General features: G+C 71.8%; 53 protein-coding genes and 2 riboswitches (2 of these 55 cut by a window edge). Of the genes, 40 read left to right on the top strand and 13 right to left on the bottom strand.

All coding sequences use genetic code 11. The features are described 5' to 3' along the window. The 4 genes from ACF08B_RS28450 to gcvT all read right to left on the bottom strand — a co-directional run. Window positions 1-512: the beginning of an L-serine ammonia-lyase gene (locus ACF08B_RS28450; RefSeq protein ID WP_392319991.1), read on the bottom strand. 856 nt of this gene lie to the left of the window's left edge; only the first 512 of its 1,368 coding nucleotides appear in the window; its start codon is at window positions 510-512; its stop codon lies beyond the left edge, outside the window. Window positions 513-575: 63 nt separating this feature from the next. Next, entirely contained in the window at window positions 576-1,838 is a 1,263-nt protein-coding gene (gene glyA / locus ACF08B_RS28445; protein ID WP_392319990.1) for a serine hydroxymethyltransferase, read from the bottom strand. Between the two features lie 14 nt (window positions 1,839-1,852). Beyond that, window positions 1,853-2,230, bottom strand: coding sequence for a glycine cleavage system protein GcvH (gene gcvH / locus ACF08B_RS28440; protein WP_073889733.1), 378 nt, complete (start codon window positions 2,228-2,230; stop codon window positions 1,853-1,855). A gap of 117 nt (window positions 2,231-2,347) precedes the next feature. Further along, complete coding sequence (gene gcvT / locus ACF08B_RS28435) at window positions 2,348-3,466, bottom strand: glycine cleavage system aminomethyltransferase GcvT (protein ID WP_392319989.1); 1,119 nt, start codon at window positions 3,464-3,466, stop codon at window positions 2,348-2,350. 158 nt (window positions 3,467-3,624) lie between these two features. Beyond that, window positions 3,625-3,722, bottom strand: a riboswitch (glycine riboswitch). A 162-nt stretch (window positions 3,723-3,884) separates the two neighbouring features. Between gcvT and ACF08B_RS28430 the strand changes: the two genes are divergently transcribed. The 10 genes from ACF08B_RS28430 to ACF08B_RS28385 all read left to right on the top strand — a co-directional run bounded on the left by ACF08B_RS28430 (window position 3,885) and on the right by ACF08B_RS28385 (window position 15,530). Next, the gene (locus ACF08B_RS28430) at window positions 3,885-4,559 is read left to right on the top strand and encodes an AAA family ATPase (protein WP_392320040.1); all 675 of its coding nucleotides are present in this window, start codon (window positions 3,885-3,887) and stop codon (window positions 4,557-4,559) included. A gap of 66 nt (window positions 4,560-4,625) precedes the next feature. Further along, window positions 4,626-5,417, top strand: a complete 792-nt coding sequence (locus tag ACF08B_RS28425) for an enhanced serine sensitivity protein SseB (protein WP_392319988.1) — start codon at window positions 4,626-4,628, stop codon at window positions 5,415-5,417. 211 nt (window positions 5,418-5,628) lie between these two features. Further along, window positions 5,629-6,414, top strand: a complete 786-nt coding sequence (locus ACF08B_RS28420) for an enhanced serine sensitivity protein SseB C-terminal domain-containing protein (protein WP_392319987.1) — start codon at window positions 5,629-5,631, stop codon at window positions 6,412-6,414. A 351-nt stretch (window positions 6,415-6,765) separates the two neighbouring features. Next, a complete protein-coding gene (locus ACF08B_RS28415; protein ID WP_392319986.1) occupies window positions 6,766-7,764 on the top strand; it encodes an ABC transporter permease in 999 nt (332 codons plus the stop codon). 34 nt (window positions 7,765-7,798) lie between these two features. Further along, a complete protein-coding gene (locus ACF08B_RS28410; protein WP_392319985.1) occupies window positions 7,799-9,571 on the top strand; it encodes an ABC transporter substrate-binding protein in 1,773 nt (590 codons plus the stop codon). 72 nt (window positions 9,572-9,643) lie between these two features. Beyond that, entirely contained in the window at window positions 9,644-10,651 is a 1,008-nt protein-coding gene (locus ACF08B_RS28405) for an ABC transporter permease (protein WP_093474533.1), read from the top strand. After that, window positions 10,648-11,742 carry an ABC transporter ATP-binding protein gene (locus tag ACF08B_RS28400; protein ID WP_093474531.1) on the top strand — a complete coding sequence of 365 codons (1,095 nt, stop codon included), beginning with the start codon at window positions 10,648-10,650 and terminating at the stop codon, window positions 11,740-11,742. Before ACF08B_RS28405 ends, ACF08B_RS28400 begins: the two co-directional genes overlap by 4 nt. Beyond that, entirely contained in the window at window positions 11,739-13,331 is a 1,593-nt protein-coding gene (locus tag ACF08B_RS28395) for an ABC transporter ATP-binding protein (RefSeq protein WP_392319984.1), read from the top strand. The genes ACF08B_RS28400 and ACF08B_RS28395 overlap by 4 nt, the downstream gene beginning before the upstream one ends. Before the next feature lie 100 nt (window positions 13,332-13,431). Beyond that, window positions 13,432-14,823 carry a M1 family metallopeptidase gene (locus ACF08B_RS28390; protein ID WP_392319983.1) on the top strand — a complete coding sequence of 464 codons (1,392 nt, stop codon included), beginning with the start codon at window positions 13,432-13,434 and terminating at the stop codon, window positions 14,821-14,823. Between the two features lie 47 nt (window positions 14,824-14,870). Continuing rightward, window positions 14,871-15,530 carry a trimeric intracellular cation channel family protein gene (locus ACF08B_RS28385; protein WP_392319982.1) on the top strand — a complete coding sequence of 220 codons (660 nt, stop codon included), beginning with the start codon at window positions 14,871-14,873 and terminating at the stop codon, window positions 15,528-15,530. On the opposite strand, the gene ACF08B_RS28380 is transcribed toward ACF08B_RS28385, so the two are convergent. Further along, window positions 15,439-16,758, bottom strand: coding sequence for an alpha/beta hydrolase (locus ACF08B_RS28380; RefSeq protein ID WP_392319981.1), 1,320 nt, complete (start codon window positions 16,756-16,758; stop codon window positions 15,439-15,441). The genes ACF08B_RS28385 and ACF08B_RS28380 overlap by 92 nt on opposite strands. A gap of 141 nt (window positions 16,759-16,899) precedes the next feature. Here ACF08B_RS28380 and ACF08B_RS28375 point away from each other — a divergent pair, with 141 nt between their 5' ends. Then, complete coding sequence (locus ACF08B_RS28375) at window positions 16,900-17,763, top strand: thioesterase family protein (RefSeq protein WP_392319980.1); 864 nt, start codon at window positions 16,900-16,902, stop codon at window positions 17,761-17,763. A gap of 16 nt (window positions 17,764-17,779) precedes the next feature. Here the strand turns inward: ACF08B_RS28375 and ACF08B_RS28370 are convergent, their stop codons facing one another. Then, window positions 17,780-18,379, bottom strand: coding sequence for a TIGR03086 family metal-binding protein (locus ACF08B_RS28370; protein WP_392319979.1), 600 nt, complete (start codon window positions 18,377-18,379; stop codon window positions 17,780-17,782). 102 nt (window positions 18,380-18,481) lie between these two features. Between ACF08B_RS28370 and ACF08B_RS28365 the strand changes: the two genes are divergently transcribed. After that, entirely contained in the window at window positions 18,482-19,471 is a 990-nt protein-coding gene (locus ACF08B_RS28365) for a helix-turn-helix transcriptional regulator (protein ID WP_392319978.1), read from the top strand. 128 nt (window positions 19,472-19,599) lie between these two features. Continuing rightward, window positions 19,600-19,968, top strand: coding sequence for a hypothetical protein (locus ACF08B_RS28360; protein ID WP_392319977.1), 369 nt, complete (start codon window positions 19,600-19,602; stop codon window positions 19,966-19,968). A 59-nt stretch (window positions 19,969-20,027) separates the two neighbouring features. Here ACF08B_RS28360 and ACF08B_RS28355 read toward each other — a convergent pair whose 3' ends face one another. Continuing rightward, window positions 20,028-20,654, bottom strand: a complete 627-nt coding sequence (locus ACF08B_RS28355) for a TetR family transcriptional regulator (protein WP_392319976.1) — start codon at window positions 20,652-20,654, stop codon at window positions 20,028-20,030. Between the two features lie 145 nt (window positions 20,655-20,799). Here ACF08B_RS28355 and ACF08B_RS28350 point away from each other — a divergent pair, with 145 nt between their 5' ends. From ACF08B_RS28350 to ACF08B_RS28340, 3 genes are all read left to right on the top strand, one after another. Further along, complete coding sequence (locus ACF08B_RS28350; RefSeq protein ID WP_392319975.1) at window positions 20,800-20,967, top strand: hypothetical protein; 168 nt, start codon at window positions 20,800-20,802, stop codon at window positions 20,965-20,967. A gap of 55 nt (window positions 20,968-21,022) precedes the next feature. After that, complete coding sequence (locus tag ACF08B_RS28345; RefSeq protein ID WP_093474514.1) at window positions 21,023-21,301, top strand: DUF4190 domain-containing protein; 279 nt, start codon at window positions 21,023-21,025, stop codon at window positions 21,299-21,301. Between the two features lie 206 nt (window positions 21,302-21,507). Beyond that, window positions 21,508-22,677 (top strand): cysteine desulfurase family protein, encoded by a 1,170-nt coding sequence (locus ACF08B_RS28340; RefSeq protein ID WP_392319974.1) that lies wholly within the window; start codon window positions 21,508-21,510, stop codon window positions 22,675-22,677. An 8-nt stretch (window positions 22,678-22,685) separates the two neighbouring features. Continuing rightward, window positions 22,686-22,866, bottom strand: a riboswitch (TPP riboswitch). A gap of 75 nt (window positions 22,867-22,941) precedes the next feature. Here ACF08B_RS28340 and ACF08B_RS28335 read toward each other — a convergent pair. Next, entirely contained in the window at window positions 22,942-23,610 is a 669-nt protein-coding gene (locus ACF08B_RS28335) for an N-acetylmuramoyl-L-alanine amidase (RefSeq protein ID WP_093474510.1), read from the bottom strand. 123 nt (window positions 23,611-23,733) lie between these two features. Between ACF08B_RS28335 and mnmA the strand changes: the two genes are divergently transcribed. Further along, window positions 23,734-24,864, top strand: coding sequence for a tRNA 2-thiouridine(34) synthase MnmA (mnmA, locus tag ACF08B_RS28330; RefSeq protein ID WP_392319973.1), 1,131 nt, complete (start codon window positions 23,734-23,736; stop codon window positions 24,862-24,864). A 14-nt stretch (window positions 24,865-24,878) separates the two neighbouring features. Here mnmA and ACF08B_RS28325 read toward each other — a convergent pair whose 3' ends face one another. Both ACF08B_RS28325 and ACF08B_RS28320 read right to left on the bottom strand, forming a co-directional pair. After that, on the bottom strand, window positions 24,879-25,661 hold the full coding sequence (locus ACF08B_RS28325) for an alpha/beta fold hydrolase (RefSeq protein ID WP_392319972.1): 783 nt from the start codon (window positions 25,659-25,661) through the stop codon (window positions 24,879-24,881). A gap of 63 nt (window positions 25,662-25,724) precedes the next feature. Beyond that, window positions 25,725-26,048 carry a DUF427 domain-containing protein gene (locus tag ACF08B_RS28320; RefSeq protein ID WP_392319971.1) on the bottom strand — a complete coding sequence of 108 codons (324 nt, stop codon included), beginning with the start codon at window positions 26,046-26,048 and terminating at the stop codon, window positions 25,725-25,727. A 66-nt stretch (window positions 26,049-26,114) separates the two neighbouring features. On the opposite strand from ACF08B_RS28320, the gene ACF08B_RS28315 reads away from it, so the two are divergent. The 5 genes from ACF08B_RS28315 (at window position 26,115) to ACF08B_RS28295 (ending at window position 33,149) form a co-directional block, all read left to right on the top strand. After that, window positions 26,115-26,654 carry a TIGR00730 family Rossman fold protein gene (locus tag ACF08B_RS28315; RefSeq protein ID WP_392319970.1) on the top strand — a complete coding sequence of 180 codons (540 nt, stop codon included), beginning with the start codon at window positions 26,115-26,117 and terminating at the stop codon, window positions 26,652-26,654. A gap of 7 nt (window positions 26,655-26,661) precedes the next feature. Continuing rightward, complete coding sequence (locus ACF08B_RS28310; RefSeq protein ID WP_093474501.1) at window positions 26,662-27,360, top strand: SDR family oxidoreductase; 699 nt, start codon at window positions 26,662-26,664, stop codon at window positions 27,358-27,360. 79 nt (window positions 27,361-27,439) lie between these two features. Beyond that, on the top strand, window positions 27,440-28,447 hold the full coding sequence (locus tag ACF08B_RS28305; protein WP_392319969.1) for a methionine synthase: 1,008 nt from the start codon (window positions 27,440-27,442) through the stop codon (window positions 28,445-28,447). A 15-nt stretch (window positions 28,448-28,462) separates the two neighbouring features. Next, complete coding sequence (ligA, locus tag ACF08B_RS28300; RefSeq protein WP_392319968.1) at window positions 28,463-30,658, top strand: NAD-dependent DNA ligase LigA; 2,196 nt, start codon at window positions 28,463-28,465, stop codon at window positions 30,656-30,658. 259 nt (window positions 30,659-30,917) lie between these two features. Beyond that, window positions 30,918-33,149, top strand: coding sequence for a putative bifunctional diguanylate cyclase/phosphodiesterase (locus ACF08B_RS28295; protein WP_392319967.1), 2,232 nt, complete (start codon window positions 30,918-30,920; stop codon window positions 33,147-33,149). Window positions 33,150-33,251: 102 nt separating this feature from the next. On the opposite strand, the gene ACF08B_RS28290 is transcribed toward ACF08B_RS28295, so the two are convergent. Beyond that, window positions 33,252-33,875 (bottom strand): TetR/AcrR family transcriptional regulator, encoded by a 624-nt coding sequence (locus ACF08B_RS28290; protein WP_392319966.1) that lies wholly within the window; start codon window positions 33,873-33,875, stop codon window positions 33,252-33,254. Window positions 33,876-33,972: 97 nt separating this feature from the next. Between ACF08B_RS28290 and ACF08B_RS28285 the strand changes: the two genes are divergently transcribed. From ACF08B_RS28285 to ACF08B_RS28225, 13 genes are all read left to right on the top strand, one after another. After that, complete coding sequence (locus ACF08B_RS28285; protein WP_093474492.1) at window positions 33,973-34,344, top strand: DUF4267 domain-containing protein; 372 nt, start codon at window positions 33,973-33,975, stop codon at window positions 34,342-34,344. Between the two features lie 34 nt (window positions 34,345-34,378). Beyond that, window positions 34,379-34,873: a cupin domain-containing protein gene (locus ACF08B_RS28280; RefSeq protein ID WP_392319965.1), complete on the top strand. Its 495-nt coding sequence runs from the start codon at window positions 34,379-34,381 to the stop codon at window positions 34,871-34,873. A gap of 114 nt (window positions 34,874-34,987) precedes the next feature. Then, window positions 34,988-35,284, top strand: a complete 297-nt coding sequence (gene gatC, locus ACF08B_RS28275) for an Asp-tRNA(Asn)/Glu-tRNA(Gln) amidotransferase subunit GatC (RefSeq protein ID WP_073889789.1) — start codon at window positions 34,988-34,990, stop codon at window positions 35,282-35,284. Then, complete coding sequence (gene gatA / locus ACF08B_RS28270) at window positions 35,281-36,786, top strand: Asp-tRNA(Asn)/Glu-tRNA(Gln) amidotransferase subunit GatA (RefSeq protein WP_176985926.1); 1,506 nt, start codon at window positions 35,281-35,283, stop codon at window positions 36,784-36,786. Before gatC ends, gatA begins: the two co-directional genes overlap by 4 nt. Then, window positions 36,783-37,022 carry a hypothetical protein gene (locus tag ACF08B_RS28265; RefSeq protein ID WP_073889792.1) on the top strand — a complete coding sequence of 80 codons (240 nt, stop codon included), beginning with the start codon at window positions 36,783-36,785 and terminating at the stop codon, window positions 37,020-37,022. Before gatA ends, ACF08B_RS28265 begins: the two co-directional genes overlap by 4 nt. A gap of 16 nt (window positions 37,023-37,038) precedes the next feature. Then, window positions 37,039-38,553, top strand: a complete 1,515-nt coding sequence (gene gatB, locus ACF08B_RS28260) for an Asp-tRNA(Asn)/Glu-tRNA(Gln) amidotransferase subunit GatB (protein WP_392319964.1) — start codon at window positions 37,039-37,041, stop codon at window positions 38,551-38,553. A gap of 110 nt (window positions 38,554-38,663) precedes the next feature. Then, the gene (locus tag ACF08B_RS28255; RefSeq protein ID WP_392319963.1) at window positions 38,664-38,999 is read left to right on the top strand and encodes a hypothetical protein; all 336 of its coding nucleotides are present in this window, start codon (window positions 38,664-38,666) and stop codon (window positions 38,997-38,999) included. A gap of 203 nt (window positions 39,000-39,202) precedes the next feature. After that, a complete protein-coding gene (locus tag ACF08B_RS28250) occupies window positions 39,203-41,461 on the top strand; it encodes an MMPL family transporter (protein WP_392319962.1) in 2,259 nt (752 codons plus the stop codon). Continuing rightward, window positions 41,439-42,014 (top strand): GNAT family N-acetyltransferase, encoded by a 576-nt coding sequence (locus ACF08B_RS28245; RefSeq protein WP_392319961.1) that lies wholly within the window; start codon window positions 41,439-41,441, stop codon window positions 42,012-42,014. The genes ACF08B_RS28250 and ACF08B_RS28245 overlap by 23 nt, the downstream gene beginning before the upstream one ends. Window positions 42,015-42,049: 35 nt before the next feature. Then, the gene (locus ACF08B_RS28240; protein ID WP_392319960.1) at window positions 42,050-42,682 is read left to right on the top strand and encodes a hypothetical protein; all 633 of its coding nucleotides are present in this window, start codon (window positions 42,050-42,052) and stop codon (window positions 42,680-42,682) included. Window positions 42,683-42,876: 194 nt separating this feature from the next. Then, complete coding sequence (locus ACF08B_RS28235; protein WP_392319959.1) at window positions 42,877-43,068, top strand: hypothetical protein; 192 nt, start codon at window positions 42,877-42,879, stop codon at window positions 43,066-43,068. A 209-nt stretch (window positions 43,069-43,277) separates the two neighbouring features. Next, window positions 43,278-46,352, top strand: coding sequence for an AAA family ATPase (locus ACF08B_RS28230; RefSeq protein ID WP_392319958.1), 3,075 nt, complete (start codon window positions 43,278-43,280; stop codon window positions 46,350-46,352). A gap of 38 nt (window positions 46,353-46,390) precedes the next feature. Next, window positions 46,391-46,582, top strand: a complete 192-nt coding sequence (locus ACF08B_RS28225) for a DUF6191 domain-containing protein (RefSeq protein ID WP_392319957.1) — start codon at window positions 46,391-46,393, stop codon at window positions 46,580-46,582. Window positions 46,583-46,598: 16 nt separating this feature from the next. On the opposite strand, the gene ACF08B_RS28220 is transcribed toward ACF08B_RS28225, so the two are convergent. Both ACF08B_RS28220 and ACF08B_RS28215 read right to left on the bottom strand, forming a co-directional pair. Further along, entirely contained in the window at window positions 46,599-47,783 is a 1,185-nt protein-coding gene (locus ACF08B_RS28220) for a PQQ-dependent sugar dehydrogenase (RefSeq protein WP_392319956.1), read from the bottom strand. A gap of 109 nt (window positions 47,784-47,892) precedes the next feature. Further along, window positions 47,893-48,891 carry an aldo/keto reductase gene (locus ACF08B_RS28215; RefSeq protein WP_392320039.1) on the bottom strand — a complete coding sequence of 333 codons (999 nt, stop codon included), beginning with the start codon at window positions 48,889-48,891 and terminating at the stop codon, window positions 47,893-47,895. Between the two features lie 74 nt (window positions 48,892-48,965). Between ACF08B_RS28215 and ACF08B_RS28210 the strand changes: the two genes are divergently transcribed. The 5 genes from ACF08B_RS28210 to ilvC form a co-directional block, all read left to right on the top strand. Then, window positions 48,966-49,928 (top strand): 2-hydroxyacid dehydrogenase, encoded by a 963-nt coding sequence (locus ACF08B_RS28210; protein ID WP_392319955.1) that lies wholly within the window; start codon window positions 48,966-48,968, stop codon window positions 49,926-49,928. 385 nt (window positions 49,929-50,313) lie between these two features. Then, window positions 50,314-53,358, top strand: coding sequence for a putative bifunctional diguanylate cyclase/phosphodiesterase (locus ACF08B_RS28205; RefSeq protein WP_392319954.1), 3,045 nt, complete (start codon window positions 50,314-50,316; stop codon window positions 53,356-53,358). A 243-nt stretch (window positions 53,359-53,601) separates the two neighbouring features. Next, window positions 53,602-55,455 carry an acetolactate synthase large subunit gene (locus tag ACF08B_RS28200; RefSeq protein WP_176985562.1) on the top strand — a complete coding sequence of 618 codons (1,854 nt, stop codon included), beginning with the start codon at window positions 53,602-53,604 and terminating at the stop codon, window positions 55,453-55,455. Between the two features lie 21 nt (window positions 55,456-55,476). After that, window positions 55,477-56,001, top strand: a complete 525-nt coding sequence (ilvN, locus tag ACF08B_RS28195; protein WP_093474468.1) for an acetolactate synthase small subunit — start codon at window positions 55,477-55,479, stop codon at window positions 55,999-56,001. Between the two features lie 120 nt (window positions 56,002-56,121). Further along, window positions 56,122-56,601: the 5' end (the start) of a ketol-acid reductoisomerase gene (ilvC, locus tag ACF08B_RS28190; RefSeq protein WP_093474467.1), read on the top strand. The gene runs 519 nt beyond the window's last position; only the first 480 of its 999 coding nucleotides appear in the window; the start codon lies at window positions 56,122-56,124; its stop codon lies beyond the right edge, outside the window.

Here is a 56,601-nt window from a genome sequence, read left to right as displayed (position 1 = left end):
AGGACCGTGTCGTCCAGCTTGATGCGGTCCGCGCCGACCGCGTCCTCGTCCACGACGAAGCCGCCGCCGACCGAGTAGTACGTCTTGGACAGCAGCTCGTCGCCCGAGGCGTCGAACGCCCAGACCGTCATGCCGTTGGCGTGGTACGGCAGGGCCTTGCGGCGGTGCAGTACGAGATCGCGGTCGAAGTCGAAGGCGATCTCGTGCTCGCCCAGCAGGGCGATCCGGCCCTCGGACCTGATCGCCTCCACGCGCGCGTCCGCCGTCTCGACGTCCACCGTGCGCGGCGAGTCGCCGGCCAGGCCGAGCAGGACGGCCTTCGGGGTGCCGTGGCCGTGTCCGGTCGCACCCAGCGAGCCGTACAGCTCGGTGCGGACCGCGGCCACTTTCTCCAGCAGCCCTTCGTTGCGCAGGCGGCGGGCGAACATCCGCGCCGCACGCATCGGGCCGACCGTGTGGGAGCTGGACGGGCCGATGCCGATCGAGAACAGGTCGAAGACCGAGATGGCCACGGTCACTCCTCAGAAAAGCTACAGCGGGTGGTGGGGCACCCCTGGCGGGTGCCCCACCGGGGACTACTTGTTCAGGCCCGCGTACAGCGGGTGCTTGTCGGCGAGCGTCCGCACGCGCGCCTTGAGGGCCTCGGCGTCGTACGACGGCTTCAGCGCCTCGGCGATCACGTCCGCGACCTCGGCGAAGTCCTCGGCCGTGAAGCCGCGGGTGGCGAGGGCGGGCGTGCCGATCCGCAGACCCGAGGTGACCATCGGGGGCCGAGGGTCGTTCGGGACGGCGTTGCGGTTGACCGTGATGCCGACCTCGTGGAGACGGTCCTCGGCCTGCTGCCCGTCCAGCTCGGACTCACGCAGATCCACCAGGATCAGGTGCACGTCCGTGCCGCCGGAGAGCACGTTCACGCCGGCCTCGCGGGCGTCGGGCGCCGTCAGGCGCTCGGCGAGGATGCGGGCACCCTCCACGGTACGACGCTGGCGCTCCTTGAACTCCTCCGAGGCGGCGACCTTGAAGGAGACCGCCTTCGCCGCGATCACGTGCTCCAGGGGACCGCCCTGGAAGCCCGGGAAGACGGACGAGTTCAGCTTCTTGGCGAAGTCCTTCCTGGCGAGGATGATGCCGCCGCGCGGACCGCCGAGGGTCTTGTGCGTCGTGGAGGTGACCACGTCCGCGTGCTCGACCGGGTTCGGGTGCAGACCGGCGGCGACCAGACCCGCGAAGTGGGCCATGTCCACCCACAGGTACGCCTCGACCTCGTCGGCGATCCGGCGGAACTCGGCGAAGTCCAGCTGCCGCGGGTACGCCGACCAGCCCGCGATGATCACCTTCGGGCGGTGCTCCTTGGCGAGCCGCTCGACCTCGGCCATGTCGACCAGGCCGGAGTCGTCCACGTGGTACGCGACCACGTTGAACTGCTTGCCGGAGAAGTTCAGCCGCATGCCGTGGGTCAGGTGGCCGCCGTGCGCCAGGTCCAGGCCGAGGATCGTGTCCCCGGGCTGGGCCAGCGCGAACAGGGCCGCCTGGTTGGCGGAGGCGCCGGAGTGGGGCTGGACGTTCGCGTACTCGGCGCCGAACAGCTCCTTGATCCGGTCGATGGCGATCTGCTCGGCGACGTCGACGTGCTCGCAGCCGCCGTAGTAGCGGCGGCCCGGGTAGCCCTCGGCGTACTTGTTGGTGAGGACCGAGCCCTGGGCCTCCATCACCGCGAGCGGCGCGAAGTTCTCGGAGGCGATCATCTCCAGGGTGGACTGCTGGCGGCCGAGCTCGGCGTCGACCGCGGCGGCGATCTCCGGGTCCAGCTCGTGCAGGGGCGTGTTCAGGACGGTCATCGGGCTACGACTCCTCAGCCGGCGGTGTGGGCGGCGTACTCGTCGGCGGAGAGCAGGTCGGCCGGCTCGTCCGAGATGCGGACCTTGAACAGCCAGCCGCCCTCGAAGGGAGCGGAGTTGACCAGCGACGGGTCGTTGACGACGTCCTCGTTGATCTCGGTGATCTCGCCGGTCACCGGCGAGTACAGGTCGGAGACCGACTTCGTCGACTCCAGCTCACCGCAGGTCTCGCCCGCCTCCACGGTGGAGCCGACCTCGGGGAGCTGGGCGTAGACCACATCGCCGAGCGCGTTGGCCGCGAACTCGGTGATGCCGACCGTCGAGACGCCGTCCTCGGCGGCCGACAGCCACTCGTGCTCCTTGCTGTAGCGCAGCTGCTGGGGGTTGCTCATGGCCTGAATTCTCCTGTACGCGCGGGAGTGCTGGTGAATGGGGTACCGCTGGGACGGTTCGCGGGCAGGCGGAGGACGCGCGGGGTCGTGCGACCGGTGCGTTCCGCCGCCCAGTGTCTACTTCTGGCGCTTGTAGAAGGGCAGCGCCACGACCTCGTACGGCTCGTGGCTGCCCCGGATGTCCACGCCCACGCCCGCGCTGCCCGGCGCCGCGTGCGCGGCGTCGACGTAGGCCATGGCGATCGGCTTGCCCAGGGTGGGGGAGGGGGCGCCGGAGGTGACCTCGCCGATCACCTGGCCGTCCGCGACGACGGGGTACCCGGCGCGCGGCACCCGGCGGCCCTCGGCGACCAGGCCGACCAGGACCCGGGGCGGCTCGGCGGAGGCGCGCTCGGCGGCCGCGGCGAGCGCCTCGCGCCCGACGAAGTCGCCCTCCTTCTCGAACTTGACCACGCGGCCGAGCCCGGCGTCGAAGGGGGTCAGGGAGGTGGTCAGCTCGTGCCCGTACAGCGGCATGCCCGCCTCCAGGCGCAGGGTGTCCCGGCAGGACAGACCGCACGGCACCAGACCGGCGCCCTCGCCGGCCTCGGTCAGCGCCTGCCACAGCTCGACCGCGTGCTCCGGCTTCACGAACAGCTCGAAGCCGTCCTCGCCGGTGTAGCCGGTGCGGGCGATCAGCGCGGGCACGCCGGCGACCGTGCCGGGCAGGCCGGCGTAGTACTTCAGGCCGTCCAGGTCGGCGTCGGTGAGCGACTTCAGGATGCCGGGGGACTCCGGGCCCTGGACGGCGATCAGCGCGTAGGCGTCCCGGTCGTCGCGGACCTCGGCGTCGAAGCCGGCGGCACGCTCGGTGAGCGCGTCCAGCACCACCTGGGCGTTCGAGGCGTTGGCCACGACCATGTACTCGGTCTCGGCGAGCCGGTAGACGATCAGGTCGTCCAGGATGCCGCCGTCGGCCTGGCAGATCATGGTGTAGCGGGCGCGGCCGACACCGACCGAGGCGATGTTGCCGACCAGGGCGTGGTTCAGCAGGGCGGCCGCCCCGGCGCCGGACACGGTGATCTCGCCCATGTGGGAGAGGTCGAAGAGGCCGGCCCTGGTCCGCACGGCGAGGTGCTCGTCGCGCTCGGAGCCGTAGCGCAGGGGCATGTCCCAGCCGGCGAAGTCGGTCATCGTCGCACCGAGCGAGCGATGCACGGCATCGAGCGCGGTGAGACGGGGTTCAGTGCTGCTCATCGGTCGGTCGTCTCCCAGGACAGGAATGGGACGGGCGAGGAACGTTCCTCCCCATCTGTCATCGGAACCTGAGAGGTTCGCCACGACCGCCACAGGGACGATCACGGCTTGCACCGTGGGTGGGGCCGCCGTCACAGCGGCCCGCTTTTCAGATGTGCCTCGCCCGCGCGGTAACGGGGCCTGAGAGATTCAAGGGAGGGACTTGCTCCTTCGGCGCCCCGGTGAAGACTGCCGGGGACTCTCCCGCGCGGATTCAAACGGCCGGTATGCAGTTGGCGGGCACATCATTGCACGCCGTGCCCCCACCCGTCAGGGCCCGCATTCTGTAACCGACCTGTGGCAGTACGCGCACCCAACCGCATTACCTTCTCTTTACATTTGGCGGGCAAGGGGGTTACCGAACCCACAGGGGAGGACGATCACGGTGAACAGGACCTCGGCCTACGCCGCCACCACCGGCATCGCGGTGCCGAAGCAGCCTTCCGCGCCGGCCCGTGAGCGCGCGGCGGCCCGCTCGGTCCCGGTCGTCCGCGACCTGCGCGACCGCGCGGGCCGCAGCCCGCACGCCCTGCTCTTCGGCCCGGCCGACCTGGTGGTGATCACCGGCCTGCCCGGCAGCGGCAAGTCCACCCTCATGCACCGCACGGTCACCGGCCACCGCATCGACTCCCAGGACACCCGCGACCGCTGGGACACCAACGTCCCGCGCGCGCTCCCGTACGCGCTCTACCGCCCGCTGGTCCGCCTCGCCCACTACGCCGGACTGCGCCGGGCCCTGCGCACCGGCGAGGGCGTCGTCGTGCACGACTGCGGCACCCAGCCGTGGGTGCGCGCCTGGCTGGCCCGCGAGGCCCGGCGCCGCGGCGGCACCCTGCACCTGCTCCTCCTCGACGTCCCGCCCGGCACGGCCAGGGCGGGCCAGCGCGAGCGCGGCCGGGGCGTGTCCCGCTACGCCTTCCGCCGCCACCGCCGTACGGCCGAGCGCCTGCTGCGCGCCGTGGAGAAGGGGGAGCTGCCCGCCGGCTGCGGTTCGGCGGTGCTGCTGGACCGGGACGCGGCGGACGTCCTGAGCCGCCTGGGCTTCACTCGGTGAGGCGCTGTCACAGCCACCCGCTAGCCTTCTAGCTCACAGCAGTGGTTCCCAGCAGGCGGTAGGCAGATGGACTTCCCGGCGGACATCAGCGCGGACTTCCCGGCACAGGCGCACCCCCACCCGCACGGCGGCTGGCCGGGCAACGAACTGGAGGAGGTGCTCTCGGCCTCCCTCGGCATACCCGCGGCCGGCGGCCGGATCGTCGAGGTCCTCGGCCGGAGCTTTTTGTGGATCCCCCTGCCCAACGGCGGAGGCCCGGACAGCGGCCCGCTCGACCTGCCCACCACCGAGATCGACGGCCAGGTGTACGTCCCGGTGTTCAGCTCCGAGGAGCAGCTGCGCCAGGTGGCCGGCTCCCACATGTCGTTCACCATCGCCCCCGCCGTGGAGTTCGCCCAGGGCCTGCCCCCGCAGGCGGGCCTGGTCGTGAACCCGGGAGGCGTGATCGGCGTGCCGCTGCCGCCCGAGGCGGTCGCCGAGCTGTGCCGGGCCGGCCGCACCCCGCTCGACGGACTCGGCACCGGCGGCCGGGTCCGGCTCTTCGAGCCCGACTGGCAGGACGACCCGGTCGACTTCCTCGCCGCCGCCTCCGCCGAGTTCGCGCAGACCGGCGTGGTGCTCACCGCCCGCCGCTGCCTCGCCGCGATCGAGACGGCCGACCCGGTGATGTTCGTGGGCGTCGAACTCTCCCAGTGGGAGGGTGACCTGCGCGCGCTGCCGCTGGAGGCCCTGGGCCGGGCTCTCGGCAAAGTCCCGGTCAAGTGGCCGGTCAACCTCGTCCTCCTGGACGTCGCCCAGGACCCGGTCGCCGACTGGCTGAAGACCCACGTCCGCCCCTTCCACCAGTACGGTCACTAGACCCGACGCGGGCGCGGGCGATCCCGGGAGCGCGCGGCCGCGTCCGGCGGGCGCCGCCGCCGCGGGGCGCGTGGCCCCACCACCCACCCGCACCCGCGCACGAACACGAGGCCCCGGGCTCCTGGGCGCTTAAGCTGTCCCCACACGCGGGGAAACAATCGGAGGGGCGGTAAGACAGGTGAGCGCGAGCCCAAGCGGCAGCGTGGAAAACATGCTGCGCCAGGTCACGCCCGGACGCTACGACGCCTACGAGGCCCTGCTCCGCGCCCTCGTCACCCCCTCCTCCGGCCAGATCTGGATGCTCCTGTGGCACGGCCAGGCCGGCTCCCCGGACGCCCAGTACGGGGACATGGAGGTCGACGGCTTCCACTACGCCCCCTGTGTCACCTCCGCCCAGGAGCTGTCGGCCAGCGGCTGGAACCGCTCGTACGAAGTGGTCGACGGGCTCGACGTGGCCCGCACCCTCTATCCCGACCACTACGGTCTCTGGCTCAACCCGCACGCCCGGGGCGGCGGCGTCGGCATCCCCTGGCTGGACCTGCGCCGCATCGCCACCGGACTGGACCGGCAGCCCGCCGGCCCGCTCCGGCTCGCCGAACCCACCATCGAGATCCCGCAGTTCTACGCCCTGCTCGCGCAGAACGCCCACCGCACCCCGGCCCTGCGCTCCCTGCGCCGCGCCTGGGTGCAGCCGGCGCTCGGGGCGCCGTACCTCGCCCTCGGCCTGGACGTGTACGACACCTCGCCCGCCGCGGTCGACTCGGTCCGCGGGATGATGCAGCAGTCCGTCGGGGCGGTCCCGGAGGGGCTGCCGGTGTCGACGGTCGCGATGACCGACGAGTACGACCCGGTGGTGATGTGGATGCGGGCGAACGCGCGCCCGTTCTACGACCGCGAGGCCCACGCGGCCCCGCCCCAGCCCCAGCTGCAGGCCGCTCCGCAGCCGCAGGCGCCGGCCGCGGGATACGGCTATCCGCCGGTGCACGGCGGCTACTGATCAACTCGTCCCGGCACCCCGCTCCTTGACGCCGGAACGCAGGATTTGCGCGGACCGAGTGCTTCTGCGCGCGTAGACGTCAGCCGTACGCCCCAAATCGCGCAAATTCCCCGTTCCGCCACAACTGGCCCGCGTCCGAGAGCCGTTACCCACTGTTCGGATAACGGAATCCCCCGCACTGCATCACGGTTGCGCATACTTTCGCCGCCACATCTGGCGGGTGATCGCGGCCACGCTGAAGACTCGCGACTCAGACGCGAGGTCGAGACCTCGTGATCGATGGCAAGTCGACAAAGCCGCAATCCGCGGCAGGCGCAGGCCGGTCACCACCGGCGAGAGGGGTCGCTCACCGTGACCGCACCGATCGAGACCACCGGGGCGGCAGCCGAGGCACAGCCGGAGGCTGTGCTCGCGGGTGCCGGTAAGGGGCAGATCGAGGGTCGTTCTCTGGGTCAGATCGCCTGGACCCGGTTCAAGAAGGACAAGGTCGCCGTCGCCGGCGGCATCATCGTGATCCTGCTGATCCTCCTCGCGATCCTCTCGCGCCCCCTCCAGGCCGCCCTGGGGCTCGACCCCAACGCCTTCAACCAGGACCTGATCACCCCGGACACCTCGCTGCCCAAGGGCAGTTGGGGCGGCATGAGCGCGGACCACCCGCTCGGCGTGGACCCCAAGTTCGGCCGTGACATCGCCACCCGCGTCCTGGAGGGCTCCTGGGTGTCGCTGGTGGTCGCCTTCGGCGCCACCGTCCTGTCCAACGTGATCGGCGCGATCATGGGTGTCATCGCCGGCTACTACGGCGGCCGCGTCGACAACGTGATCAGCCGGCTCATGGACACGTTCCTGGCCTTCCCCCTCCTGCTGTTCGCCATCGCCATCTCCGCGACCCTGCAGGGCGGCGCGTTCGGCCTCAACGGGCTCCCGCTCCACCTGAGCGTGCTCATCTTCGTCATCGGCTTCTTCAACTGGCCCTACCTGGGCCGGATCGTCCGCGGGCAGACCCTCGCCCTGCGGGAGCGCGAGTTCGTCGACGCCTCCCGCGGCATGGGTGCCAAGGCCCCGTACATCCTCTTCCGGGAGCTGATGCCCAACCTGGTCGGCCCGATCATCGTCTACTCGACGCTGCTCATTCCGACCAACATCCTCTTCGAGGCGTCCCTGAGCTTCCTCGGCGTCGGCATCCAGCCCCCGCAGGCGTCCTGGGGCGGCATGCTCCGCGAAGCGGTCACGTACTACCAGGTCGACCCGCAGTACATGATCGTTCCCGGTCTCGCCATCTTCGTGACCGTCCTGGCGTTCAACCTGCTGGGTGACGGTCTGCGCGATGCTCTCGACCCACGCAGCCGCTGACGCCGGCGGCGGAGAGCCCGAAAAGTTTCCAACAATGGAGGGGAAAGCGCCCATCATGCGAAGGTCAGCGCTGGCCGCGATCGCGGCCATCGGCTCCGTCAGCCTGCTTCTTGCGGGTTGCAGCAAGGCCGATGACAACAAGAACGAGAACGGCACCAAGTCGGCCGGGGCCAACGCCGCGACCAAGGACGTCGTCAACGCCTCCGACAAGAAGGGCGGGACGCTCACCTACGAGCTGTCCGACGTCCCGGACTCGTTCGACCCGGGCAACACGTACTACGCGTACATGTACAACCTCAGCCGGCTGTACGCCCGCCCGCTGATGACGTTCCAGCCCGGCGCGGGCGAGAAGGGCAACACCCTCGTCCCGGACCTCGCGGCGAGCAAGGGTGTCCCGAGCGACGGCGGCAAGACCTGGACGTACAAGCTGCGTGCGGGCCTGAAGTACGAGGACGGCACGGCGATCACGTCGAAGGACGTCAAGTACGCCGTCGAGCGCTCGAACTTCGCGCGTGACGTGCTCTCCCTCGGCCCGAACTACTTCCAGCAGTTCATGGCCGACGGCGACAAGTACAAGGGCCCCTACAAGGACAAGAGCGGCAAGGGCCTGTCCTCCATCGAGACGCCGGACGACACCACGATCGTCTTCCACCTGAAGCAGGCCTTCCAGGAGTTCGACTACCTGGTCGCCGCCCCGCAGACGGCTCCGGTGCCCCAGGCGAAGGACAAGGGCGTCGACTACGTCAAGAACATCGTGTCCTCCGGCTCCTACAAGTTCCAGAGCTACGAGGACGGCAAGCAGGCCGTGCTCGTGCGCAACGACAAGTGGGACGCGAAGACCGACCCGCTGCGCAAGCAGCTGCCGGAAAAGATCGTCGTCAAGCTGAAGGTCAACCCGGAGACCATCGACCAGGACGTCCTCGCCGGCGACGCGATCGACCTGGCCGGTACGGGTGTCCAGGCCTCCACGCAGGCCAAGGTGCTCACCGACGCGGACAAGAAGGCCAACACCGACAACACCTACGGTGGCCGCCTGGTCTACATGGCGATCAACACCACGGTGAAGCCGTTCGACAAGGTCGAGTGCCGCAAGGCCGTGCAGTTCGCGATCGACAAGGTCTCGGTGCAGACCGCCGAGGGCGGCCCGATCCGCGGTGACATCGCCTCCACGGTCCTGCCTCCGGACATCCCGGGCTACGAGAAGGCCGACGCCTACGCGACCGCCGGCAACAAGGGTGACGTCGCCAAGGCCAAGGAGCAGCTCAAGGCCTGCGGCAAGTCGTCGATCTCGACGAACATCTCGGCCCGTTCGGACCGTCCGCAGGAGATCGACGCCGCCACGGCGATCATCAACTCGCTGAAGAAGGTCGGCATCAACGCCAGCCTGAAGCAGTTCCCGTCGGGCAAGTACTTCACCGACTACGCGGGTGTGCCGAAGTTCACCAAGAAGCAGAACATCGGCCTGGAGATGATGCAGTGGGGTGCCGACTGGCCCTCCGGCTACGGCTTCCTGCAGCAGATCCTGAACGGCAAGGCGATCAGCCAGTCCGGTAACACCAACCTGTCGCAGTACGACAACAAGGACGTCAACGCTCTGCTCGGCAAGGCGATCGGCACCCAGGACGACGCCGCGCGCAACAGCCTCTACACGCAGATCGACAAGAAGACCATGGACGATGCCGTCCTCGTCCCGCTGACCTACTTCAAGGTCCTGCTCGCCCGCCCGCAGAACTACACCAACCTGGTTTCCACGGCGGCCTTCAGCGGTCAGTACGACTACCTCAACATCGGCGTCGCGTCGAAGTAGCAGCCCCGGAAGGCAGGTGAAGGCATTGGTGCCCGCGGGCTTCGCGGCCCGCGGGCACCAGCGCCGGTCCCCGTGATCTCGTACATCCTCCGCCGGACGTTCGCGGCAGTGATCCTGCTGCTGGTCGTCTCCGCGGTCACCTTCGCCATCTTCTTCCTGCTGCCACGGCTTGCCGGCCAGACAGCGGACCAGCTGGCGCAGCAGTACATCGGCAAGAGCCCGTCCCCGGCGGACATCGCCGCTGTCAAGCACAACCTCGGTCTGGACCAGCCCGTCTACGTCCAGTACTGGCACTTCATCAAGGGGATCGTGGCCGGCGCCACCTACGACCTCGGCCCCACCACGGTGCACTGCGACGCACCCTGCTTCGGTTACTCGTTCAAGAACCACCAGGCCGTGTGGCCGGAGCTGACCTCCCGACTTCCGATCACCCTCTCGCTGGCCGTCGGTGCCGCCGTGCTGTGGCTGGTCTCGGGTGTCGTGGCCGGCGTCGTCTCCGCACTGAAGCCGCGTTCGGTCCTGGACCGGGCCTTCATGGGCATCGCGCTCACCGGCGTCTCGCTGCCCATGTTCTTCACGGGAAACCTGGCGATCCTGCTCTTCACCTATCAGTGGCCGATCTTCGGCAAGACCTACGTCCCGTTCACCGAGAACCCCTCCCAGTGGGCCAACACCCTCTTCCCGGCGTGGTGTTCGCTCGCCCTGCTGTACTCCGCGATCTACGCCCGGCTCACCCGCTCGGGCATGCTGGAGACGATGAACGAGGACTTCATCCGCACGGCCCGCGCCAAGGGCCTGCGGGAGCGCACCGTCGTCACCCGGCACGGACTGCGGGCCGCCCTCACCCCGATCATCACGGTCTTCGGCATGGACCTCGGTCTGCTGCTCGGCGGCGCCGTGATCACGGAGTCGGTGTTCTCGCTGCCCGGCATCGGCCAGTACGCGGTGCAGGGCATCACCGACAACGACCTGCCCAAGATCCTCGGCGTGACCCTGCTCGCCGCATTCTTCGTCGTCTTCGCAAATCTCCTGGTGGACGTGCTCTACGCCGCCGCCGACCCGCGGGTGAGGCTCTCGTGACCGAACTCTCCAAGACCGGTGCCGCGGTGGGGGAGCCCACCTCCGCCCGCAAGGCGCCCGAGGCCTTCCTCGAGGTCCGCGACCTCAAGGTGCACTTCCCGACCGACGACGGCCTGGTCAAGTCCGTCGACGGACTCAGCTTCTCGCTGGAGAAGGGCCGGACCCTCGCCGTCGTCGGCGAGTCCGGCTCCGGCAAGTCGGTCACCTCGCAGGCCATCATGGGCCTGCACCGGCTCGGCACCCGCGGCAAGAACGTGCAGATGTCCGGCGAGATCTGGCTGGACGGCAAGGAACTGGTCTCCGCCGCCCCGGACGAGGTGCGCAAGCTCCGCGGCCGCGAGATGGCGATGATCTTCCAGGACCCGCTGTCCGCGATGCACCCGTACTACAAGGTCGGCGACCAGATCGTCGAGGCCTACCGGGTGCACCACAACGTCAGCAGGAAGGTCGCCCGTAAGCGGGCCATCGAGATGCTCGACCGGGTCGGCATCCCCGAGCCGGCCAAGCGGGTGGACGGCTACCCGCACGAGTTCTCCGGCGGTATGCGCCAGCGCGCCATGATCGCCATGGCGCTGGTGAACAACCCCGAGCTGCTCATCGCGGACGAGCCGACCACCGCACTCGACGTGACCGTCCAGGCGCAGATCCTCGATCTGATCCGGGATCTGCAGAAGGAGTTCGGCTCCGCGGTCATCATGGTGACCCACGACCTCGGTGTGGTCGCCGAGATCGCCGACGACGTCCTCGTGATGTACGGCGGCCGGTGCGTGGAGCGCGGTCCGGCGGACCAGGTCTTCGAGCAGCCGCAGCACCCCTACACCTGGGGTCTGCTCGGCTCGATGCCCCGTATCGACCGCGACACCTCCGAACGGCTCATCCCCGTCAAGGGCCAGCCGCCGAGCCTCATCAACGTCCCCTCGGGCTGCGCCTTCCACCCGCGCTGCCCGTACGCGGACATCCCCAAGGGGAACGTCACCCGCACGGTGCGCCCCGAGCTGGAGCTGGTGAGCACCGGGCACTGGTCCGCCTGCCACCTCTCGGCGGAGGACCGTCAGCGGATCTGGACCGAAGAGATTGCGCCGAAGCTGTGAGTGAGACCAAGAAGACGGACACCGTCGCCGAGGCCACGGTCCCGAAGCAGGCGTCGTCCCCGGAAGAGCGTGACGTGCTGCTCAGGGTCGAGGGCCTGACCAAGCACTTCCCGATCAAGAAGGGCATCCTGCAGCGCCAGGTCGGCGCCGTGAGGGCGGTCGACGGCATCGACTTCGAGGTGCGCAAGGGCGAGACCCTGGGCGTGGTCGGCGAGTCGGGCTGCGGCAAGTCGACCATGGGCCGGGTCATCACCCGCCTCCAGGACCCGACCGGCGGCAGGATCACCTTCGAGGGCCAGGACATCACGCGGCTGAGCACCGGGCGGATGCGCCCGCTGCGCCGCGACATCCAGATGATCTTCCAGGACCCGTACGGCTCCCTGAACCCCCGGCACACCATCGGCTCGATCGTCTCCGCGCCCTTCCGGCTGCAGGGCGTCGAGCCCGAGGGCGGGGTGAAGAAGGAGGTCCAGCGGCTCCTCGAACTGGTGGGTCTCAACCCCGAGCACTACAACCGCTACCCGCACGAGTTCTCCGGCGGTCAGCGCCAGCGCATCGGTATCGCCCGCGCGCTCGCCCTCAAGCCGAAGCTCGTGGTGGCGGACGAGCCGGTGTCCGCCCTGGACGTGTCGATCCAGGCGCAGGTCGTGAACCTCATGGACGACCTCCAGGAGGAACTCGGCCTCACCTACGTGATCATCGCCCACGACCTCTCCGTGGTGCGGCACGTCTCGGACCGCATCGCGGTGATGTACCTCGGCAAGATCGTCGAGCTCGCCGACCGCACCTCGCTGTACGAGGCGCCGATGCACCCGTACACCAACGCGCTGATGTCGGCCGTGCCGGTGCCGGACCCGAAGCGCCGGGGGCAGAAGAGCGAGCGCATCCTGCTGCGCGGCGACGTGCCCTCGCCGATCGCCCCGCCGTCCGGCTGCCGGTTCCACACCCGGTGCTGGAAGGCGACGCAGATCTGCAAGACGACCGAGCCGCAGCTCGTCGAGCTGAAGCCGGGTCAGCGGGTCGCGTGCCACCACCCGGAGAACTTCGCCGACCAGGCTCCGCAGGACACCGTCCTGCTGTCGGTGGCGAAGGCCGCGTCCGAGCTGGTCCCGGACGCGATCACCGCCGGCGGTTCGGCGGCGGAGGAGCCGGCGGCCGAGGAGGCGGCGGTGTCCGAGACGGCCGCCGCCGAGAAGACGGCCACTGCCGAGGAGACGGCCGTCGCGGCGAAGCCTGCTGCCGAGGCCAAGCCCGAGGCGGAGGCGGAGCCTGAGGCTGAGTCCGCTGCCGAGGCCAAGGCCGAGGCCGAGCCCGTCGCCGAGGAGGAAGCGGCTGCCGAGGCCGTCGCGGAGTCCGGCGCGAAGACCGGTCCCGGGGCGAAGGTCTCCACCGGGAAGGCCGAACCCGCGGCCGACGGCGCGCCCGAGGCGTCGGCCGGTGCCGCCTCCGACGCTCCCGCCGCGGAGCCGGAGGCCGTCGCCGAGCAGGCCGGCCGTGAGGCCGAGGCGGAGCGCGACGCCGAGTCCGGGGCGGAGGCCGCGGCCGACGCCGACTCCGGATCCGACTCCCAGGAGTCAACCGACAAGTAGCACATGACAAGTCGGCAAAGTCATGTACATGCCTGAACGGGAGAGCGCAGAGTCGTCCGTGTCAGTCCACTGACCGGCACATGCTCGAAAGGGACGACTCATGGCACTCTCCCGTTCGGCACGTCTGGGGGCCCTCGCGACCGCGGCGGCCTCCTTCCTCGTCATCGCCGCCTCCTCCGCCCCCACCCCGGGCACGGCGGGCATCGGCGATCCCTACTTCCCCGAACTCGGAAACGGCGGCTTCGACGCCCGCCACTACGACCTCGCCCTCGCCTACGCCCCGGACACCGGCCGCCTCGACGGCCGTGCCACCCTCACCGCGCGCGCCACCCAGAACCTCTCGTCCTTCGACCTCGACCTCCGGCAGTTGGAGGTCAGCCGCGTCGAAGTCGACGGCAGACGCGCCGCGTTCACACGGGACGGCGACGAGATCACCGTCACCCCGCGCCGCTACCTGCGCGCCGGACGGCACTTCACGGTGAGCGTCACCTACGGCGGCATACCCCGACCGCTCAACGGCCCCATCGTGTTCGGGTCGGACTACGGCTGGATGAAGACCGGTGACGGCGTCTTCGTCGCCTGCGAGCCCAACGCCGCCTCCACCTGGTTCCCGTCCAGCGACCACCCCTCCGACAAGGCCACCTACGACATCCGCGTCAAGGCCCCGAAGGGCCTGACCGCCGTCTCCAACGGCCGGCTGGTGTCGACGTACGACCGGGGCGGCTCGACGTACACCCACTGGCGCGAGCGCAGGCCGATGGCGACCTACCTCGCCACGGCCACCATCGGCAAGTTCGACGTACGCACCGGCAGGACCCCCGGCGGCACCCCGATCTACGTCGCCGTCGACCCGGTGCTGAAGAACGGCAACAGCGTCGACGTGTACGCCGTCACCGCGGCCGCCACGGACTACTGGTCCCAGGTCTTCGGGCCCTACCCGTTCGAGGAGACCGGCGCGATCGTCGACGACATGCCCGAGGCCGGGTTCTCGCTGGAGGTGCAGAGCAAGCCCGCCTACTCGGCCGTGCGCAGCGAGTCGACCATCGTGCACGAGCTGGCCCACCAGTGGTTCGGCGACTCGGTGAGCGTGGCGCAGTGGAAGGACATCTGGCTGAACGAGGGATTCGCCACCTACGCCCAGTGGCTGTGGGCCGAGCACCAGGGCACCCGCTCCGCCCACGACTCCTTCCGCGCCGGCTACGACTCCCGTCCCGCCGGCTCCGCCTTCTGGCAGATCAAGGTGGCCGACCCGCAGCGCGACACGATGTTCGCCTCCGCCGTCTACCAGCGCGGCGCGATGACCCTCCAGGCGCTGCGCGAGCGGATCGGGGACCGGGCCTTCTTCCGCCTGCTGCCCGCCTGGACCAGGCTCCACCGGTACGGCAACGCGGACACCGCCGACTTCATCCGCCTCGCCGAGCGGGTCAGCGGGCAGCAGCTGGACGACCTCTTCGACGCCTGGCTGTTCACCACAGGGAAACCGGCCCTGTAAGCCTGGCTTTGTAAGGTTCACCCGCTCCGTTGGGTGAGAATGTCAGGGTGCAGCTCCAGCAACTCTTCAGTCCCTCCGTCCAGCACACGCTCGATGTGATCGGCATCTTCGTGTTCGCGATCTCCGGCGCGCTCCTGGCCGTCCGGAAGAACTTCGACGTCTTCGGCATCGCCGTGCTCGCCGAGGTCACCGCGCTGGGCGGAGGGCTGTTCCGCGACCTGGTCATCGGAGCGGTTCCGCCGGCCGCCTTCACCGACCTCGGCTACTTCCTCACCCCGCTGCTCGCCACGCTCGTCGTCTTCTTCCTGCACCCGCACGTGGAGCGGATCCAGATGGGCGTGCTCGTCTTCGACGCCGCCGGTCTCGGCCTCTTCGCCGTGAGCGGCACCACGAAGGCGTACAGCTACGGCCTCGGCCTGACCGCCTCGGCGACGCTGGGCCTCGCCACCGCCGTCGGCGGCGGCGTGCTGCGGGACGTGCTCGCCAACGAGGTGCCGTCGCTGCTGCGCTGGGACCGCGATCTGTACGCCGTCCCCGCCGTCGTCGGCGCCTCGATGGTCGTGCTGTTCATCCGCTATGACGCCCTGACCCCGCTCACCAGCGGGCTCGCGGTCGTCATGGCCTTCGTGCTGCGGCTGCTCGCGATGCGGTTCCACTGGCGAGCGCCGCGTGCGTGGAACCGCCGGTCGACGGTGACCGAGGAGTAGCCCCGGCCGGTCGACGGGCCCCGGCGGCGGTCCCGGTGAGGAACCCGGTGTCCCCCGGGAGGGAGCCGACGGGGCCGTCCGCGGCGCCCACCCGGCCTCCGGCGCGGCCCTGGCCCATCTCCAGGGTCAGCCAGCGGAAGACCGGGGTGACCTGCGGCCGCCACAGCGCCATGTTGTGGCCGCCCGCGCTGCGCGGTACGAACACCACGTGCACGGTGGTCGGCGCCCTGGCCGCGGACTGCAGGGCCGTGCCCGCCTCGTAGCCGTCGCCGGGCTGACCGGAGAGGTACAGCGCGATCCGGGGCGGTACGGGTGCCTTCCGCAGGAGCAGGTACGGATTGTTCGCGGCGCGCAGGGCGGGGGTCTGGGCGGCGAGGGAGTTGCGCTCGCCGATCGGGTCGTCGTACCCGGACATGCTCACCGCGGCCCGGTACCGGTCCGGGTGGGCCACGGCCAGTTTGGCCGCGCAGTGCGCGCCCGCCGAGTACCCGGCCACCGCCCAGCCCTGCGGTGCCGGCTGGGCCCGGAAGTTGTCGGTGACCATCTTCGGCACGTCGATGCTGAGCCAGCTGTCGGCGTTGACCTGGCCCGGGATGTTGGCGCAGCCGGTGTCGACGCCGGCCAGCAGGTTGGTGCGCGGCGCGACCAGGATGAACGGCGCGACCTGCCCGCTCCGCATCAGCGGCAGCAGCTGCTCATGGGCCCGCAGTGAACCGAACCAGGCCTTCGCCGATCCCGGGTAGCCCGGCAGCAGCTCCACGACCGGAAACCTCTTGCCGCGATGGGCCGGGTCGTCGTACTGGGGCGGCAGCCACACGTAGACCTCGGCGTTCACGCCCGAGACCCGGCCCCTGAGCTGGGTGACGCGTACTCCGCCGGCCGCGCGCATGCCGGGTCCGTCGGCCGCCGTGAAGGTCTGCTCGACCCTGGGCAGCCGCTGCACCGCTATCCCGCCGGTGCCGTCGCCCCCGAGGTCCGCGGCCTGCTGGACGTGATCGCCGGTGCCGAGGAGGTCGGCCCAGTTGTCGTACAGGGCGTTCTGGTTGTTCACCAGGACGAAGACCAGGGTGACCGCCGTGCCCTGGGCGAACAGCAGCATCAGTGTCCGCGCCGCCAGCCGCAGCGGCCGGGGCCCGCGCATCCGCGACCACGTCAGGAGCGGCAGCACGAGAGCGACCACGGACAGGGCGATGGTCGTGCAGAGGAACGGAGTCCCGGTGAGGCTCATGTCCCCCTAGAGGGGAATTCCCGGCTCCGGGTTGTGGACGTGTCCGGACACTTACCGGGAAATTGCCGGATCCTCACCTTGGCGACGAGGTGCCGGGCCAAAAAGCTACCGCTTAGTAGTTTGCTGTTGTACCGTTCACCCATGCCAGAAGCAGCTTCCGCCTCCGCTCCTTCGCGGGCCGTGATCGGTGCCGGCGAGTTCGACCGCGACACCGCGGTGACCCGGCGCGCGCCCGGCGTCTACGACATCGACCTCTCGGCCGGCTGGACCATCATCAGCGCCGTCAACGGCGGCTACCTGCTGGCCGTGCTCGGCAGGGCCCTCGCGGACACCCTCCCGCACCCGGACCCCTTCACCATCTCCGCGCACTACCTGACCGCCTCCCAGCCGGGCCCGGCGGTCGTCCGCACGGAGACGGTCCGCACCGGCCGCACCCTCTCCACCGGCCAGGCCTCGCTCCTCCAGTACGACGAGGAGGGCAACGAGGTCGAACGCATCCGCGTCCTCGCCTCCTACGGCGACCTCGGCACCCTGCCCGACGACGTCCGTACGACCGCGAAGCCGCCGGCGATCCCGCCCATGGACCAGTGCTTCGGCCCCGAGGACGGCCCCACCCCGGTCGAGGGCAGCTCCGCGATCACCGACCGCCTGATGCTCAAGCTCGATCCCGCGACCCTCGGCTGGGCCCTCGGGGCACCGTCCGGCAAGGGGGAGATGCGCGCCTGGTTCGGCCTCGCCGACGGCCGCGACGCGGACCCCCTCTCCCTGCTCCTGGCGGTGGACGCCCTCCCGCCCACCGCCTTCGAGATCGGCCTCAAGGGCTGGGTGCCCACCGTGGAACTCACCGTCCACGTGCGCCACCGTCCGGCCCCCGGCCCGCTGCGGGTGTCGATCACCACCCGCAACCTGGCCGGCGGCTTCCTGGAGGAGGACGCCGAGGTCTGGGACTCCGAGGACCGCCTGGTCGCCCAGTCCCGCCAGCTGGCCCGCGCGCGGCTCGGCTGATCCGGGTCCCGGGGCCTCAGCTCCGGCGGAGCGGTGTACGCCCCAGCCAGGCCGCCAGCCGCTCGTAGGGGCCGGCCCCGTCGGACGCCTCCCGGCGCTCGGCGAAGGGCGTCGCCGCGTCGCGGGGCCGGGAGTCGGGCAGCACCCTGCGGGCGTTGGCCAGGGCGAACTCGGCCAGTTCGGGGTCCAGCTCCCGCGGGTGCCCGATCGCCTCGGAGAGGTCCCAGGTGTGGGTGACGATCTCCATGACGTAGCCCGACAGCGCCGCGTGGCCGGGGACCTCGCCCCAGGGCACGCGCACCGCGCTCGTCATCCGCTCGTCGCTCTCCCAGGCCTTCAGCACGCGCACCCGTACCTCTTCGTACGCCGCCGCCCAGCCGTCGTCCGCGACGCCGTCGGCGGTCGGGTGCACGGCGAGCCCGTCGCCGCCCTCGCCGACGACCGCGATCCGCCGGGTGCCACCGACGACGTGGCTCAGCAGGGACCGTACGTCGAACTCGGTACACGGCGTGGGGGCGTCGAGGTGCTCGGGGCGCACCGCCTTGATGATCTCCGCCGCCTGCTCGGTGGCACGGGTGTAGACGGGGCGCGGATCGGTGAATCCGGTGGTGGTCATCGTGATGTCTCCCTCGTGATCGGTAGGAGGAGCATCCCCGGATAACCTGACAACTTCCGTCAACATTTGCGCGGGACTTCGCGGAGGCGGGAGTGTGGGGGCGTGAAGTCCGACCGTCTGCTGTCGATCCTGCTGCTCCTCCAGACCCGGGGCCGGGTGCCGGCACACGAACTCGCCGGCCGGCTGGAGGTCTCGGTCCGCACCATCTACCGGGACGTCGAGGCGCTGTCGGCCTCGGGCGTCCCCGTCTACGCCGAACGCGGCCGGCACGGCGGCATCGAACTCCTCGCCGGCTTCCGCACGGACGTCACCGGCCTGACCGCCGACGAGTCCCGCGCCCTGTTCATCCTGGCCGCCCAGGGCGCCCACGCCGCGCTCGGGCTCGACGCGGCGCTCGGTTCCGCCCTGCGCAAGGTGATGGCCGCGCTCCCGGCGCCGTACCGGCCCGCCGCCGAGGTGACCAGCCGCCGGATCCTGGTCGACGCCACCCGCTGGCGGAGCGGGCCGCGACAGGCCGTCGACCTGGAGGTGCTGCAGGACGCGGTCTTCTCCGACCGGCGCCTCAGGCTGCGCTACCGGCACAGCGGGGAGCGGGAGCCGCGGGCGTACACCGTGGACCCCTACGGGCTGGTGGCCAAGGCGGGGGTCTGGTACCTGGTCGCCGACCGGCGCGGCGCCCCGCGCCTGTTCCGGGCCGACCGGGTGCGCTCGGCCCGGCTGCTGGACGACCCCGTACGGCGTCGGAAGGGCATCGAACTGGCCGACGTCTGGGAGATGCTGCGCCGTCAGGTGGAGGACCGGGAGAACGGGGTCGAGGTCACCGTCCGGCTGCGGCGCGAGCATCTCGACATGTTCCAGCGGATGGCCGCCGCCCAGCTCACCGCCCTGCCCGGCGACGACGGCGAGAGCGAGTGGGTGATCGCCCGGCTGTCGTACCCGGTGCTGCGCGCGGTGCGGCAACTCCTCGCCTTCTCGGACCGGTTGGAGGTCCTGGACCCGCCCGAGGCCCGCGCGGAGCTGCTGGCGGGGGCCCGCGCCGTCACGGCCCTGTACCGGGGCGCGTCCCCCGACGGCGACAAAAACCCCGGATGAAGGAGGGCACTTGGGACGCGCTTTGCCTGTTCGACAGGGTGCGGACAGGGCGCTCCCAGGGACGTCCCACGCGCCGTTGATCGAGTGCAGGCCCCAGGACCAACTCATCGATCTCGGAGCTGACTCTCATGAAGCGTGCCCGGATTCTCCCCGCCGTCGTCCTTCTCGCCGTGTCCCCCCTGCTGCTGACCGCGTGCGGCTCCGGCGGCTCGTCCGCCTCCACCACCCAGGACTCCGGCGGGCAGCGCGACTGCCGGGCACCGTCCGGCATGCCGACGGGCGGCGCGTCCGGCAGGCCGAGCGGGGCTCCGTCCGGTGCGCCGTCGGGGGCCGCCGCGGGCGGGCCGACCGGCATGCCCAGCGGGATACCCACGGGTGTGCCGAGCGGCGCGCCCGGCGGTCGGGGCGGCCCGGGCGCGGGGCAGGCCGGGGGCTGCGGCGCTTCGGGCGACGGACGGGCGGGAGGCCGGACCGGGGGAGCGGCCGAACAGGGCTGAGCGGCGCGGCCGCATCGGGAGCGGGGCTGGGCGGGGTGGCCGCTTCGGGAGCGCGGGCCTCAGTCCCGCCAGTGGTTGCGGCCGATGCTGATGAGCCTCAGCTGGCGGGCGGCGAGCTGGGTCACCCGCTCCCGCTCCTCCTCCGGGGCCTCCAGCGCCTCCAGGAACAGGGAGGCGGTGATCAGCATCTGGTCGACGTAGAGGTGCGCGAGCATCAGCAGGTCGTCGTCGTCCCAGTCCGCCGCCTCGGAGTCCTTGGCCAGCTCGGCCTTCACCTCCTCGGCGAACCGGGCGAGTTGCTCCCGGATGGCCGCGCGTACCGGCTGCACCCCGCCGTGCCGCTCCCGGGCGATGAACCGGACGTGCGCCGGATAGGCGTCCACGTGGTGGGCGATCAACTCGATGGCCCGCGTGATGCGTTCCTCGCTGTCGCCGGTCGTGGACACGGTCGTCCGCACCATCGGGTGCAGGCTGCCCAGCGCCTCGTCGACCAGGGCCACGCCGAGATCCGCGGTCGAGCGGAAGTGCCGGTAGAAGGCGGTCGGGGCGACCCCGACCGCCCGGGTGACCTCGCGCAGGCCCAGGCTGCTCAGGCTCTGCTCCTCCAGCAGCGCGAGTGCCGCGTCGAGGAACGCCTGCCGGGTCTTCTGCTTCTGGGCCTGCCGGATGCCGAGGGTGTGACTCATGTCATCCAGTTAACAACTGTTCTCTGGAATTGAAAAGCCGTGGGACGCGCTAGACTCGAAGTCAGTGAACAACTGTTACTACAACTGTTCACCCAAACTTCACAACGGCTCGACACGAGGCATCTCGGAGGGGGGATCTGATCCCATGCTGTTCCTCGTCGCCGCACTCATGCTGCTCGGCGTGGTGCTGGGCACCGTGGCCCACGCACCGCTGACCGTCACCGGCCTGCTGGCCGCCGTCATCGCCGTCTGGCTCGGCGTTTTCGCGATCCGCGAGCGCCACGGCCGCCGTCGCCGCACCTCGGTCGACTGACCGTGCCGCACACGGCCGACCGACCGTCACGAAAGGACTTCAGGAGCTGAGCGTCATGCAACTCACCGCACCGGCCACCGGCCGCACCGACACCCGCCCGCGCACCCGCGACGCCGACGGCATGGCCGTCGCGTCCTTCATCCTGGGCCTCCTCGGCCTGCTCGTCCTCAACGTCTTCCTCGGCCCGGTCGCCATCGCCCTGGCCGTCGTCGCCCTCTGGCGCGGCACGAGCCGCCGCGGCCGCGCCTACCTGGGCCTGGCCCTGGGCATCGCCGACCTGGCCGTCCTGCTGACGGCGATGCAGATCTCCCACACGGTCTCCTGGAGCCTGTGACCGCGCCCTGACCCCCACGCGCAGGAGGCGGCCCCGAGGACGACGGGGCACCCCACCGCCCCCGCCCGCTGTGGACAGTCGTTGCGCAGGGTGGCACGGCCGACAGTGCCGGGCACGCCACCACGGAGCCCGGTGCGGCTCAGGCGGGGCGCAGCCCCAGGTGCCGCCGAAGCCGACCACAAGGGCCCCGTAGAATCGGCCACACCATGGCTTACCTCGACCACGCCGCCACGACCCCGATGCTCCCGGAGGCGGCAGAGGCGCTGACCGCCCAGCTGAGCATCGCCGGCAACGCGTCCTCCCTGCACGCCTCCGGCCGCCGGGCCCGCCGTACGGTCGAGGAATCCCGCGAGACCCTCGCGGAAGCGCTCGGCGCCCGCCCCAGTGAGGTCGTCTTCACCTCCGGCGGCACCGAGGCCGACAACCTCGCCGTGAAGGGCCTGTACTGGTCCCGCCGCGACGCGGACCCGGCCCGCACCCGCATCCTCGCCAGCCCCGTCGAGCACCACGCCGTCCTCGACGCCGTCCACTGGCTCGGCGAACACGAGGGCGCCACGGTCGAGTACCTCCCCGTCGACCCCCACGGCCGCGTCCACCCCGAGGTGTTGCGCGAGGCGATCGCCCGCGCTCCCGAGGACGTGGCCCTGGCCACCGTGATGTGGGCCAACAACGAGATCGGCACGGTCATGCCGGTCCGTGAACTGGCGGAAGCGGCCGCCGAGTTCGACGTACCGCTGCACGCCGACGCGGTGCAGGCCTTCGGGCAGGTCCCGGTCGACTTCGCCGCCTCCGGCCTCGCCGCGATGACCGTCTCCGGCCACAAGGTCGGCGGCCCGTACGGCATCGGCGCCCTGCTCCTCGGCCGCGAGTACACCCCCGTCCCCGTCCTGCACGGCGGCGGCCAGGAACGGCACGTGCGCTCCGGCACCCTCGACGTGCCGGCCATCGCCTCCTTCGCCGTCGCCGGCCGGCTGGCCGCCGGGCAGCGCGCGTGGTTCGCGCGGGAGATCGGCGCCCTGCGCGACCAGCTCGTCGACGCCGTGCGCGGCGCCGTACCGGACGCGATCCTCGGCGGGGACCCGGCGCCCGAAGGTCGCCTCCCGGCCAACGCGCACTTCAGCTTCCCCGGCTGCGAGGGCGACTCGCTGCTGCTCCTGCTGGACGCCCAGGGCATCGAGTGCTCCACCGGCTCCGCCTGCACCGCGGGCGTGGCCCAGCCCAGCCACGTGCTGCTCGCCACCGGCACCGACCCGGACCTGGCCCGCGGCACCCTGCGCTTCTCGCTCGGCCACACCTCCACCGAGGCGGACGTCGAAGCGGTCGCCAAGGCGATCGGCCCGGCCGTGGAGCGCGCACGGGCGGCCGGCCTCAGCTGAACGCGAAGCGACCTACGAGGCGGGTTCCCTTCGCCGGCATTGTCCGGATCAGGTGCTGGGGGTCGCCGTCGGGTTCTGTCGGAGCAACCTTTTCGGCCTCTCAGTCCGAGCGTCGATGTCGGCACCAGCGGAGACCGCGTGCCTCTCGCTGAAGTCGGCTACTCCGCTTGAACTCCCTCACTCGTCTCGCAGGTCTTGCTCCCAGAATAGAACTCCTCATAGCAGACAAAAAGCCCTTATTTCTTGATTTTTTATGCGTGGTCCTCACGCCGCCCCGGTTCCGCGCGCCTTCCGCACCAGCCGCAGGTACCGCTCCCAGTCCCAGTGCGGCCCCGGATCGGTGTGGTCCGTGCCCGGCACCTCCGCGTGGCCGACGATGTGCTCGCGGTCCACGGGTATGCCGTACCGTGCGCAGACCGCCGCCGTCAGCCGCGCCGAGGCCGCGTACATGGCGTCCGTGAACGAGGACGCGTGCTCGACGAAGCCCTCGTGCTCGATGCCGACACTGCGCTCGTTGTACGCCCGGTTCCCCGCGTGGAAGGCCACGTCCAGTTCCCGGATCAACTGGGTGACCTGGCCGTTCCTCCGCACGATGTAGTGCGCGGCCGCCTGGTGCCCGGGGTCCTGGAAGACCTTCACCGCCGACGCGTAGCCGCCCTGGGTGACGTGGACGACCACCCGGTCGACCGGATAGTCGTCCGGACGGTCCGCCCGCCGGTAGTTCGCGGATGACGCCGCCACCCAGCGCGCGCCCCGGAAGTCCACCGCGCCCGCCACCCGTGACTTCTCCACGCCCGGCAGCCGCCACCACAGCCGGGACAGCTCCTCCCGGGCCAGCGCCGCCGCGCCCACGGCCGCCGCAGCCCCGCCCGCCAGCAGGGCCCGCCGCCCCAGCCGCCGGTCGGTGTCGCCCTTCGACGCTCCCGCGCTCATGCCGCCCTCACCCCCTGGTCGCCCTCGTCACCCCGGTCGTCCTCGTCGCCCCACTCGGCCCCCGCGATCTTCAACGGATATCCGGCGGACCCGGTTCCCGCGCCCCCGTACCCTGGAGGGGCTATGACTGACACCCCGCAGCGCCCCCGCCCCCTCCGCGTCCTCGCCGCCATGTCCGGCGGAGTCGACTCCGCCGTCGCCGCCGCGCGCGCCGCGGAAGCCGGCCACGACGTCACCGGCGTGCACCTCGCGCTCTCCGCGAACCCGCAGTCCTTCCGCACCGGCGCGCGGGGCTGCTGCACCATCGAGGACTCGCGCGACGCCCGCCGCGCGGCCGATGTCATCGGCATCCCGTTCTACGTCTGGGACCTCGCCGACCGCTTCCGCGAGGACGTCGTCGAGGACTTCGTCGCCGAGTACGAGGCGGGCCGCACCCCCAACCCGTGCCTGCGCTGCAACGAGAAGATCAAGTTCGCCGCGCTGCTGGACAAGGCGCTCGCACTCGGCTTCGACGCCGTCTGCACCGGCCACTACGCCCAGGTGATCCTCCGCGAGGACGGCTCCCGCGAGCTGCACCGGGCCTCGGACATGGCCAAGGACCAGTCGTACGTCCTCGGCGTGCTGGACGAGAAGCAGCTCGCCCACGCGATGTTCCCCCTCGGTGACACGGTCACCACCAAGGAGGAGATCCGTGCCGAGGCCGAGCGCCGCAACCTCGCCGTGGCCAAGAAGCCCGACTCGCACGACATCTGCTTCATCGCCGACGGCGACACCCAGGGCTTCCTGGCCCGGCGGCTCGGCCGGGCCGAGGGCGACATCGTCGACGAGGACGGCAACCGCCTGGGCACGCACGAGGGCGCCTACGGCTTCACCATCGGCCAGCGCAAGGGCCTGCGCATCGGCACCCCGGCCCCCGACGGCAGGCCGCGCTACGTCCTCGACATCTCCCCGGTCAACAACACGGTCACCGTCGGCCCGGCCGACGCCCTCGACGTCAGCGCCCTGACCGCGATCAAGCCCCGCTGGTGCGGCACCGCCCCCACCGGCCCCGGCACCTACACCGCCCAGCTGCGGGCCCACGGCGGCGAGACCGAGGTCACCGCGGAGCCGGTCGACGGCGAGCTGCGCGTCACCTTCGGCGAGCCGGTCCGCGGTGTCGCCCCCGGCCAGGCGATCGTCCTCTACGACGGCACGCGCGTGGTGGGCTCGGCGACGATCGCCTCGACCACGCGCACGGCCTCCGCGACGGTGTGAGCCGACCGGGTTCCTCAGCCCGTGAGGAACCCGGCCAGCACCGGCCCCAGCACATCCGGTTCGACCATGTGCGTCTGGCCCTCCAGCACGCGGTACGTCCCCTCGGGCACCGTGTCCGCGACCACGCGGCCGGCCTCGCGCATCCACGTAGGGCTCGCCCCGCCCACGAACGACAGCACGGGCACGGTGATCGCGGCCAGCCGCGCGCGGGGCAGCAGTCCGTCGCCCATGACCGCGTCGTCGTACGCGAGGCTGGGCGCCACGCTCTCCATGCCCGCCCACATCGGCGACTGGCGCGCGCCCCGGATCATCTCCTCGCCGAGGCCCGTCAGCCGCAGGAACAGCTCCACCGCGTCCCCGCGCCTGTCCGCCGCCAGCGCCTCGTTCAGCTGCTCCTTGTACGCCGCCTCGCGCTCGGCACCGCCCGGCATGAAGTCGAGGAACGGCACCTCGTGGACCGCCACCTGACGTACCGGCAGCCCGCTCGCCGCCGCCTCCAGGACCAGCGCTCCGCCCGAGGAGACCCCGAACAGTGCCGCCTCGCCCCCCACCGCCTCGACCAGCGCGGCCAGGTCCTCCACCTCACGGGCGACCGCGTACGGCGCGGTGTCACCGCTCGCGCCGCGGCCCCGGCGGTCGTAGACGACGGCCGTGCAGCGGTCCGCGAGCCGCGCCGCCAGGGGCGCCACGGTGCCCCCGGTGGACATCGCGCCGCTCACCAGGATCACCGTGGGCCCCCGGCCCGTCACTTCGTACGCGAGGCGGGTGCCGTCGTGGGAAGTCGTCTTCTTGTCCATGGCCGTGCAGACTGCCGCACCGCACCGAACTCATCGGTCACGACACGTCGGTGCGGCCCGCTCTCATGACACTTCGACCTCGTAGAAGCACAGGTGGTCCTTGATCTCCGCCACCTCCGGCTTCGGGTCCGGATACGCCCAGACGAGATCGGGCGCGTCGGGCAGCGACCAGTAGGAGGCCGTGCCCTTGAAGGGGCAGACGGTCCGGGTGCCGGAGGAGGTCAGCAGTTCGAGGCGGACGTCCTCGGCGGGGATGTAGTACCGCACCGGACAGCCCGTCTCGCGCAGCACCAGGGCGCGGTCGCTCTCCGCGAGCACCTGCTCGCCGTGCACCACGCGCACGTGCCGCTCGCCCTGCTCGATGGTGATCGTGTGTCCTTGGGTCATGTGGACAACAGCACCGGGCGGCCCGCACTTCTTCCCGCCCGCGGCGGGAGCCGTACGGTAGGGCGCATGAACATCTGCGTCTTCCTGTCCGCCGCCGACCTCGACGAGCGCTACACGCGCCCCGCGCGCGAGTTCGCAGAACTGCTCGGCAAGGCCGGTCACACCCTGGTCTGGGGCGGTTCCAACGTCGGTCTGATGAAAGTGGTCGCCGACGGCGTGCAGGAGGCGGGCGGCAGGCTGCTGGGCGTCTCGGTGGAGTTCCTCGCGAACAAGGCGCGGCCCGGCGCCGACGAGATGGTCGTCGCGGCCGACCTCGCCGAGCGCAAGAAGCTGCTGCTGGAGAAGGCCGACGCCGTGGTCATCATGGTGGGCGGCACCGGCACGCTGGACGAGGCCACCGAGATCCTGGAGCTGAAGAAGCACGGCCGCACCGAGAAGCCGGTCGTCCTGCTGAACACCGAGGGTTTCTACGACGGCCTGGAGGAGCAGTTCCGCCGCATGGAGGCCGAGGGCTTCCTGCCGCGCCCGCTGTCCGAGCTGGTCTTCTTCGCCGCTGAGCCGGCCGGCGCCCTGGCCCACCTGGAGGAGCGACTCGGCCGCCACTGATGCGAGCATGGCGGGCATGGCTACTCATGTGATCACCGGGGCCGGTTCCGGTATCGGCGCCGCCGTGGCCCGCCGGCTGCACGCGCGCGGGGACGAGATCGTGCTGCACGCGCGCGACGCGGGACGGGCGAAGGAACTGGCCGCCGAGTTCCCCGGGGCGCGCACCCTGGTCGGCGACCTCGCGGACCCGGACAAACTGTCCTGGGCGTTCTCCCATCAGACGCTCCCGGACCGGGTGGACTCGCTGCTGCACATCGCCGGCGTCGTCGACCTCGGCGCGGTCGGCGACCTGACGCCCAAGTCCTGGCGCCACCAGCTCAACGTCAACCTGATCGCCCCCGCCGAACTCACCCGCCACTTCCTGCCCCAGCTCCGCACGACCCGCGGCCATGTGATCTTCGTCAACTCGGGCGCCGGGCTCAGCGCCCACGCCGACTGGGCCGCGTACGCCGCCTCCAAGCACGGCCTGAAGGCGCTCGCCGACTCGCTGCGCCAGGAGGAGCACGCGGCCGGCGTCCGGGTCACCTCGGTCTACCCCGGCCGCACGGCGAGCCCCATGCAGGCCAAGGTCCACCAGCAGGAGGGCAAGGAGTACGATCCCGGGCGGTGGATCGACCCCGAGTCGGTGGCCACGACGATCCTCATGGCCCTGGACCTCCCGCGGGACGCCGAGGTCAACGACCTGACGGTGCGGCCGGGACGATGACCTCCGCAGCCGCCGCGACGGGCCGGGGCCGCGGACGGGGGCGGGGTTTCGCGCGGCGGTCACGGCATACCCTGCCGGGGTGAGTGAGAACAGCGTGATCAGGTTCGGTGGTGCCACCGGTGTCGGGTCCCTGCCCGGTGGCGACGCCCGTGAGGCCGCCAAGACCGCCACCGGGTCCTTCGAGGACTTCCCCTTCCTCGCCGAGCTGCCCGCGCGCGGCCCCGGAGCCGACATGATCGGCCGTACCGCCGGCATGCTCGTCGACCTGTACGCGCGCGTGGAGCCCAGCGGCTGGCGGATCGGGGACCGGCCCGGCCGCGACACCAAGCGGGCCCGGTCCTGGCTCGGCGAGGACCTCGACGCCCTGGAGGAGTTCACCCAGGGCCACGAGGGCGACCTGAAGGTGCAGGCCGTCGGGCCGTGGACCCTGGCCGCCGCCCTGGAACTGCGCAACGGCGAGTCCGCGCTGTCGGACCCGGGGGCCTGCCGCGACCTCGCCGCCTCCCTGGCCGAGGGACTGCGGCTGCACCTGGCGGAGGTCAGCCGGCGGGTGCCCGGAGCGCGCGTCGTGCTCCAGCTCGACGAGCCCTCGCTCACCGCCGTCCTGCGGGGACAGGTCCGCACGGCGAGCGGCTACCGCACCCACCGGGCCGTGGACCGGCAACTCGTGGAGGCGACGCTCCGGGACACCGTCGGCGCGCACGCGGACGGCCCCGTCGTCGTGCACTCCTGCGCGCCCGACGTGCCCTTCGCGCTGCTGCGGCGGGCGGGCGCGGCCGCCGTCTCCTTCGATTTCGCGCTCCTCACCGAGCGTGACGACGACGTGATCGGCGAGGCCGTCGAGGGCGGGACGCGGCTGTTCGCCGGTGTCGTACCGGGCACGGACGGCCCATTGTCAGACCCTGCCGGTAGCGTCATGGGTGTCAGGACGCTGTGGCGCAGGCTGGGCCTGCATCCGGGGCTGCTCGCGGAGGCGGTCACGGTCACCCCGGCGTGCGGTCTGGCAGGCGCATCCCCCGCCTACGCACGCCAGGCGCTCGCCCACTGCGTCCGGGCGGCGAGATCTCTCGCGGACAACCCAGAGTAACGGGAGGACAACACGGTGGCCGGCGACAAGCAAGCGGAGACGACAGCGGTGCCCGCGGAGGCCCGCGAGAAGCACGCGCAGCTGGCGGAGCAGGTCGAGGAGCACCGCTTCCGGTACTACGTGAAGGACGCCCCCGTCGTCAGTGACGCGGAGTTCGACCGGCTCCTGAAGACCCTGGAGGCCCTGGAGGCGGAGTATCCGGAGCTGCGCACCCCGGACTCTCCGACGCAGAAGGTCGCCGGGTCCTACGCGACGGAGTTCACCGCGGTCGAGCACCGCGAGCGGATGCTCTCGCTCGACAACACCTTCAACGACGACGAGCTGGCCGCCTGGGCCGACCGCATCGCGAGGGAGCTCGGCGAGCAGGAGTACCACTTCCTGTGCGAGCTGAAGGTCGACGGCCTCGCGGTCAACCTCACCTACGAGAACGGCCGTCTCACGCGCGCGGCGACCCGCGGCGACGGCCGCACCGGCGAGGACATCACCCCCAACGTCCGCACCATCGCGGAGATCCCGGACCGCCTGGCCGGCGACGAGGTCCCCGCCCTCGTGGAGATCCGCGGCGAGGTCTACTTCCCGATGGAGAGGTTCCTCGACCTCAACGAGCGGCTGGTCGCGGCCGGCGACAAGCCCTTCGCCAACCCCCGCAACGCCGCGGCCGGTTCGCTGCGCCAGAAGGATCCGCGGGTCACCGCCACCCGTCCGCTGCACATGGTCGTGCACGGCATCGGCGCGCTGGAGGGCTTCTCGGGTATGACCCGGCTCTCCCAGGCGTACGACCTGCTGAAGACCTGGGGCCTGCCCACCTCCCCGCACAACCGCGTGGTCGACGACCTCGACGGCGTACGGAAGTTCATCGCCCACTACGGCGAGAACCGCCACTCCGTCGAGCACGAGATCGACGGCGTCGTCGTCAAGCTGGACGAGATCCGGCTCCAGGGCCGCCTCGGCTCCACGGCCCGGGCGCCGCGCTGGGCGATCGCGTACAAGTACGCGCCGGAAGAGGTCAACACCAAGCTGATCGACATCAAGGTGGGCGTCGGCCGCACCGGCCGCGTCACCCCGTACGCCCAGGTCGAGCCGGTCACGGTCGCGGGCAGCGAGGTCGAGTTCGCCACCCTGCACAACCAGGAGGTCGTCAAGGCCAAGGGCGTCCTCATCGGTGACACCGTCGTGCTGCGCAAGGCCGGTGACGTCATCCCGGAGATCCTCGGCCCGGTGGCCGACCTGCGGGACGGCAGCGAGCGGGAGTTCGTGATGCCGGGCGAGTGCCCCGAGTGCGGCACCCCGCTGCGGGCGATGAAGGAGGGCGACATCGACCTCCGCTGCCCGAACGCCCGCACCTGCCCGGCCCAGTTGCGGGGACGCCTGTCCTACCTCGCGGGCCGCGAGTGCCTGGACATCGAGCACTTCGGCGACGTGGCGGCGGCCGCGCTCACCCAGCCGCTGGAGCCGGCCGACCCACCGCTGGTGGACGAGGGCGACCTCTTCGACCTCACGGTGGAGAAGCTGCTGCCCATCAAGGCCTACGTCCTGGACCCGGACAGCGGGCTGCCCAAGCGCGACCCGAAGACGGGCGAGGAGAAGGTCGTCACGGTCTTCGCCAACCAGAAGGGCGAGCCGAAGAAGAACACCCTGACCCTGCTGGCGAACATCGAGGCGGCCAAGGAGCGCCCGCTGGCCCGGTTCCTCAACGGCCTGTCCATCCGGCACGTGGGACCGGTGGCAGCCCAGGCGCTGGCCCGGGAGTTCCGTTCCCTCGACCGCATCGAGCAGGCCACCGAGCAGGAGCTGGCGACCACCGACGGCGTCGGCCCGATCATCGCCGCCGCGCTCAAGGAGTGGTTCGCCGAGGACTGGCACCGGGAGATCGTCCGCAAGTGGAAGGCCGCCGGAGTCCCGCTGGAGGACCAGTCGGCCGGCGAGGACGAGGGGCCGCGCCCGCTGGAGGGGCTCACCGTCGTCGTGACCGGCACCCTGGAGAACTTCACCCGGGACGGCGCCAAGGACGCACTGCAGAGCCGGGGGGCGAAGGTGACCGGTTCCGTCTCGAAGAAGACCGCGTTCGTCGTCGTCGGTGACAGCCCTGGATCGAAGTACGACAAGGCCATGCAACTCAAGGTTCCCGTTCTGAACGAGGACGGTTTCGGCGTCCTTTTGGAGCAGGGCCCGGAAGCGGCGGCCGAAGTCGCGCTTCCGAGCGGGGAGTAGCGGTTGAAGGCCACCCGTTCGGTGCATATCAGTTGCATACGGGTGGCCCGGGCGCATTCGGGCAACCGTCGACGACCGGTGCCCGAGGAAGCCTTCCGCGGCCTACTGTTGAGATGTGCGCCTGCCGTGCCCGGCTGCGGTTGGGGCATCTCCGCGCCCTGTGAGGGCGAGGGGAAGGTTTCTTCGACGCGGAGCTGCTGATGGCTGTCGGACATCGGACCGCGTGGCGTGGGCACCGCCGGCTGTGAGAGGGACGGGAATGGAACCGACCGAGAGCGCCGCCCCGGACTCATGGCTGCGCCGTCGCGCCGACGCGTGGCGGGGAAGCCGGTGGACGGGTCGGCACGAAGGACGGACGGGCGGCCCGCCGCGCCCGACCGCACCCGGCACCACCGTCGAACCGCACCTCCCGGTACCCCTGGCCATCGAGCCCGCCCCCGGCCTGACCGAGACCGACTCCGCACGGCACCCGTCCTGGCCCACGCCGCCCTCGGCGGTCGTGGCCGCGGCCGGGCTCGTCCTCGGTGCCGGCTTCTACCGTGCCTTCACCGGCCGTCACGCCCTCTTCCCGTGCCACACGGTCGGCCTGTCGCTGGCTCTGCTGACCGGCCTCATCGTCGGACACCTCGTCATGCTGGGGCGCGCCCGCTGGGTGGGCGGCACCGGGTCCGGCGCCGCCCTCACCCTGGCCGTGCTGCTGCTGTACGGCTGGGTGTCAGCCGGCATGGTCAGCCTCACCGTCGTCGTCCTCGTCGGCGTCGCCCGGCGCCACCGCTGGCGCCAGGGCGTCCTGCACGGCGCGGTGGACATCCTCGGCATCGCCGCGGGCGCCCTGCTGCTCGGCGCGTTCGGCCGGGTCCCGAGCGTCGAGGAGCCCTGGCGGCCCGACAGCTGGAGCCTCACGACCGCCCCCGCGTTCGTGCTCGTCGCGGGCGCCTACCTCGCGGTGAGCCGCGGTCTGCTCTGGTACCTGAACGCCCCGCGCGGCAAGGTGCCCACCATCGCCCGTACCGCCCTGGTCCGACAGGGCCTCGTCGCCGTCGCCCTGCTCGGCATAGCGCCCCTGCTCTGTGTCGTCGCGGACGCGCAGCCGATCCTGCTGCCGCTGTTCGCCATCCCGCTCATCGCCCTCGACTCCACCCTCTGGATGGCCCGCGCCCGCGCCGAGGAGCAGTTGCGCGACCCGCTCACCGGGCTGCCCAACCGGCAGTGGCTGCTGGAGCGGATCTGGACCGCGCTCGACGACGCGGAACGCATCGGCGCCCGCTCCGCCCTCATGCTGATCGACCTCGACCGGTTCCGCTCGGTGAACGACACCCTGGGCCATCTCGCCGGTGACCGGCTGCTGCTGCAGATCGCCGACCGGCTGCGGCTCGCCCTGCCGCGCGGGGCGGAGGCCGCGCGACTCGGCGGTGACGAGTTCGCCGTGTTACTGCCCGTCGCCGACTCCACCACCTCGGCCACCCGGGTCGCCCGCGGTCTCGTCACCGAGCTCAGCTCCCCGCTCGATCTCGACGGACTCACCCTCGTGCTGGAGGCCAGCGCCGGAGTCGCCGTCTTCCCGGACCACGCCCTGGACGCCGAAGGGCTGCTGCGCCGGGCCGATGTGGCGATGTACCAGGCGAAGAGGGACCGTACGGGCGTCGAGGTGTACGAGTCCAAGCGGGACTCCAACACCCCGGACCGGCTGGGCCTGCTGGGCGATCTGCGCCGGGCGCTGGACGCGCACGAGGTGCAGCTGCACTACCAGCCGAAGGTCCGCTTCGACGGCCAGGTCGCCGGTCTGGAGGCGCTGGTGCGCTGGGTGCACCCGGAGCGGGGGAAGGTTCCGCCGGACGAGTTCATCGCGATCGCCGAGTCCTCCGGTCTGATGCCCCATCTGACGGAGTACGTCCTGGAGACCGCGCTCGGGCAGGTCGCCCGGTGGCGCGCGCAGGGCCTGTACGTCCCGGTCGCGGTCAACGTGTCCCCGCGCGACGTCCACACGCCCGGATTCGCCGGATCGGTCGCCGCACGGCTGGCCCGGCACGGGGTCCCGGCCGGGGCGCTCCAGCTGGAGATCACCGAGCACGTCCTGCTGGAGGACCCGCAGCGCGCCGCCGACACGCTGGCCGGGCTCACCGGCCACGGAGTGAAGATGTCCCTGGACGACTTCGGCACCGGGTACTCGTCGCTGGTCCATCTGCGGCGGCTGCCCGTCAGCGAGCTGAAGATCGACCGTTCCTTCGTCGCCCGCCTGGCCGTCGACGCCCAGGACGCGGAGATCGTGCGCTGCACCGTCGACCTGGCGCATTCGCTGGGCCTGCTCGTCGTCGCCGAGGGTGTGGAGGACGACGAGACCTGGGAGCGGCTGCGGGACCTCGGCTGCGACGCGGTACAGGGCTGGCTGGTCGCCGCGGCGATGCCGCCGGAGGAGACGACGGCCTGGCTGCTGGCCCGCGGTTCCCGGGGCTGGCAGCGCCCGAGAGCGGCCCTGCCGGCCGCGGAGTAACGCTCCTTCAGCCGGACGGCCGACCGCCCCCGGCCGCGTCAGGCCGCCCTCGGTACCGACGAGGTGCCGGCCGGCTGTCTCCCGACCTGTGCGGCGCGCCCCTCATGAAGCGGAGCCACCGCTGTGCGTGCGGGCCGCCGGGCCTCGGCCGCCCCCCGCGAAGTGGCCGACCAGCAGGGCCAGGCGGCGTTCGTGGGTGGGCTCGGGGAGGCGGCCGCTGCGCATCAGGGTCGCCAGGCCGTGCAGGCCGGCCCAGAAGGTCTCCGTGAGCGGGCCGGGGTCGTCGTCGCCGACCGCGATCGGCTCCACCGCCCACAGCAGTTCGTCGAACGCCTCCCACAGCGGTGCCGGTGCCTGCTGCGTGGCGAACGGCAGGTCCACCAGGTGGGTGAACATCGCGTCGTAGAGGGCGGGCCGCCGCCCGGCGAAGGACGTGTACGCCGCCGCGACCGCCGAGAGCGCCCCCCGCGTGCCCCGCGCACCCGTCCGCGCCGTCCGCAGCTCGGCCGCCAACTCGCCGAACCCCTCCAGGGCGACGGCCGTCATGATCGCGCCCTTGCCCTCGAAGTGGCTGTAGAGCACCGGCTGGCTGTACTCGATCTCGGCCGCCAGCCGGCGGGTCGTCACCGCGCCCCAGCCCTCGGTCTCGGCCAGCTTCCGCGCGGCCGTGACGATCAGCCGCTCGCGTTCCGCTCGTTCGCGCTCCCGGCGCGTCTGGATCGACATGCTCTCGATTCTAGCGACGCTAGCCAATCTGTCGATGCTCTGCTAGCTTCGCTCTTGTCCCTAGCGCCGCTAGCAACAGGTAAGAGGAGAAACAGACATGACCGTCACCGCGTACACCCTCGCCGTCCTGCTCGACCTGTTCTGCGTGTTCCTCGGCTACCGGTTCCTGTTCCAGCCGGGCTCCGCCGCCACCGGCTACGGCGCCCCGGCCGACCCGCACGGCGACGCCGGCGCCTACCTGTCGGTCAAGGGGCTCCGCGACGGCACCCTCGGCGTGGCCGGCCTCGCCGTGCTGGCCTTCGCCGGGGCGCACGCCGAGGCCTGGTTCATGCTGGCCGTCGCCCTCGTCCCGTTCGGCGACACGCTGATAGTCCTGCGCAACGGCGGCACGAAAGCCGTCGCCTTCGGGATCCACTTCGCCACCGCGATCGTTGTACTGATCAGTGCCGGCCTGCTCTTCGCGGTCTGACGACAGCCGGACGACACCCAGAGGGGGAACCACCATGTCGCTGTTCGTCCCGAAGTTCGACGACACCGTGCTCGTCCGTGACGCGGAGGCCGAGGTGATCGGCGGAGCGCCCACCAGTGTCAAGCTCCTCGCCGACAGCAGTGCCAGCGGAGGCGCGCTGTCCACCGTCCGGGTCACCCTCACCGAGGGCGCCGACGGCGCCCGCCCGCACCTGCACCGCAACTCCGCGGAGATGTTCTTCCTGCTCGACGGCGAGGCCGAGCTGCTGTCCGGCGACGACGTCGTCACCGCCCGGTCCGGCGACCTGGTCGTCGTGCCGCCCGACCGGCCGCACGCCTTCGCCGCCGCCCCCGGCAGCACGGCCGACATCCTGATCGTCATCACCCCGGGCGTCGAGCGCTTCGAGTACTTCCGCCACCTGCGGCGCATCCACCTCGGCGAGGTCACCCCCGAGAGCCTGCTGGAGGTCCAGGAGCTGTACGACAACCACTTCCTGCGCAGCGAGTCCTGGGACGGGCGGCACCACTGAGGAGCCCGGCGGCGCCCTCCGGGACGGGGTCCGGGCAAACCGTTTCACGGGCACCGGGCCCCGCCCCATAGGATTGGCCCCAAACCACACACACTCACCCCAGAGGATCGCTGCATGCCGAGCATCACGCGCGAGGAGGTCGCCCACCTCGCCCGGCTGGCGCGTCTGGAGCTGAAGCCCGAAGAACTCGACCACTTCGCAGGCCAGCTGGACGACATCATCGGCGCGGTCGCCCGCGTCAGCGAGGTCGCCGACCAGGACGTACCGCCGACCTCTCACCCGCTCCCGCTGACGAACGTCATGCGGGCGGACGAGGTCCGTCCCTCGCTCACCCCCGAGCAGGCGCTCTCCGGCGCCCCGGCCCAGGAGCAGCAGCGTTTCAAGGTGCCGCAGATCCTGGGGGAGGACTGACCATGACGGACAGCAACATCATCAAGCTCACGGCGGCGCAGACCGCCGAGAAGATCGCCTCCGGTGAGCTGACGGCCGTCGAGGTCGCCGAGGCCCACCTCGCCCGGATCGAGGCCGTCGACGAGAAGGTGCACGCCTTCCTGCACGTCGACCGTGAGGGCGCCCTCGCCCAGGCCCGCGCCGTGGACGAGAAGCGCGCCCGCGGCGAGAAGCTCGGCCCGCTGGCCGGCGTCCCGCTCGCGCTGAAGGACATCTTCACCACCGAGGGCGTGCCGACGACCGTCGGCTCGAAGATCCTCGAGGGCTGGATCCCGCCGTACGACGCGACGCTCACCAAGCGGCTGAAGGCCGCCGACGTCGTCATCCTCGGCAAGACCAACATGGACGAGTTCGCCATGGGCTCCTCCACCGAGAACAGCGCCTACGGACCGACCGGCAACCCCTGGGACCTCACCAAGATCCCCGGCGGCTCCGGCGGCGGTTCGTCCGCCGCGCTCGCCTCCTTCCAGGCCCCGCTCGCCATCGGCACCGACACCGGCGGCTCCATCCGCCAGCCGGCCGCCGTCACCGGCACGGTCGGCGTGAAGCCGACGTACGGCGCGGTCTCCCGCTACGGCATGGTCGCCTTCTCCTCCTCCCTCGACCAGGGCGGCCCCTGCGCCCGTACGGTCCTGGACGCGGCCCTGCTGCACGAGGTCATCGCCGGGCACGACCCGCTCGACTCCACCTCCATCGACGCCCCGGTCCCGCCGGTCGTCGAGGCCGCGCGCAACGGCAGCGTCGAGGGCATGCGGGTCGGCGTGGTCAAGCAGTTCCGCGGCGAGGGCTACCAGGCCGGTGTCATCCAGCGCTTCGACGAGTCCGTCGAGCTGCTGAAGGGGCTGGGCGCGGAGATCGTCGAGCTGGACTGCCCGTCCTTCGACCTCGCGCTGTCGGCGTACTACCTGATCGCGCCGTCCGAGTGCTCCTCCAACCTCGCCCGCTTCGACGGCCTGCGTTACGGCCGGCGCACCGGCGACGACGGCGGCCACTCGGCCGAGGAGGTCACCTCCCTCACCCGCGAGGCGGGCTTCGGCGCCGAGGTCAAGCGCCGCATCATGCTCGGCACGTACGCCCTGAGCTCCGGCTACTACGACGCGTACTACGGCAGCGCCCAGAAGGTCCGTACGCTGATCAAGCAGGACTTCGACAAGGCGTTCGAGCAGGTCGACGTGATCGTCTCCCCGACGACCCCGACCACGGCCTTCGCGATCGGCGAGCGTGCCGACGACCCGATGGCGATGTACCTCGCGGACCTGTGCACCATCCCGACCAACCTGGCGGGCAACGCGGCCATGTCCCTGCCCTGCGGTCTCGCCCCGGAGGACAACCTCCCGGTCGGTCTGCAGATCATCGCCCCGGTGATGAAGGACGACAGGCTGTACAAGGTCGGCGCCGCCGTCGAGGCCGCCTTCGTGGAAAAGTGGGGGCACCCGCTGATCGAGGAGGCTCCGTCGCTGTGAGCGCACTGAACAAGGCCAAGGGCTTCAAGAAGTCGAAGTCCGGCACATACCTGTCGATGGCCGGAACCGCCTTCGGCGCGTTGGGTGTGGCCAAGCAGATCAAGAAGGCGCGCGCCGAGCACGACACGCTGCGGCTGATCGACGCCACCGTGTCCGCCGTCGCCATCGTCACCGGCCTCGCCATCCTCTACCGCGAGCTGAAGCGGCTGGGCGACGACGACGTCCTGCTGGGCTGAGAGGGAAGTTTTCACCGTGACCACCACGACCGACCTGGTGTCGTACGAGGACGCGCTGGCGTCGTACGACCCCGTCATGGGCCTTGAGGTCCATGTCGAACTCGGCACCCACACCAAGATGTTCTGCGGCTGTTCGACCGCGCTCGGTGCGGAGCCGAACTCCCAGACCTGCCCGGTCTGCCTCGGCCTGCCCGGCGCGCTCCCGGTCGTCAACGCGACCGGCGTCGAGTCCGCGATCAAGATCGGTCTCGCGCTGAACTGCGAGATCGCCGAGTGGTGCCGCTTCGCCCGGAAGAACTACTTCTATCCGGACATGCCGAAGAACTTCCAGACCTCCCAGTACGACGAGCCGATCGCCTTCAACGGCTTCCTCGACGTGCAGCTGGAGGACGGCGAAACCTTCCGCGTGGAGATCGAGCGCGCCCACATGGAGGAGGACACCGGCAAGTCGACGCACGTCGGTGGCGCGACGGGCCGTATCCACGGCGCCTCGCACTCCCTCCTCGACTACAACCGCGCGGGCATCCCGCTGATCGAGATCGTCACCAAGCCGATCGAGGGCGCCGGCGAGCGCGCCCCCGAGGTGGCGAAGGCGTACGTCCGCGAGCTGCGCGAGCTGATCCGTGCCCTCGGCGTGTCCGAGGCCCGCATGGAGATGGGCCAGATGCGCTGCGACGTGAACCTGTCGCTGCGTCCGAACGGCACCACGAAGTTCGGCACCCGCTCCGAGACGAAGAACGTCAACTCGCTGCGTTCCGTGGAGCGTGCGGCCCGCTTCGAGATCCAGCGGCACGCGGCCGTGCTGTCCTCGGGCGGCACGATCATCCAGGAGACCCGCCACTTCCACGAGGACACCGGGTCCACGACCTCGGGCCGCGTCAAGGAAGAGGCCGAGGACTACCGGTACTTCCCGGAGCCGGACCTCGTCCCCGTGGCGCCCTCCCGCGAGTGGGTCGAGGAGATCCGCGGCGCGCTGCCCGAACTGCCGCTGGCCCGCCGCACCCGGCTGCTCGCCGAGTGGGGCATCTCCGCCACCGACATGCAGGCGATCCTCAACGCCGGCGCGCTGGACCCGATCGTCGCCACGATCGACGCCGGTGCCGACGCGGCCTCCGCCCGCAAGTGGTGGATGGGCGAACTCGCGCGCAGCGCCAACGAATCCGGCCGCACGCTGGACGAGCTGGCGATCACGCCGCAGCAGGTGGCCCGGGTCACCGAGCTGGTCGCGAAGGGTGACCTGAACGACAAGCTGGCCCGCCAGGTCATCGAGGGCGTCCTCGCGGGCGAGGGCACCCCGGACGAGGTCGTCGACAAGCGCGGTCTGAAGGTCGTCTCCGACGAGGGCGCGCTGACCGCCGCCGTCGAGGAGGCCATCGCCGGCAACCCGGGCGTCGCGGACAAGATCCGCGGCGGCAAGGTGGCCGCGGCCGGCGCCCTGGTCGGCGCGGTCATGAAGGCCACCCGTGGCCAGGCCGACGCGGCCCGCGTCAAGGAGCTGATCCTGGAGAAGCTGGGCGTCAGCGAGGGCTGAACCCCGAGCACCCGCCGTGCGGCCCCGCAGGACACGTCCTGCGGGGCCGCACGGTCGTCCGCGGCCCCCGCGCCCGGCTCGCCCGGCCGGGGGCGCTACGCTCGCCCGCCATGAGTGGACGCACCGATTCCGGCACCGAACCGTCGATATCCGAGGGTGAGGAAGAGGAGTACGTCGAGGACGGGGAAGAGGAGTACGTCGAGGACGCCCGCCGGGCCCGCTGGACCGCGGCCGGCTCCGGAGCGCTCCTCGGCCTCGCCGGGCTCGCCGCCGCCCTGTTGCGCCTCACCGGCACCGCCCCGGCCCGCGTCCCCGCCGCCTACGCCCTCGGTGCCGCAGTCTGCGCCCTCGCCGCGTTCCTCGGTGCCAAGGGCCGTACCCGCAGGGCCCTGTGGCTGCTGATCGTGGGGACGATGGTCATGGCACTCGGGGACCAGTTCGACTGAAGTGCCCGTGGGGGCGACAGAGTTCGCCGGACTGTCCTGTGACGTCCCTCCCACTCCTGTGAACAACCCCACGAAAACGGCAAACGATCACTTTCGCCTGCAAGAGTGTCCTGCGATTGCTCATGCGTTCTTTGCGGGCTGTTCAGTAAACGGACGATCGTTCCCGGCCAAAGATCCACACATAGTCCTCCGGGAGCACGTCCGTGGCAGCCCTCGCGCGTTGGTGCGTCCGCCACCGGCTCATCGCCGTCCTGCTGTGGCTCCTCGCCTTCGGCGGAGTCACCGCGGCGGCCGCCGTGGCCGGTTCGTCGTACTCGAACGACTACGGGGTCCCCGGCACCGAGTCCGGACGCGCCGCCCGGCTGCTGCAGGAGGGCTTCCCCGGCCACGGCGGCGACAGCGACACCGTCGTCTGGCACACCGCGGACGGCAGCGTCCGCGCCGCCGGCGTCGAGCGGACCATGACCCGCACCCTGCACCGGATCGCCGGACTGCCCGGCGTGGCCTCGGTGTCCGGCCCCTACGGCGGCCACCGCAGGCATTCGGGTCACGGCGGCCACGACGCCCACCGCATCAGCGAGGACGGCCGGACGGCCTACGCGACCGTCACCTTCGCCCAGCAGGCCGAGGACATCGGCAGGTCCGAGGCGCGGTCCGTGGTGCGGGTCGCCAAGGCCGCCGAGCGCGACGGGCTCCAGGTGGAACTGGGCGGCAGCGCCGTCGAGGCCACCGAGTCACCGCGCGGCCACACCGCCGAGGTGGTCGGCGTGGCCGTCGCGGCCGTCGTCCTGCTCCTCGCCTTCGGCTCGCTCGCCGCCGCGCTGCTGCCGATCGCCACCGCGCTGGTCGGCGTCGGCACCGCCTACGCGGGCATCGGGCTGCTCGGACACGCCATGACGGTCGCCGACTTCGCACCCATGCTCGGCATGCTGATCGGCCTCGGCGTCGGCATCGACTACGCGCTCTTCATCGTGACCAGGCACCGGCGCGGCCTGAAACGCGGACTGAGCGTCACCGAGGCGGCCGAGAGCGCCGTCGCCACCACCGGACGCGCGGTCGTCTTCGCGGGTGCGACGGTGTGCATCGCCCTGCTGGGCATGCTGATACTGCGGCTGGGCTTCCTCAACGGGGTGGCCGTGGCGGCCTCCTTGACGGTCGTGCTCACCGTCGCGGCCTCCGTGACCCTGCTGCCCGCCCTGCTGTCGTACATCGGACCGCGGGCCCTCAGCCGTCGCGAGCGGCGCCGGCTCGCCGAACGCGGACCGCGCCCGGAACTGCCCACCGGCCTCGCCGCCCGCTGGTCCGCGCTGGTCGAGCGCCGCCCCAAGCTGCTCGGCTCGCTGGCCGTCGCCGTCGTCGCGCTGCTCGCCCTGCCGACGCTCTCCCTCCACCTCGGCACCTCCGACCAGGGCAACGACCCCCGCGCCTCCACCACGCGCAAGGCCTACGACCTGCTCGCCGAGGGCTTCGGTCCGGGTGTGAACGGGCCCCTCACCCTGGTCACCCGCGTCGACGGCGGCGACGACAAGCTCGCCCTGGACGGCCTCGACACCACGCTGCGCGCCACCCGGGGCGTCGCCTCCGTCACCCCGGCCGTCTTCGCCTCCGGCGGCCGGATCGCCCACCTCACCGTGGTCCCCACCACCGCGCCCCAGTCGGAGGCGACCAGCGGCCTCGTGGACCGGCTGCGCACCAAGGTGCTGCCGCGGGCGGAGACCGGGACCTCCCTCGACGTCCAGGTGGGCGGAGTGACCGCCGGTCACGACGACTTCGCCGAGGTGATCATCGGCAAGCTGCCGCTGTTCGTCGGCGTGGTCATCGGATTCGGCTGCCTCCTGCTGCTGGTCGCCTTCCGGTCGCTCGGCATCCCGCTGAAGGCCGCCGTGATGAACGTCGCCGCCGTGGCCGCCGCGTTCGGCGTCGTCGTCGCCGTCTTCCAGTGGGGCTGGGGCAGCGAACCGCTCGGCCTCGGCCGCGCCGGCCCCATCGAGCCCTTCCTGCCGGTGATCATGGTCTCGGTGCTCTTCGGGCTCTCCATGGACTACCAGGTCTTCCTGGTCAGCCGGATGTACGAGGAGTGGCTGGAGACCGGCGACAACCGGCGTGCCGTCCGCGTGGGCCTCGCCGAGACCAGCCGGGTGATCAACTCGGCCGCGGTCATCATGATCTCGGTCTTCCTCGCCTTCGTGCTCAGCGGCGACCGCGTGATCGCCATGTTCGGCATCGCCCTGGCCTCCGCGGTCGCACTCGACGCCTTCGTGCTGCGCACCCTGCTCGTGCCCGCCCTCATGCACCTGCTCGGCGCCGCCAACTGGTGGCTGCCCGCCTGGCTGGAGCGCCGCCTGCCGCGCATCAGCATCGAGCCGCCCGAGTGCCGGGCCGCGCATGAGAGGCTCGGCAGCGTCTCGGTGGAGGAACTGCGGGAGGAGCAGCAGCACGATGTACGCGATATCCCTGGGTGACGACGGTGCGGAACTGCGTCCCCTGGAGGTCTGGCACGCCGAGGAACTGCTGGCCGACATCGACCGGGGACGGGAGTTCATCGGCCGGCACATCGGACTGCCGGACGTGGTGACCGACCTGGAGTCCGCGCGCGCCTTCCTGGCGTCGTACGCCGAGAAGCGCGGCGCCGACACGGGCAGCCTGCACGGGATGTGGCTGGACGGGAAGCTCGTCGGCGGGCTGCTGTTCCGGGTCTGGGACACCCCGAGCGGGGTCTGCGAGGCGGGCTGCTGGCTGGAGCCGGCGGCGGCCGGGCGGGGGCTCGTCACGCGCGGCATGCGGGTGCTGTTCGACTGGGCCTTCGAGGAGCGCGGCATGCACCGGGTGGAGTGGCACGTCTCCTCGGTCAACGAGCCCAGCATCAAGGTGGCCCGGCGGCTCGGCATGACCCGCGAGGGACTGCTCCGCGAGAACTACCCGCACCGCGGTGTGCGGACCAGCACCGAGATCTGGTCGGTGCTGGCGCCCGAGTGGCGTGAGGCACGCGCGCGTGGCGCGCGCGGCGATCATTAAGGGACCTCTCAGACAGCGTCCGTACGGTGCCGGGCATGGCAACGAAGACAGAGGAAGGCGCCGGGGCCGGCACCGCGGCGCGCAGCGACGGGACCCCGGCGGAGGCCGGCACCGCAGGAGAGGAACGCACACCCGGGACGAAGGGCCCGGACGCCGCCGCGGCCGAGACGGCCGACGCCACGGCGCGGACCGAGGAGGAGACCGGCGAGGAGAGCGGCGAGGTGACCGGCGAGGACGAGGCCGCCCCGGCCGCCGGGGCGGAAGGCCGGAGCCCCTCCGGGGTGGGCCAGGGCGCCGCTGCCGTCGTCTCCGCCGCGCTCGGCCTGGTCTCGCTCACCGGCGGCTGGATCGGCACCGTCGCCGGCGCCCGTGAACAACTCGTCGGCCAGCTGCGGACCTCGACCGGTGCGAGCGTCGCCACCCAGCTCAAGGAGGTCTACGGCGACTCCTGGCACACCACCGCCCTCTGGGCCGGCCTGTTCGCGCTGACCGCGCTGATCACCGGCGTGGTCGTGCTCGCGCGGCCCGCCTTCGGCGCGCCCGGCCGCCCGCAGGCCGCCTGGATCAAGTCGGTCGCCTGGGCCGGCGTCTCGCTCGGCGTCATCGGCCTGCTGCTGGCCGTCCTGAAGTACTCCGACGCGCTGATCGGCCTGCCCTCGGCCGGCTGAGAACCCCCGGGCCGACAGGGGCCTTAGGGAATCCGTGAGCACCTTACGGGCGCCCTGAGGCCCCTTACGCGCGCGTAGGGCCCTCCGGCGGCCCGAACATGCGGAACCCTCCCGATGTGGCGCACCCCCCTGGGCGGCGAAGGTGGGGGCATCGCAGAAAGCGAAGCACCACACCACCTCCCGAAGGACACGCCATGTTCCAGATGGACTACCACCGGACCCGTTCGGCCCAGCTGATCCGCGAGGCCCAGCAGGACCGCCTGGCCCGCGAGGCCGCACGGGCCCGCCGCACCGCCCGCCAGGAGGCGTCCGGCCGCGACGGGGACACGGTCGCCGAGTCGCATACCGACCGCCCCCGCCGGCACGGGCTGCCCCGCACCGCGTGACCGCCGGCCGGCCGGGCCCCGGTGGCACCGGCACGGACGGGCCCCGGGGCGGCCGCACGGGGGTCGGCCGCCCCGGGGCTCAGGGCCGTACGACGTCCCCGCGGAGTCGTACGGCCCTTCGGCGTGGTCGTACGACCCTTCCGGCTGCCGTTACGACCATCGCACCGGACCTGTGGAAAACCGGTGACCCGACGGCCGGGCCTCGTGCGATGCTCGGGCCTGTGGAAACCAGGTCCGTCAGCCCCGTGTTCATCGGCCGCGCCGCCGAGTTGACCACCCTGCTCGACGCGCTCGACCGCGCCGCCGCCCAGGGCCCCTCCCCGGCGACCGGCGCCTGCGGCGAGCCCCAGGCGCTGCTGCTCGGCGGCGAGGCCGGTGTCGGCAAGACCCGCCTCGTCGAGGAGTTCACCGCGGCCGCGGCCCGCCGCGGCGCGGTCGTCGCGCTCGGCGGCTGTGTGGAGATCGGCGCCGACGGCCTGCCGTTCGCCCCCTTCTCCACAGCCCTGCGCGCCCTGCGCGAGGCCCTGCCCGAGGAGTTCGCCGCCGCCGCGGCCGGACAGGAGGAGGAACTGGCCCGGCTGCTGCCCGAACTGGGCGAGGCCGGCTCCGGCCGCCACGACGAGCAGGGCATGGCCCGCCTGTTCGAACTCACCGTGCGTCTGCTGGAGCGCGTCGCCGCCGGCCCCCCGGTCGTGCTCGTCCTGGAGGACCTGCACTGGGCCGACGCCTCCACCCGCCACCTGCTGGCCTACCTCTTCCGCACCCTGCGCGCCGGCCGGCTCCTCGTCCTCGCCACCTACCGCTCCGACGACATCCACCGGCGCCACCCGCTGCGCCCCCTGCTCGCCGAACTCGACCGGCTGCGCACCGTCCGCCGGATCGAACTCGCCCGCTTCACCCGCGAGGAGGTCGGCCGCCAGATCGCCGGCATCCTCAGCGCCGAACCCGACCCCGTCCAGGTCGACGAGATATTCGAACGCTCCGACGGCAACGCCTTCTTCGTGGAGGAACTCGCCGTCGCCGCCTGCCAGGGCAACTGCACCGGCCTGACCGAGTCCCTGCGCGACCTGCTCCTGGTGCGCGTCGAGGCGCTGCCCGACAGTGCCCAGCGGGTGGCCCGCATCGTCGCCGAAGGCGGCTCCACCGTGGAGTACCGGCTGATCGCCGCCGTCGCCCGGCTCACCGAGGACGACCTCATCGAAGCCCTGCGGGCCGCCGTCGGCGCCAACCTGCTCACCGTCACCCCGAACGGCGACGGCTACCGCTTCCGGCACTCCCTGGTCCGCGAGGCCGTCGCCGACGATCTGCTGCCCGGCGAGCGCTCCCGGCTCAACCGCCGCTACGCCGAGGCCCTGGAGGCCGACCCCACGCTCGTCGCGGCCGACGCGCGCGTGATGCGCCTGGCCAGCTACTGGTACCACGCACACGACGCGGCCAAGGCGCTGCCCGCCGTGCTGGTCGCCTCCGTCGTGGCCCGCCGCCGGCACGCCTACACCGAGCAACTCGGTCTCCTGGAGCGGGCGATGGAACTCTGGGACTCCGCCCCCGAGGAGGTGCGCTCCGCACTGCGCCCGGTCGACTGCACGGAGGCCTACCCGCCGTGCGGCTGCGACCCGGCCACCACCCCGCTGCGCTACCTCGACCTGATGGCCGAGGCGGCCGTCGCGGGACGCTTCGGCGGCGAACGCGAACGTGCCCTGAAGATCACCAAGCGGGCGCTGCGCCTGCTGGACGAGGATCCGGATCCGCTGCGCGCCGCCTGGTTCTGGGCGCAGCGCTCCCGGCTGGTCCAGGCCCAGGCCCGCGGCGACGGCTGGCACGAACTCGCCACCGCCCAGGACCTCGTGCGCGGACTGCCGCCGTCCGAAGTGCACGCGGAGGTGCTGGCGCTCGCCGCCAACTGGTCCATGCTGCACCGGCCCGGCCCCGAGGCCGTCGCCGCCGCCGAGCGGGCCGTGGAGTACGCGCGGATGGTGGGCGCCCGGGACATCGAGCTGCACGCCCGCCTCACCCTGAGCGGCCTCAAGGTGGACTCCGGCGAGGCCGAGACCGGCCTCGCGGAGATGCGCCAGGTGCTGGAGGACACCCTCGCCGAGGGGGCGCACCAGGTCGCGGCACGCGCCTATGTGAACCTGCCCTCCGAGATGCAGAGCGTCGGCCGCGACCGGGAGGCCGCCGAGATCCTGCGCGAAGGCATCGCCTTCACCCGCAGGTACGGACTGCTGGACTCCGAGGCCTGGGCCTGGGGCAACCTGTCCGACGCGCTCTACTCGCTCGGCCAGTGGCCGAAGGCCGCGGAGGCCGCCGCGCACGCCACCCGGGTCGGCCACAGCGCCAAGCCCCGCGGCGCGGGCGCCCTGAAGCTCGCCCACCTCGCCCTGGCCCGCGGCGACCTCGCCGAGGCCGGCCGGCAACTGGCCACCTCGCGCGCCCACTACGGCACCCACGACCCCATGTCCCAGCACTCCGTGCCGGTGGCCCGCATCGCCCTCGGCATCGCCGCCGCCGAGGGCCGCATCGACGCCGCCCGCGCCGAACTGCTCAAGGCCCTGGACGCCGGGTTCCCGCCCGGCACCCACCGCTACGGCTGGCCGCTGCTGCTGGCCGCCGCCACCGCCGAGGCCGACGCCCGCGCCCTGCCCGCCGCCCGGCCCGACCGCGCCGCGATCCTCGACCGGCTCGCCGCCGCCGTGCGCGGACTGACCACCGGCGCCCCCCTCTGGGCGGCGTACGACCACTGGACCCGCGCCGAACTGCGGCGCACCGAGGGCACGGACACCGCCGACACCTGGTCACCCGTGGTCAGCGCCTTCGAGTGCCTGGACCGTCCCTACGACCTCGCCCGGGTGCGCCACCGCCTCGCCGCAGCGCTGCTGGCCGAGGGCGGCGACGACGAACGCGACCGCGCGGTGGAACTGCTCCGGCTGGCCGCCGCCGTCGCGGACCATCTCGACGCCCGCCCCCTCGCCGACTCCGTCGCCCGGCTCGCCCAGCGCGCCCGCCTCGCCCTGGGCCACGGCCCGCGGCAGGCCGGCGCCCCGGCCGACCCGGCCGCCGAGCTCGGCCTCACCAGCCGGGAGCGGGACGTGCTGCGCCTGGTCGCGGACGGCCGCACCAACCGCCAGATAGCCGAGGAGCTGTTCATCTCCCCGAAGACCGCCAGCGTCCACGTCTCCAACATCCTCGGCAAGCTCGGCGTGTCCGGCCGGGGCGAGGCGGCGGCGGTCGCCCACCGGCTGGAACTCTTCACGGCCCGGCCGCTCACTGCCGGCACGGCGCACTGAGACCTACGCTGGAGGAAACCGGCGAAGGGGGAGCAGCCGTGTTCAACGTCTTCGAGGAACTGTTCGCGCCCGGCCGCAAGCACACCCGGGACGAGGAGAACCGTCTCGAACTGACCCGCGAGGACGTCGGGGACAACGACCCCGGGCGCGGCCCCATCGACCTGGCCTCCGGCAAGGCGGTCATCCGGCTGCCGGAGCCGCCGCCGGCGGCGGAACCGGAGGCGGAGTGAGCAGGGGCGGCGGACGCTACTTCACCTGGAGCTCCAGGATCCGGTCGTCCCCCTTCTTCGGTGACCCGCGGCCGTCCGTGTTGCTCGTGACCAGATAGACCTTGTCGCCGTCCGCCGGGAGCACCGTGCGAAGGCGGCCGTACTTGCCCGTGAGGAACGCCTGCGGGGCCGCCGAGGCCTCCGTGCCGCGCAGCGGGACGCGCCACAGGCGTTGGCCCTTCAGGCCCGCCATCCAGATCACGCCGTCGACGTAGGCGATGCCGCTGGGGGAGGCGTCGTCCGTGTGCCACTGCGCTATCGGGTTGTGGAACCCGGCCTCGGAGGACTTCCCCTCGGCCTTCGGCCAGCCGTAGTCGTCGCCGGGCTTGATCGCGTTCAGCTCGTCCCAGGTGTCCTGGCCGAACTCCGAGGCGAACAGCCGCTGTTTGTCGTCCCAGGCCAGTCCCTGGACGTTGCGGTGGCCGTACGAGTACACGGGGGAGCCGGGGAACGGGTTGCCGGGGGCCGGCTCGCCCTCCGGGGTCATCCGCAGGATCTTGCCGCCCAGGGACTCCTTGTCCTGCGCGAGGCCCTTGCTGCCGCTCTCACCGGTGCCCGCGTACAGCATCCCGTCCGGGCCGAACTCGATCCGGCCGCCGTTGTGGATGAAGCCCTTGGGGATGCCCTTGAACACCGTGTCCGGCGCGCCCAGCTGATCACCGGGCGGCCGCTGCTCGTCGTACAGCACACGGACGATGCGGTTGTCCGAGGCCGAGGTGAAGTAGGCGTAGATCATGTGGTCCGAGGCGTAGTCGGGGGAGAGGGCGATGCCCAGCAGGCCTCCCTCGCCGGCCGGGGAGACACCCGAGACCGCACCCAGCACGGTCTTCTTCCCCGTCTTCTCGTCGATCCGGGTGATCGTCCCGTCGTTGCGGGAGGAGACCAGCAGACCGCCGCCGCCGGGCAGCGGAGCCACCCCCCACGGTGTCTTCAGGCCCTCGGCCACCGTGCGCAGCACCTTCACCGAACCCTTGGCCGCAGGGGCCGACTCGGTGGGCCCGGCCGACGGGGTGGCGCCGGACGCGGAACCCCTCGGGGCCGTACTCCCGGCGCCGTCCGGGGCTCCCCCTCCGCCGGAGGAGCAGCCGGCCGTCAGCCCGGCCGTCAGCAGGAGGGCGGCCGTGGCCAGAACGGCCGGCACAGCTCGACGATGCACGATCATGGTCCCTTCGCGGCGGTGATCCAAGCGCTGGTACTCCCTCTCATACACCGCTCGTCCCGCGCGGGTTCCCTTTCCGCGGCAACCCGTCAAGGAAACCAGTGTGTACCGCTCAGTCCCACGACCCCAGGGCGGCCGGCAGCCGTGACACTTCGGCCAGGTCCTCCTCGCTCAGCCGGAGCCCGGCCGCGGCCGCGTTCTCGGCCGCCCAGCGCTCCCGCTTGGTGCCCGGCAGGGCGATCACGTGCGGGCCCTGGGCCAGCACCCAGGCCAGGGCCACCTGGGCGGGGGTGACGTCCTCGCCGTGCCGCCGCGCTATCCGGCGCAGTCCCACGACGATCGGCTGGTTGGCCGCCATCATCTCGCCCGTGAACCGGGGGTGGCGGGCGCGCACGTCGTCCGGTTCGAACCCCTCGCCGGGCGTCAGAGTGCCGGTGAGGAAACCGTTGCCCAGCGGCATCGCCGCGAGGAAGCCGACACCGCGCGTCGCGCACCACGGCAGCAGCGCGTCCAGCGCCTCCGGCGACCACACCGACAGCTCCGCCTGCACCGCGCTCACCGGGAACACCTGCTGCACCCGCTGGAGTTGCCGCAGGGTGGTGTCGTGCAGCCGGCCCCCGGAGCGGCGCCCGCCGCGCGCTCCCACCGCGCACAGGCCGAGCGCCCGCACCTTCCCGGCCCGCACCAGGTCCGCCATCGCGCCCCAGGTCTCCTCCACCGGGACCTCGGGGTCGGCGCGGTGCAGCTGGTAGAGGTCGATCACGTCCGTCTGCAGCCGGCGCAGGGAGGCGTCGCAGGCCCGCTTCACATATCCCGGGCGGCCGTTGGCCACGATGTGCTGTTCGCCCACCAGCAGTCCCGCCTTCGTGGACACGAACGCGTCCCGGCGCCGCTCCCTGAGCACCCGGCCCAGCAGCAGCTCATTGGTGAACGGGCCGTACATGTCGGCGGTGTCCAGCAGGCTGGTGCCCAGGTCCAGCGCCCGGTGCACGGTTCTCACCGACTCGTCCCCGCGTTGCCGGGATCCGCTGTAGGCCCAGCTCATCGGCATGCACCCGAGTCCGACGGCCCCCACCGCGAGCGCCCCCGCGCCGATCGTCCTGCGCTCCACCTGCTCGTGAACCTCCCTCAGCCAGGCCACCAACCTAACCTCTGGCTCCGCGGGGCCTGACATAGCCTCCTCACATGAGCGCAGACGTATGGCTTCCCATCCCGCCGGAGGAGATCGAGGGGCTGCCCGACGGGCCCAGGTACCTGTTCTGGGACGGGGGCGAGGACGGTGACCAGCCCTTTCCCGGCGACCCGGCGGACTGCGCCGTGTACGTGGTGCCGTACATGAAGCGGTGGCCGGTCAAGGTCCGCCCGCTGGAGCGGCTGACCGGCGTGAAGGTCATCCAGACGCTCACGGCGGGCGTCGACGACATCACCGCCCGGCTGTCGTCGATCGTGCCGGGCGTGCAGCTGTGCAACGCGCGCGGAGTGCACGAGACGAGCACCGCCGAACTCGCGCTCACCCTCACCCTCGCCGCCCTGCGCGGCGTCCCCGGCTTCGTCCGGGCCCAGCAGGAGGGGCGCTGGGAGAGCGGGTTCCACCCCTCCCTCGCCGACAGGAACGTCCTCATCGTCGGGTACGGCTCCATCGGCGCCGCCATCGAGGACCGGCTCGTGCCCTTCGAGGTCGCGCGGGTGGCGCGCCTCGCGCGCTCCCCGCGCACCACGGCGCGCGGTCTTGTGCACCCGATCACCGATGTGCTCTCACTGCTCCCGGACGCGGACGTCGTGATCCTCTCCACGCCGCTCACCGAGGCCACACGGGGTCTGGTGGACGCCGAGTTCCTCGCGCGGATGAAGGACGGCGCGCTGCTCGTGAACGTGGCGCGCGGCCCCGTCGTCGACACCGAGGCGCTGCTCACCGAGCTGGAGAGCGGCCGGATCACCGCCGCCCTGGACGTGACGGACCCCGAGCCGCTGCCGCCCGGGCACCCCCTGTGGCGGGCGCCCGGTGTGCTGATCAGCCCCCATGTGGGCGGCCCCTCCTCGGCCTTCCTGCCGCGCGCGGAGCGGCTGCTCGTCGACCAGTTGACCCGGTTCGTGAACCAGGAGCCCCTGCGGAACGTGATCCTTACGACGGGAGCAAACGGGCAGTAGTCCGCTTCCGGCACCCTCCGCTACCTTTCGGGCGCGGCGTGTGCCCGCGTCGCCGCTGATCGTCACGGAGCGTAGAGAAGCTATGTCCCTGAGTGACGATCCTGGTGTATCGTCCCGACAGGGGCTGCGCCGCCGACCATGTGGCGCCGGGGACGGACATTTCAGATTTGTGAGGGGGGCGACGGGCGATGCACGGCCTATGGACGAACGATCCGACGCGGCGGAGCCGCCGGCGGCGACCCTGGCGCACGGCCACGCGCAGGCGCGGCCATCACACCGGCCACCACAGCCACCACCAGCGCAGGCACACCGGCCGCAGAAGGCATGCGCACCCGGCGCACCGGGAGCGGCAGGACACGGGAGCGGCGCGGACCGGGAGGCCCCGGTGAGTGCGCCGCCCTCGGTCTCCACCGCGCTCGAAGCAGCGGTGCGCGCACCGCACCCGCAGGAGACGCCGCCGCCCCGCCGGCCGGCCTGCCGCGAGGGCACGCGACTGACGGAGCAGCTCGTCCTCGCCCTGGTCTGCGCGGCCTACGGAGTGGGAGCCGCGTTCGACTGGGGGACCGACCAAGTCGCACTGATCATGGGGGACTTCGGGCTGAGCGCCGCGGCGGGCGCCGCCGCCGTCTCGTGCTTCCTCTACGCCCGCAGGGCGCGCGTGCGCTTCCGGTCCGCCTGGCTGCTGTTCGCCCTCTCCTCCACGATGGCCGCCCTGGGCAACGCGGTCTGGGGCTGGTACGAGGTCGTCCTCGAACGGACCGTACCCAGCCCCAGCTACGCCGACCTGTTCTTCCTCTGCTTCGCCCCGCCCGCCATCGTCGGCCTGCTGGTCCTCGCCAAGCGCCCGGTGACGAAGGCGGGCTGGATCTGCCTGGCGCTGGACGCCTGGCTGATCGGCGGCTCCCTGCTCACCCTCTCCTGGAGCCTCGCCCTCGCGCAGGCCGCCCGCTTCGACGGACCGAGCGTGGCGCACACCGCGCTGTCGCTGGCCTACCCGCTGCTCGACATCGCGCTCGTCAGCATGGTCCTCGCCCTGCACTTCCGCCGAGCCCCGGGCAACCGCACGGCGGTGAACACGGCGATCGGCGCGCTCGCGCTGACCGTGATGTGCGACGCGCTGTTCACCTCCCCGCTGCTGCACAGCAGTTACCGCTCGGGGCAGCTGCTGGACGCGGGCTGGTTCGGCGGCTCCCTGCTGCTCGCCTACGCCCCCTGGGCCGCGCCCCGGCGCCGGGGCGCCCAAGAGAAGCGGGTGCCCGACGGGCACACGCGCGTGGTGCACGAGCACGTGCCCGGCCAGCGCGGCACGAGTCACCACCACGCCTCCGCGCCCCCACCGTCGCCGACACCCGCGCCGGGAGGTGATCACGGCCGGTATCCGGCCGGACGCCCGATCACCGGCTCGCTCGCCGCGCTCACCCCGTACCTCGCGGCGGCCGTGTGCACGCTCGGCATCCTGTACAACGTCCTGAACGGCCGCAGACCCGACCACGTGGTGCTCATCACCGCGGGTGCCGTCGTGCTCGCCCTCGTCATCCGCCAGGGCATCATGCTGCTGGACAACATCACCCTCACCCAGGAACTGGCGCAGAAGGAGAACCACTTCCGCTCCCTGGTGCAGGGCTCCAGCGACGTGATCATGATCGCCGCGCCCAACGGCGTCCTCCGGTACGTCTCCCCGGCCGCCGCGGGCGTCTACGGCCGGCCCGCGGAGGACCTGGTGGGCAGCGAGCTGGCCGCGCTGATCCACCCGGAGGACCTCGGCTGCGTGGTGCACGAGGTGCGCCGCTTCCTCGCCGCCAGCCCGCAGGACGAGCCCACCACGCGGATCGAGTGCCGGTTCCGCTCCGGCGGTGGGGGAGGCTGGCTCAACGTCGAGTCCACCGTCAACCGGCACCACGGCGGGCTGATCTTCAACAGCCGGGACGTGACCGAGAGAGTGCGCCTGCAGGCGCAGTTGCAGCACAACGCCGAGCACGACCCGCTGACCGACCTGCCCAACCGCGCCCTGTTCACCCGGCGGGTGCAGCAGGCCCTGTCCGGCCGCCGGGCCACCGACCGGGGCGCCGCCCTGCGCGGCACGGCCGTCCTCTTCATCGACCTCGACGGCTTCAAGGCCGTCAACGACACGATCGGCCACCAGGCCGGGGACGAGCTGCTCGTCCAGGCCGCCCGCAGACTCCAGGACGCGGTCCGGCAGGGGGACACCGCCTCCCGGCTGGGCGGCGACGAGTTCGCGGCCCTGATCGTCGGGGACGGCACCCGCGACCGCGCGGCCCGGGAGCGCAACATCCTGGAGCTGGCCGACCGGCTGCGGTCGACCCTGTCCCAGCCGTACGCCATCGACGGCAACGATGTCCGGGTCAACGCCTCCATCGGCGTGGCCTTCGCCGAGGCCGGGCTCGGCGCGGGCGAGCTGCTGCGCAACGCCGACCTCGCGATGTACCGCGCGAAGTCGGCCGGAAAGGGCCGGGTCGAACTGTACAAACCGCAGATGCAGCAGGACGTCGTACGCAAGGCGGAGCTGGCCACACGGCTGCGTGCCGCGCTGCACGACGGCGAGTTCGCGCTGCTGCACCAGCCGGTGGTGTGCCTCGGCGACGGACGCCTCACCGCGGTCTCCGCACAGGCCCGCTGGCGCTCCTCGCAAGGCGTGCTGTTCACGCCGGCCGAGTTCCTGCGGGTGACCGAGGACGGCGACAAGACCGCCGAGCTGGACCGCTGGGTCCTCCAGGAGGCCGTGGAGCAGGCCGCCGAACGGGCCGCGGCCGGCCTCGTCGTGCCCGTCGCGGTACGGATGAGCGCCCGGCGGCTGCTGGACCGCTCGATCCCCCTCGGTTCCGTGGAGGCCCTGCTGACCCGGCACGGGCTGCCGCCCGGCGCCCTGGTCGTCGAGCTGTCCGACACCGATCCCCGCGTCTCCCTGGACGAGCTGGAGCGCCGCCTGAACGCGCTCAGCAGACTCGGGGTGCGGATCGCGCTGGACGGCTTCGGCAGCGGCTACGCGGCGATCACCGCGCTGAGGCGGCTGCCCGTGGACATCCTCAAGCTCGACCGCAGCCTGGTCGAGGGTGTCGTGGAGTCCGCGCGCCTGCACAAGATCACCGGCGGGCTGCTCAGGATCGCGGGCGATCTCGGGCTGCAGTCCGTCGCCGAGGGAGTGGACCTGCCCGAGCAGGTGGTCGCGTTGCGCGCGATGGGCTGCACGCACGGCCAGGGCATGGCGTTCGCCGGCCCGCTGGACGAGTACCGGCTGCGCCGGGCGCTCGGATCCGGCCATTACCCGGTGCCGCACGCCCCGGCCGAGCCCGCATTCGCGGGGAGCGGCGCGCGGGAGTCCAAAGGGGTGTACACAGGGGGTGTTCCCGCTGTTCTCGGAGGCGGCAGTGCCCTTCGCTCACATGCTGAGACGCCCGTCCCACCCACTTGACACGTGGTGCGTGCCGGGGGGAGGGTCAGTGCCATGCGCACCCGAATTCTCGTACTTGGAAAGCGCGTCGGCTGAGCTGGGACCCACCGGAGGACGATCCGGAATCCCCAGCGACCACACCGGCGCGCTCCCCTCGCTTGCCTTGCGGCACGAGGGGTTTTTTGTTGCACGAGTGACTTTCGTGCAGCGCCCGTACTCCGCACGAACCTCGCAAAAACCCTCAGCATCGAGAAGAGAATGCCGATGACCGAGCAGGCCACCGGGGCCCACCATCCGCAGCCGCGGCCCCGTTCCGGAGGACAGATGTCCGCCCCCGTCGAGCACGTGACTGGTGCGCAGTCCCTCATCCGCTCCCTCGAGGAGGTCGGCGCGGACACGGTGTTCGGCATTCCCGGGGGCGCGATCCTGCCGGCGTACGACCCGCTGATGGACTCCACCCGGGTGCGTCACGTGCTGGTCCGTCACGAGCAGGGCGCGGGTCACGCGGCCACGGGGTACGCGCAGGCCACCGGCAGGGTCGGTGTCTGCATGGCCACCTCGGGTCCGGGAGCGACGAACCTGGTGACGCCGATCGCGGACGCCCACATGGACTCGGTGCCGCTGGTCGCGATCACGGGTCAGGTCGCGTCGAAGTCGATCGGGACGGACGCCTTCCAGGAGGCGGACATCGTCGGCATCACGATGCCGATCACCAAGCACAACTTCCTGGTCACCAAGGCGGAGGACATCCCGCGGGTGATCGCGCAGGCGTTCCACATCGCCTCCACGGGCCGTCCGGGCCCGGTCCTGGTGGACATCGCCAAGGACGCCCTGCAGGCGAAGACGACGTTCTCGTGGCCGCCCACGATGGACCTGCCCGGCTACCGCCCGGTGACCAAGCCGCACGCCAAGCAGATCCGTGAGGCCGCGAAGCTGATCACCTCCGCCAAGCGGCCCGTTCTCTACGTCGGCGGCGGCGTCATCAAGGCCGGCGCCACCGCCGAGCTGAAGGTCCTCGCCGAACTCACCGGAGCGCCCGTCACCACCACCCTGATGGCGCTCGGCGCATTCCCCGACAGCCACCCGCTGCACGTGGGAATGCCGGGCATGCACGGTGCGGTCACCGCCGTCACCGCGCTGCAGAAGGCCGACCTGATCGTCGCCCTCGGAGCCCGCTTCGACGACCGCGTCACCGGCAAGCTGGACAGCTTCGCCCCGTACGCCAAGATCGTCCACGCCGACATCGACCCGGCGGAGATCGGCAAGAACCGCGCCGCGGACGTGCCGATCGTGGGCGACGCCCGCGAGGTCATCGCCGACCTGGTGCAGGCGGTGCAGAAGGAGCACGGCGAGGGCGGCAAGGGCGACTACACCGCCTGGTGGAGCGACCTCAACCGCTGGCGCGAGACCTACCCGCTGGGCTACGACCAGCCCGCGGACGGCTCCCTGTCCCCGCAGGCGGTCATCGAGCGCATCGGGCAGCTCGCGCCGGAGGGCACGATCTTCGCGGCGGGCGTGGGCCAGCACCAGATGTGGTCCGCGCACTTCATCCAGTACGAGAAGCCCGCCACCTGGCTGAACTCCGGCGGCGCCGGAACGATGGGCTACGCGGTGCCGGCCGCGATGGGCGCCAAGGCGGGCGCGCCGGACCAGACGGTCTGGGCGATCGACGGCGACGGCTGTTTCCAGATGACCAATCAGGAACTGACCACCTGCGCCCTGAACAACATCCCGATCAAGGTCGCCATCATCAACAACGGCGCCCTCGGGATGGTCCGCCAGTGGCAGACGCTGTTCTACAACCAGCGCTACTCCAACACCGTGCTGCACTCCGGCCCCGAGGCGGACGGCAGGCAGCCGAGCGCCGGCACCCGCGTCCCCGACTTCGTGAAGCTGTCGGAGGCCATGGGGTGCCACGCGATCCGCTGTGAGCGCCCGGAGGACCTGGACAAGGTCATCGAAGAGGCGAACTCCATCAACGACCGTCCGGTCGTCATCGACTTCATCGTCCACGAGGACGCGATGGTGTGGCCGATGGTCGCCGCCGGCACCTCCAACGACGAGATCATGGCCGCTCGGGACGTCCGCCCCGACTTCGGCGACAACGAAGACGACTGAGCGAGAGAGACGTAAAAGACCATGTCCAAGCACACGCTCTCCGTCCTGGTGGAGAACACCCCGGGCATCCTGGCCCGGATCGCCGCCCTCTTCTCCCGCCGCGGCTTCAACATCGACTCGCTCGCGGTCGGCGTCACCGAGCACCCCGACATCTCCCGCATCACCATCGTGGTGGGCGTCGAGGACCTGCCGCTGGAGCAGGTCACCAAGCAGCTGAACAAGCTGGTCAACGTGCTGAAGATCGTCGAGCTGGAACCCGGTCAGGCCGTTCAGCGCGAACTCGTTCTGGTGAAGGTCCGCGCGGACAACGAGACCCGCTCCCAGATCGTCGAGATCGTCCAGCTGTTCCGTGCCAAGACCGTCGACGTCTCCCCGGACGCCGTCACCATCGAGGCCACCGGGTCCGGCGACAAGCTCTCCGCCATGCTCAAGATGCTGGAGCCGTACGGCATCAAGGAGCTGGTGCAGTCCGGCACGATCGCGATCGGCCGTGGCGCCCGCTCCATCACGGACCGCTCGCTGCGCGCGCTCGACCGATCCGCGTAAGGCTGGATACGGGCGGTCGGTGAATCGCCGGCCGCCCGTATGCCGAGATCCTGAATCTTCCTTCCCCCTCACCGTCATACGGTGGGACGCACCATCTGCACACCAAGGAGAGAACCCAAAGTGGCCGAGCTGTTCTACGACGCCGACGCCGACCTGTCCATCATCCAGGGCCGCAAGGTCGCGGTCATCGGATACGGCAGCCAGGGCCACGCCCACGCGCTGTCGCTGCGTGACTCGGGTGTCGACGTGCGTGTCGGTCTGCACGAGGGCTCCAAGTCCAAGGCCAAGGCCGAGGAGCAGGGCCTGCGCGTGGTGACCCCGGCCGAGGCCGCCGCCGAGGCCGACGTCATCATGATCCTCATCCCGGACCCGATCCAGGCCCAGGTCTACGAGGAGTCCATCGCCCCGAACCTGAACGACGGCGACGCGCTGTTCTTCGCGCACGGCTTCAACATCCGCTTCGGCTTCATCAAGCCCCCGGCCGGCGTCGACGTCGCCCTGGTCGCCCCCAAGGGCCCCGGTCACCTGGTGCGCCGCCAGTACGAGGAGGGCCGCGGCGTCCCCGCGATCGCCGCCGTCGAGCAGGACGCCACCGGCAAC

It is taken from the genome of Streptomyces sp. NPDC015139 (assembly GCF_043079785.1).
Taxonomy (GTDB): Bacteria; Actinomycetota; Actinomycetes; order Streptomycetales; family Streptomycetaceae; genus Streptomyces; species Streptomyces albidocamelliae.
This window is presented reverse-complemented; position numbering and strand designations above follow the sequence as displayed.

Excerpts from the sequence above, each read along its gene's own strand:
- ACF08B_RS28320 (WP_392319971.1), bottom strand. The coding sequence starts at position 26,048 with ATGACCCAAGGACACACGATCACCATCGAGCAGGGCGAGCGGCACGTG.
- ACF08B_RS28210 (WP_392319955.1), top strand. The coding sequence starts at position 48,966 with ATGAGCGCAGACGTATGGCTTCCCATCCCGCCGGAGGAGATCGAGGGG.
- ACF08B_RS28360 (WP_392319977.1), top strand. The coding sequence starts at position 19,600 with ATGAAGCGTGCCCGGATTCTCCCCGCCGTCGTCCTTCTCGCCGTGTCC.
- mnmA (WP_392319973.1), top strand. The coding sequence starts at position 23,734 with ATGACTGACACCCCGCAGCGCCCCCGCCCCCTCCGCGTCCTCGCCGCC.
- ACF08B_RS28280 (WP_392319965.1), top strand. The coding sequence starts at position 34,379 with ATGTCGCTGTTCGTCCCGAAGTTCGACGACACCGTGCTCGTCCGTGAC.
- ACF08B_RS28245 (WP_392319961.1), top strand. The coding sequence starts at position 41,439 with ATGTACGCGATATCCCTGGGTGACGACGGTGCGGAACTGCGTCCCCTG.
- ACF08B_RS28290 (WP_392319966.1), bottom strand. The coding sequence starts at position 33,875 with ATGTCGATCCAGACGCGCCGGGAGCGCGAACGAGCGGAACGCGAGCGG.
- ACF08B_RS28240 (WP_392319960.1), top strand. The coding sequence starts at position 42,050 with ATGGCAACGAAGACAGAGGAAGGCGCCGGGGCCGGCACCGCGGCGCGC.
- ACF08B_RS28235 (WP_392319959.1), top strand. The coding sequence starts at position 42,877 with ATGTTCCAGATGGACTACCACCGGACCCGTTCGGCCCAGCTGATCCGC.
- gatC (WP_073889789.1), top strand. The coding sequence starts at position 34,988 with ATGCCGAGCATCACGCGCGAGGAGGTCGCCCACCTCGCCCGGCTGGCG.
- ACF08B_RS28370 (WP_392319979.1), bottom strand. The coding sequence starts at position 18,379 with ATGACCACCACCGGATTCACCGATCCGCGCCCCGTCTACACCCGTGCC.
- ilvN (WP_093474468.1), top strand. The coding sequence starts at position 55,477 with ATGTCCAAGCACACGCTCTCCGTCCTGGTGGAGAACACCCCGGGCATC.
- ACF08B_RS28340 (WP_392319974.1), top strand. The coding sequence starts at position 21,508 with ATGGCTTACCTCGACCACGCCGCCACGACCCCGATGCTCCCGGAGGCG.
- ACF08B_RS28220 (WP_392319956.1), bottom strand. The coding sequence starts at position 47,783 with ATGATCGTGCATCGTCGAGCTGTGCCGGCCGTTCTGGCCACGGCCGCC.
- ACF08B_RS28425 (WP_392319988.1), top strand. The coding sequence starts at position 4,626 with ATGGACTTCCCGGCGGACATCAGCGCGGACTTCCCGGCACAGGCGCAC.
- gcvH (WP_073889733.1), bottom strand. The coding sequence starts at position 2,230 with ATGAGCAACCCCCAGCAGCTGCGCTACAGCAAGGAGCACGAGTGGCTG.
- glyA (WP_392319990.1), bottom strand. The coding sequence starts at position 1,838 with ATGACCGTCCTGAACACGCCCCTGCACGAGCTGGACCCGGAGATCGCC.
- ACF08B_RS28345 (WP_093474514.1), top strand. The coding sequence starts at position 21,023 with ATGCAACTCACCGCACCGGCCACCGGCCGCACCGACACCCGCCCGCGC.
- ACF08B_RS28375 (WP_392319980.1), top strand. The coding sequence starts at position 16,900 with ATGCCAGAAGCAGCTTCCGCCTCCGCTCCTTCGCGGGCCGTGATCGGT.
- ACF08B_RS28310 (WP_093474501.1), top strand. The coding sequence starts at position 26,662 with ATGGCGGGCATGGCTACTCATGTGATCACCGGGGCCGGTTCCGGTATC.
- gcvT (WP_392319989.1), bottom strand. The coding sequence starts at position 3,466 with ATGAGCAGCACTGAACCCCGTCTCACCGCGCTCGATGCCGTGCATCGC.
- ACF08B_RS28315 (WP_392319970.1), top strand. The coding sequence starts at position 26,115 with ATGAACATCTGCGTCTTCCTGTCCGCCGCCGACCTCGACGAGCGCTAC.
- ACF08B_RS28200 (WP_176985562.1), top strand. The coding sequence starts at position 53,602 with ATGACCGAGCAGGCCACCGGGGCCCACCATCCGCAGCCGCGGCCCCGT.
- ACF08B_RS28350 (WP_392319975.1), top strand. The coding sequence starts at position 20,800 with ATGCTGTTCCTCGTCGCCGCACTCATGCTGCTCGGCGTGGTGCTGGGC.
- ACF08B_RS28410 (WP_392319985.1), top strand. The coding sequence starts at position 7,799 with ATGGAGGGGAAAGCGCCCATCATGCGAAGGTCAGCGCTGGCCGCGATC.
- ACF08B_RS28230 (WP_392319958.1), top strand. The coding sequence starts at position 43,278 with ATGCTCGGGCCTGTGGAAACCAGGTCCGTCAGCCCCGTGTTCATCGGC.
- ACF08B_RS28295 (WP_392319967.1), top strand. The coding sequence starts at position 30,918 with ATGGAACCGACCGAGAGCGCCGCCCCGGACTCATGGCTGCGCCGTCGC.
- ACF08B_RS28335 (WP_093474510.1), bottom strand. The coding sequence starts at position 23,610 with ATGAGCGCGGGAGCGTCGAAGGGCGACACCGACCGGCGGCTGGGGCGG.
- ACF08B_RS28325 (WP_392319972.1), bottom strand. The coding sequence starts at position 25,661 with ATGGACAAGAAGACGACTTCCCACGACGGCACCCGCCTCGCGTACGAA.
- ACF08B_RS28255 (WP_392319963.1), top strand. The coding sequence starts at position 38,664 with ATGAGTGGACGCACCGATTCCGGCACCGAACCGTCGATATCCGAGGGT.
- ACF08B_RS28390 (WP_392319983.1), top strand. The coding sequence starts at position 13,432 with ATGGCACTCTCCCGTTCGGCACGTCTGGGGGCCCTCGCGACCGCGGCG.
- ACF08B_RS28355 (WP_392319976.1), bottom strand. The coding sequence starts at position 20,654 with ATGAGTCACACCCTCGGCATCCGGCAGGCCCAGAAGCAGAAGACCCGG.
- ACF08B_RS28285 (WP_093474492.1), top strand. The coding sequence starts at position 33,973 with ATGACCGTCACCGCGTACACCCTCGCCGTCCTGCTCGACCTGTTCTGC.
- ACF08B_RS28420 (WP_392319987.1), top strand. The coding sequence starts at position 5,629 with ATGCTGCGCCAGGTCACGCCCGGACGCTACGACGCCTACGAGGCCCTG.
- ACF08B_RS28380 (WP_392319981.1), bottom strand. The coding sequence starts at position 16,758 with ATGAGCCTCACCGGGACTCCGTTCCTCTGCACGACCATCGCCCTGTCC.